General features: G+C 36.6%; 49 protein-coding genes and 2 tRNA genes (1 of these 51 running past the window's edge). 19 read left to right on the top strand and 32 right to left on the bottom strand.

Annotated features, from left to right (window positions below; genetic code table 11):
* Positions 1–248, bottom strand: a 248-nt coding sequence (locus QWY88_RS10650; RefSeq protein WP_304546373.1) for a sugar nucleotide-binding protein, incomplete at its 3' end; no start/stop codon positions are given.
* An 81-nt stretch (positions 249–329) separates the two neighbouring features.
* Positions 330–1,358, bottom strand: a complete 1,029-nt coding sequence (locus QWY88_RS10645) for a bifunctional 3,4-dihydroxy-2-butanone 4-phosphate synthase/GTP cyclohydrolase II (protein WP_304546372.1) — start codon at positions 1,356–1,358, stop codon at positions 330–332.
* Between the two features lie 155 nt (positions 1,359–1,513).
* Between QWY88_RS10645 and QWY88_RS10640 the strand changes: the two genes are divergently transcribed.
* Positions 1,514–1,590 (top strand) — tRNA-Met (locus tag QWY88_RS10640).
* A 30-nt stretch (positions 1,591–1,620) separates the two neighbouring features.
* A tRNA-Gln gene (locus QWY88_RS10635) sits at positions 1,621–1,695 on the top strand.
* 34 nt (positions 1,696–1,729) lie between these two features.
* Here QWY88_RS10635 and QWY88_RS10630 read toward each other — a convergent pair.
* The 12 genes from QWY88_RS10630 to QWY88_RS10575 all read right to left on the bottom strand — a co-directional run bounded on the left by QWY88_RS10630 (position 1,730) and on the right by QWY88_RS10575 (position 13,627).
* Positions 1,730–3,400, bottom strand: a complete 1,671-nt coding sequence (locus tag QWY88_RS10630; RefSeq protein ID WP_304546371.1) for a GGDEF domain-containing protein — start codon at positions 3,398–3,400, stop codon at positions 1,730–1,732.
* Between the two features lie 101 nt (positions 3,401–3,501).
* The gene (locus QWY88_RS10625) at positions 3,502–3,708 is read right to left on the bottom strand and encodes a hypothetical protein (protein WP_304546370.1); all 207 of its coding nucleotides are present in this window, start codon (positions 3,706–3,708) and stop codon (positions 3,502–3,504) included.
* 287 nt (positions 3,709–3,995) lie between these two features.
* The gene (locus tag QWY88_RS10620; protein WP_304546369.1) at positions 3,996–4,304 is read right to left on the bottom strand and encodes a sulfite:cytochrome C oxidoreductase subunit B; all 309 of its coding nucleotides are present in this window, start codon (positions 4,302–4,304) and stop codon (positions 3,996–3,998) included.
* Positions 4,305–4,313: 9 nt separating this feature from the next.
* Positions 4,314–5,513, bottom strand: coding sequence for a molybdopterin-dependent oxidoreductase (locus tag QWY88_RS10615; protein WP_304546368.1), 1,200 nt, complete (start codon positions 5,511–5,513; stop codon positions 4,314–4,316).
* Positions 5,514–5,592: 79 nt separating this feature from the next.
* Complete coding sequence (locus QWY88_RS10610) at positions 5,593–6,084, bottom strand: HIT family protein (protein ID WP_304546367.1); 492 nt, start codon at positions 6,082–6,084, stop codon at positions 5,593–5,595.
* A 38-nt stretch (positions 6,085–6,122) separates the two neighbouring features.
* Complete coding sequence (locus QWY88_RS10605; RefSeq protein WP_304546366.1) at positions 6,123–7,406, bottom strand: TRAP transporter large permease; 1,284 nt, start codon at positions 7,404–7,406, stop codon at positions 6,123–6,125.
* On the bottom strand, positions 7,403–7,888 hold the full coding sequence (locus QWY88_RS10600) for a TRAP transporter small permease subunit (RefSeq protein ID WP_304546365.1): 486 nt from the start codon (positions 7,886–7,888) through the stop codon (positions 7,403–7,405). The genes QWY88_RS10605 and QWY88_RS10600 overlap by 4 nt, the downstream gene beginning before the upstream one ends.
* Entirely contained in the window at positions 7,888–9,333 is a 1,446-nt protein-coding gene (locus QWY88_RS10595) for a Mur ligase family protein (protein WP_304546364.1), read from the bottom strand. The genes QWY88_RS10600 and QWY88_RS10595 overlap by 1 nt, the downstream gene beginning before the upstream one ends.
* On the bottom strand, positions 9,334–10,068 hold the full coding sequence (locus tag QWY88_RS10590; RefSeq protein WP_304546363.1) for an alpha/beta fold hydrolase: 735 nt from the start codon (positions 10,066–10,068) through the stop codon (positions 9,334–9,336).
* On the bottom strand, positions 10,069–11,106 hold the full coding sequence (locus QWY88_RS10585) for a D-alanine--D-alanine ligase (RefSeq protein WP_304546362.1): 1,038 nt from the start codon (positions 11,104–11,106) through the stop codon (positions 10,069–10,071).
* 16 nt (positions 11,107–11,122) lie between these two features.
* Positions 11,123–11,701 (bottom strand): Holliday junction branch migration protein RuvA, encoded by a 579-nt coding sequence (ruvA, locus tag QWY88_RS10580; RefSeq protein ID WP_304546361.1) that lies wholly within the window; start codon positions 11,699–11,701, stop codon positions 11,123–11,125.
* A gap of 18 nt (positions 11,702–11,719) precedes the next feature.
* Positions 11,720–13,627 (bottom strand): flagellar assembly protein A, encoded by a 1,908-nt coding sequence (locus QWY88_RS10575; protein WP_304546360.1) that lies wholly within the window; start codon positions 13,625–13,627, stop codon positions 11,720–11,722.
* 92 nt (positions 13,628–13,719) lie between these two features.
* On the opposite strand from QWY88_RS10575, the gene murJ reads away from it, so the two are divergent.
* Genes murJ through QWY88_RS10560 form a run of 3 tightly spaced genes read left to right on the top strand, consistent with a single transcriptional unit; the run spans position 13,720 to position 17,444 of the window.
* Positions 13,720–15,126 carry a murein biosynthesis integral membrane protein MurJ gene (gene murJ / locus QWY88_RS10570; RefSeq protein ID WP_304546359.1) on the top strand — a complete coding sequence of 469 codons (1,407 nt, stop codon included), beginning with the start codon at positions 13,720–13,722 and terminating at the stop codon, positions 15,124–15,126.
* Between the two features lie 9 nt (positions 15,127–15,135).
* The gene (gene cysS / locus QWY88_RS10565; RefSeq protein ID WP_304546358.1) at positions 15,136–16,536 is read left to right on the top strand and encodes a cysteine--tRNA ligase; all 1,401 of its coding nucleotides are present in this window, start codon (positions 15,136–15,138) and stop codon (positions 16,534–16,536) included.
* 2 nt (positions 16,537–16,538) lie between these two features.
* Positions 16,539–17,444, top strand: coding sequence for a class I SAM-dependent methyltransferase (locus QWY88_RS10560; protein WP_304546357.1), 906 nt, complete (start codon positions 16,539–16,541; stop codon positions 17,442–17,444).
* A 40-nt stretch (positions 17,445–17,484) separates the two neighbouring features.
* On the opposite strand, the gene QWY88_RS10555 is transcribed toward QWY88_RS10560, so the two are convergent.
* On the bottom strand, positions 17,485–18,045 hold the full coding sequence (locus QWY88_RS10555) for a DJ-1 family glyoxalase III (protein WP_304546356.1): 561 nt from the start codon (positions 18,043–18,045) through the stop codon (positions 17,485–17,487).
* 101 nt (positions 18,046–18,146) lie between these two features.
* Between QWY88_RS10555 and QWY88_RS10550 the strand changes: the two genes are divergently transcribed.
* From QWY88_RS10550 to QWY88_RS10525, 6 genes are all read left to right on the top strand, one after another.
* Positions 18,147–19,025, top strand: coding sequence for an ABC transporter substrate-binding protein (locus QWY88_RS10550; RefSeq protein ID WP_304546355.1), 879 nt, complete (start codon positions 18,147–18,149; stop codon positions 19,023–19,025).
* Positions 19,022–21,019 carry a putative bifunctional diguanylate cyclase/phosphodiesterase gene (locus QWY88_RS10545; RefSeq protein ID WP_304546354.1) on the top strand — a complete coding sequence of 666 codons (1,998 nt, stop codon included), beginning with the start codon at positions 19,022–19,024 and terminating at the stop codon, positions 21,017–21,019. The genes QWY88_RS10550 and QWY88_RS10545 overlap by 4 nt, the downstream gene beginning before the upstream one ends.
* A 53-nt stretch (positions 21,020–21,072) precedes the next feature.
* On the top strand, positions 21,073–22,131 hold the full coding sequence (locus tag QWY88_RS10540; RefSeq protein ID WP_304546379.1) for a quinone-dependent dihydroorotate dehydrogenase: 1,059 nt from the start codon (positions 21,073–21,075) through the stop codon (positions 22,129–22,131).
* 104 nt (positions 22,132–22,235) lie between these two features.
* Positions 22,236–23,486, top strand: coding sequence for a M16 family metallopeptidase (locus QWY88_RS10535; RefSeq protein ID WP_304546378.1), 1,251 nt, complete (start codon positions 22,236–22,238; stop codon positions 23,484–23,486).
* 47 nt (positions 23,487–23,533) lie between these two features.
* Positions 23,534–24,427 (top strand): 4-hydroxy-tetrahydrodipicolinate synthase, encoded by an 894-nt coding sequence (gene dapA, locus QWY88_RS10530; protein WP_304546353.1) that lies wholly within the window; start codon positions 23,534–23,536, stop codon positions 24,425–24,427.
* Positions 24,428–24,429: 2 nt separating this feature from the next.
* Positions 24,430–25,206, top strand: a complete 777-nt coding sequence (locus QWY88_RS10525) for an enoyl-ACP reductase (RefSeq protein WP_304546352.1) — start codon at positions 24,430–24,432, stop codon at positions 25,204–25,206.
* 25 nt (positions 25,207–25,231) lie between these two features.
* Here the strand turns inward: QWY88_RS10525 and QWY88_RS10520 are convergent, their stop codons facing one another.
* From QWY88_RS10520 to QWY88_RS10500, 5 genes are read right to left on the bottom strand one after another with little or no spacing between them, the layout of a single operon-like run.
* On the bottom strand, positions 25,232–25,990 hold the full coding sequence (locus QWY88_RS10520; RefSeq protein ID WP_304546351.1) for a metal ABC transporter permease: 759 nt from the start codon (positions 25,988–25,990) through the stop codon (positions 25,232–25,234).
* On the bottom strand, positions 25,981–26,862 hold the full coding sequence (locus QWY88_RS10515) for a metal ABC transporter substrate-binding protein (RefSeq protein ID WP_304546350.1): 882 nt from the start codon (positions 26,860–26,862) through the stop codon (positions 25,981–25,983). The genes QWY88_RS10520 and QWY88_RS10515 overlap by 10 nt, the downstream gene beginning before the upstream one ends.
* A gap of 9 nt (positions 26,863–26,871) precedes the next feature.
* On the bottom strand, positions 26,872–28,245 hold the full coding sequence (locus QWY88_RS10510; protein WP_304546349.1) for a TonB-dependent receptor: 1,374 nt from the start codon (positions 28,243–28,245) through the stop codon (positions 26,872–26,874).
* A gap of 52 nt (positions 28,246–28,297) precedes the next feature.
* Positions 28,298–28,570, bottom strand: a complete 273-nt coding sequence (locus QWY88_RS10505; protein WP_304546348.1) for a hypothetical protein — start codon at positions 28,568–28,570, stop codon at positions 28,298–28,300.
* A 30-nt stretch (positions 28,571–28,600) separates the two neighbouring features.
* The gene (locus QWY88_RS10500) at positions 28,601–29,227 is read right to left on the bottom strand and encodes a class I SAM-dependent methyltransferase (RefSeq protein ID WP_304546347.1); all 627 of its coding nucleotides are present in this window, start codon (positions 29,225–29,227) and stop codon (positions 28,601–28,603) included.
* A gap of 78 nt (positions 29,228–29,305) precedes the next feature.
* Here QWY88_RS10500 and pgsA point away from each other — a divergent pair, with 78 nt between their 5' ends.
* The 3 genes from pgsA to QWY88_RS10485 are packed head-to-tail and all read left to right on the top strand — an operon-like array spanning position 29,306 to position 31,594.
* On the top strand, positions 29,306–29,857 hold the full coding sequence (pgsA, locus tag QWY88_RS10495) for a CDP-diacylglycerol--glycerol-3-phosphate 3-phosphatidyltransferase (protein ID WP_304546346.1): 552 nt from the start codon (positions 29,306–29,308) through the stop codon (positions 29,855–29,857).
* A complete protein-coding gene (gene rseP, locus QWY88_RS10490) occupies positions 29,857–30,909 on the top strand; it encodes an RIP metalloprotease RseP (protein WP_304546345.1) in 1,053 nt (350 codons plus the stop codon). Before pgsA ends, rseP begins: the two co-directional genes overlap by 1 nt.
* 10 nt (positions 30,910–30,919) lie before the next feature.
* Positions 30,920–31,594: a YggS family pyridoxal phosphate-dependent enzyme gene (locus tag QWY88_RS10485; protein ID WP_304546344.1), complete on the top strand. Its 675-nt coding sequence runs from the start codon at positions 30,920–30,922 to the stop codon at positions 31,592–31,594.
* Positions 31,595–31,605: 11 nt separating this feature from the next.
* Here the strand turns inward: QWY88_RS10485 and QWY88_RS10480 are convergent, their stop codons facing one another.
* The 8 genes from QWY88_RS10480 to QWY88_RS10445 all read right to left on the bottom strand — a co-directional run bounded on the left by QWY88_RS10480 (position 31,606) and on the right by QWY88_RS10445 (position 41,515).
* Positions 31,606–32,337, bottom strand: a complete 732-nt coding sequence (locus QWY88_RS10480; RefSeq protein WP_304546343.1) for an energy transducer TonB — start codon at positions 32,335–32,337, stop codon at positions 31,606–31,608.
* Positions 32,330–35,413 carry an efflux RND transporter permease subunit gene (locus QWY88_RS10475; protein WP_304546342.1) on the bottom strand — a complete coding sequence of 1,028 codons (3,084 nt, stop codon included), beginning with the start codon at positions 35,411–35,413 and terminating at the stop codon, positions 32,330–32,332. The genes QWY88_RS10480 and QWY88_RS10475 overlap by 8 nt, the downstream gene beginning before the upstream one ends.
* A 13-nt stretch (positions 35,414–35,426) precedes the next feature.
* Entirely contained in the window at positions 35,427–36,854 is a 1,428-nt protein-coding gene (locus QWY88_RS10470) for a 4Fe-4S binding protein (RefSeq protein WP_304546341.1), read from the bottom strand.
* A 12-nt stretch (positions 36,855–36,866) separates the two neighbouring features.
* A complete protein-coding gene (locus QWY88_RS10465) occupies positions 36,867–37,250 on the bottom strand; it encodes an ExbD/TolR family protein (protein ID WP_304546340.1) in 384 nt (127 codons plus the stop codon).
* A complete protein-coding gene (gene exbB, locus QWY88_RS10460; RefSeq protein ID WP_304546339.1) occupies positions 37,240–37,683 on the bottom strand; it encodes a TonB-system energizer ExbB in 444 nt (147 codons plus the stop codon). The genes QWY88_RS10465 and exbB overlap by 11 nt, the downstream gene beginning before the upstream one ends.
* A 10-nt stretch (positions 37,684–37,693) precedes the next feature.
* Entirely contained in the window at positions 37,694–39,889 is a 2,196-nt protein-coding gene (locus QWY88_RS10455) for a TonB-dependent receptor (protein ID WP_304546338.1), read from the bottom strand.
* 149 nt (positions 39,890–40,038) lie between these two features.
* Complete coding sequence (locus tag QWY88_RS10450; protein WP_304546337.1) at positions 40,039–40,785, bottom strand: carbonic anhydrase; 747 nt, start codon at positions 40,783–40,785, stop codon at positions 40,039–40,041.
* A gap of 70 nt (positions 40,786–40,855) precedes the next feature.
* Positions 40,856–41,515, bottom strand: coding sequence for a tRNA-uridine aminocarboxypropyltransferase (locus QWY88_RS10445; RefSeq protein WP_304546336.1), 660 nt, complete (start codon positions 41,513–41,515; stop codon positions 40,856–40,858).
* A 26-nt stretch (positions 41,516–41,541) separates the two neighbouring features.
* Between QWY88_RS10445 and QWY88_RS10440 the strand changes: the two genes are divergently transcribed.
* Positions 41,542–42,783, top strand: a complete 1,242-nt coding sequence (locus tag QWY88_RS10440) for a BaiN/RdsA family NAD(P)/FAD-dependent oxidoreductase (RefSeq protein WP_304546335.1) — start codon at positions 41,542–41,544, stop codon at positions 42,781–42,783.
* Here the strand turns inward: QWY88_RS10440 and QWY88_RS10435 are convergent.
* Positions 42,780–44,111 carry a cation:proton antiporter gene (locus tag QWY88_RS10435; RefSeq protein WP_304546334.1) on the bottom strand — a complete coding sequence of 444 codons (1,332 nt, stop codon included), beginning with the start codon at positions 44,109–44,111 and terminating at the stop codon, positions 42,780–42,782. The genes QWY88_RS10440 and QWY88_RS10435 overlap by 4 nt on opposite strands.
* Positions 44,112–44,229: 118 nt before the next feature.
* On the opposite strand from QWY88_RS10435, the gene QWY88_RS10430 reads away from it, so the two are divergent.
* Entirely contained in the window at positions 44,230–44,679 is a 450-nt protein-coding gene (locus tag QWY88_RS10430) for a rhodanese-like domain-containing protein (protein WP_304546333.1), read from the top strand.
* Here the strand turns inward: QWY88_RS10430 and QWY88_RS10425 are convergent, their stop codons facing one another.
* The gene (locus tag QWY88_RS10425) at positions 44,680–45,231 is read right to left on the bottom strand and encodes a thiamine phosphate synthase (RefSeq protein WP_304546332.1); all 552 of its coding nucleotides are present in this window, start codon (positions 45,229–45,231) and stop codon (positions 44,680–44,682) included.
* Positions 45,232–45,660, bottom strand: a complete 429-nt coding sequence (locus QWY88_RS10420) for a hypothetical protein (protein ID WP_304546331.1) — start codon at positions 45,658–45,660, stop codon at positions 45,232–45,234.
* A 70-nt stretch (positions 45,661–45,730) separates the two neighbouring features.
* Here QWY88_RS10420 and fliK point away from each other — a divergent pair, with 70 nt between their 5' ends.
* The 3 genes from fliK to QWY88_RS10405 all read left to right on the top strand — a co-directional run bounded on the left by fliK (position 45,731) and on the right by QWY88_RS10405 (position 49,193).
* Positions 45,731–46,663 (top strand): flagellar hook-length control protein FliK, encoded by a 933-nt coding sequence (fliK, locus tag QWY88_RS10415; protein WP_304546330.1) that lies wholly within the window; start codon positions 45,731–45,733, stop codon positions 46,661–46,663.
* Positions 46,660–46,908: an EscU/YscU/HrcU family type III secretion system export apparatus switch protein gene (locus tag QWY88_RS10410; protein ID WP_304546329.1), complete on the top strand. Its 249-nt coding sequence runs from the start codon at positions 46,660–46,662 to the stop codon at positions 46,906–46,908. Before fliK ends, QWY88_RS10410 begins: the two co-directional genes overlap by 4 nt.
* 116 nt (positions 46,909–47,024) lie before the next feature.
* The gene (locus tag QWY88_RS10405) at positions 47,025–49,193 is read left to right on the top strand and encodes an EAL domain-containing protein (RefSeq protein WP_304546328.1); all 2,169 of its coding nucleotides are present in this window, start codon (positions 47,025–47,027) and stop codon (positions 49,191–49,193) included.
* Positions 49,194–49,218: 25 nt separating this feature from the next.
* Here the strand turns inward: QWY88_RS10405 and polA are convergent, their stop codons facing one another.
* Positions 49,219–50,061, bottom strand: partial view of a DNA polymerase I gene (polA, locus tag QWY88_RS10400; RefSeq protein WP_304546327.1) — the end only. Its footprint extends 1,875 nt past the window's final position; 843 of the gene's 2,718 nt are visible here — the last part of the coding sequence; its start codon lies off the right edge, out of view; it ends in the stop codon at positions 49,219–49,221.

Genomic DNA, 50,061 nt, shown 5'->3' with positions numbered 1-50,061 from the left:
TCATCTAGTGAATCTTTCCAGTATGGTATCTCTATATTGAATGTTTGTTTGATTTTTGATTTATTTAGTAAACTATAGTGTGGGCGCATTGCCGGTGTTGGATACTCTTTTGTTTCAATTGGGTTTATTTTACAATCAAGCTTTGCCATACGCATAATCTCTTTTGCAAAGTCGTACCAAGAAAGTACACTTCTTGTAATTGGATAAAGTCTCGTCCCACTTCCTCCTGCTAAAATTATTCCTTTCAAATACAAGCACCTTTTTCAGTTAAAAAATATTTTTATCTATATAGATAGTTTATCTTATTAGAGCTTTACACCCTCTTATACTTAAACATTCACAAGCTCGTTCACTTCGAGTCCAAAACCACTTAGCCCCACAAAATCTGTTTTTTTCATCGATGAGATCAAGTTCATTTTAGAGATTCCGAAGTGTTTGATGATCTGTGCACCGATTCCGAACTCTTTTGGAGCTGAATTATCTTGATGGTGTGTTTTATTTATAAATACTAAAAGTCCGCTGTTTTTCTTAAGATACTCTATAGAGTGAATCAAGTGATTATATTTATCCTGATTTAAAAGAAGTTCACAGTCCGGAACTACATTATGTACCCTTACATTTGCGATCTGTTTTGGATTGTAAAATGAGATTGCCGTATGGTTAATGCCGTCATGGTCCTCAAAGGTATGGCGATTTACTTTTACTCCAAAAAACTCTACTTCTTCAACTTGTAACTCTTTTACAAGTGATTCATTTGCCAAACGGTACTCAACTAAATCGGAGATAAATACAGTATGAAGATTGTGCTCTTTTGCAAAAATATCCAGGTCATCACGTCTTGCCATTGTTCCATCTTCTTTAATGATCTCACAAATAACACCTGCTTCACTTAATCCTGCTAAACGACACAAATCAACAGAACCTTCAGTATGTCCTGTTCTTACTAATGTACCACCCTCTTTTGCAATTAGCGGAAATATATGCCCGGGACGTACAAGCTCTTCACTTTTTGAAATTGGATTTGCAAGTATTTTGATCGTATCATCTCTCTCTTTGGCAGATATACCTGTTGTTGCGGTAGTAGCATCTACTGAAACCGTAAATGCCGTTTCATACGATGAAGTATTTGAACTCACCATAGGATTCAGTTCAAGTCTATTGGCAATTTGTCTTGAAAGTGCTACACATATAAGGCCACGTGCGTGTGTTGCCATAAAATTCACATGTTCCGGAGTAGAAAATGCTGCTGCATAAACTAGATCACCTTCATTCTCTCTATCTTCGTCATCACACATGATGACCATATTTCCTTTTTTTATCTCTTCTATAGCTTTTAAAACTCTATCAATTGGTGTCATTATATCTCTTTTTATTTTGTTACATATATTATATAAAATTATTGATTAATTGTAGTTCAAAAAGAAATTTGAAATTTTTTCAAAAAACTCTTGACATAGAAAAAAAAATCGTCTATAATTCCGCCTACAAAGACAAACAGAAGTCTTTGAAACACCGCGGAATAGAGCAGTTCGGTAGCTCGTCGGGCTCATAACCCGAAGGTCGCTGGTTCAAATCCAGCTTCCGCAACCAAACTAAACTTTCGCATACATATTAATATATTGGGGTATCGCCAAGCGGTAAGGCCTCGGTTTTTGGTACCGATATTCGGGGGTTCGAATCCCTCTACCCCATCCACACATCAAAAAATCATTTTTACTTATCACATTTTTTATTCTGAAGAAACTTTATTTCTACCGCTTTTTTTCGCTTTATACAGTAGTTTATCAGCTTCTGCATAAATTTTTTCAGGTTGAGAAATATCCTTTGCGTATCTAGATACTACCCCTAGAGATATGGTGATATATTGACTTGCACTATTATGTTCATGTTCAATTTTCAAATTTTCAATATTTTCTCTAATTTCATCTGAAAATAAAGCTGCTTTCTCTTTTGTTTCAACACTAAATAATATTCCAAACTCTTCACCGCCCAATCTAAAACAAAAGTCATCAGCTCTTTTCAGAGATTTTTTAAGTGTTTGTGCAACCGTTATAAGTACTTCATCACCCTTTTGATGTCCATACGTATCATTGTACTCTTTAAAATGATCTATATCTAAAATTAGAAATGAGATAAGTTCATTTTTACGTTTTGCCATATTTATATATTTTGGAAATAGTTCATTAAAATATCTTCTATTAAATATATTTGTCAAACCATCTCTAATAGATATCTCTTCAATTCTTTTTTTATTTGTTATATCCTGTCTAACTGCTGTATATCCAACTTTTTTTCCATGTTCGTCATATACAGGTGTAATATTAGTGTCTACCCAATAGGCTGAGCCGTCTTTTTTTCTGTTTTTAATTTCACCCCGCCATGTTTTACCTTGATGTAATGTATTCCATACCTCTTTATATATACTTGACGGCATGTCTGGATGTCTTACAATATTATGTGAATGACCTATTAATTCTTGTTTTGTATAGCCGCTAATTTTACAAAAAGCTTCCGATACATCAATAATATCTCCCTTAAGATCTGTAGTCGATGTTATTACATTTTTGTCTAGTATGCTAAGATATTGGCCTATTTTTTTATCAGCTAGTTCCAGTTCCCTATTTTTATTTTCAATGAGCTGTATATCTTTATTAAACTCTAAATACAAAAAATAAAGGGCAATAATGTAAGCAGAGAATCTTAATATATGCCATAACCACCACTGCATATCCCATAGAAGCGAAGATGTAAATAAGACACCTGCAATACCGAATAACATACAGTGTCCGGCAAATAGTATCTCATCGAATTTTTGTGTATAAAGATACTCTTTAAGAAACTTAATTGATGCAACAAAGAAGCCCAATCCACCTGCTATGTTCAAGAAGTTTGAAACGCTACTAAAAGATTTATCCGGATCAATCATATCAGGAACATATTCCGAATAAATAATCGAAAATAGAGAAAATAGTATAGCAAATACGATTACGGAAACGGGCACTAGCTTATATGTTTGTTTTGATGTTTTCTTCTGCTTCATCCAAACAAGCATAAAAAACATCCCTCCGAAGAATACAGCAGATGAATGCAGCCATACAAATAACTTTCCAGGCATCATAATTCCATGAAAAATATCGATAATACCCATACTTAACAGTGCTATGGTTGTATAATTGTAATGATTAAAAACATGTTTGCTTTCATATTTTAAAAAGATAATTAAAGAGATAATAATAGCGATAGTTCCGCCTGCTACTTCTAAAGCAGAATGAAGGGGAATATTTACAAAGTTTATAGGAAAATATCTATTTAAGAGATAGCCGACTACGATAGGTAAAGCTATCGTTGTTACTACGGTTATAAAGATATTTCTTTTTAAATTACTAACTATTTGTTTCATTTTAGACATCCACAATTTCATATACATAAAATGTATATATTTTGAAGATATGTCAAATATGGTTTTATTAATGCAGGAAACTTTCCCTGCATTAGGTTTTACTATTTTACCGTATCATCAGCCATAGTTTTAGAGTTGCCGTTTTGACCACACTGACAACCTGCACCACATTGACAAGGCTTTACACATTTACAAGCAGGATTATTACATACACCGCCGTTAACAGGACGAAGTTCGTTAGAACTGTTTGAACATCCAATCATTAGCATTAAGCCTAATATAGAAGTTACTTTTACAAATAATTTCATTTTATTCTCCAAAATTAATTTGTAACATTATACAATAAAAACTTCTTGAAAAATGTGCTTTATAGCTTAAATATTAAGCTACTAAAATACAAGTATCTCTTTTACTTTTTTATATACTAAAAATTTATATAATACGTCTAAGATTATAATAGGATATAAAATGAACGATACGACAGACTTTACAACATTAACAATTAGAGTGGGAATTTTTTTAGTAATTGCGGGGATTTTTTTCTTTGTTTTAAGATCTAAAAAGGGAGGAGATAAAGAGAGCTAAAAGCTTCTCTTTATTTTAACTTACCATTACCGTAATGCTCAAATAGGTACTCAGTACAAATTTCTACATCTTCATCTGTAATTGGTGCTTTAAAGTGTGTAATCATTTTATCCACTTTTTTATGCCAAAACTCTTTTGACTGTGGCCCTTGGTTAATGATATAACCAAAAGAGTGACACATAAGACAATTTGCCTGAATAGCATCAAAACCTTTACCCATTTTGATCTCATATGCTATGTAAGGAACTTCAACATCACCTTTTACCTGTGCAAAAAGTGAACCAACCGATAAAACTGCTAATAATAATATTTTTTTCATAACCTACCCTTACACTACTTCAACTGTAACTACATCGATACCGTTATATTTGTATCCACCGTGGTTCCATTTGATATCTTTTGCAAATGGTTGCTCTTCACCTAAACGGTTGATAGCTTTTGCCATAAATGATAATTTACCGTATTTATTTGGTTTAAATGCATATCTGAATTCAGTATATGAGTAACGACCGTTTCCTTGTTTAAGCAGTGCTTTTTCCCAAGTTTTACCTTCGTCAGTTGAGATCATAACGTCTCTGATACCCGTACCGTCATCAAATGCAACACCACGAACAACTAAATGAGAATTGTGATATACCTTCATTCCGTTTTCAGGGTAACCGATTACAGATTTTACATTCATATGTGTAATAGGTTTTGTAGGCTTGAACTTGTTATCAGGCTCTTCACACTCACATTCATTGTCAGGAATACGATAAGCAACATCCATAAAGAAAAGAGATTTATATTTATCTGTCACTGTAATATCACTTAACATCTTAACCCAGCTATCTGAATAGTATCCAGGCATTACAAGACGTAGTGGATAACCATTTAAGTAAGGAAGATCTTCACCGTTCATCTCATAAGCAAGGATAACATGATCATCAAGTTCATGTGTCTCAATCTCACGAACAAAGTTTGGTGTTTCATAGTAAGCTGCATTGTCTTTTCCGTTAAAGCCAATAAAGTGTGCTTCTTTTTTCATACCGGCACGGTTAAGAACGTCACGAAGTCTTACACCTTTCCATTTAGCACATCCCATAGCACCGCTACCCCATTGGATACCACCTGCAATTGGATGGAATGCTGAACGTGAGTTACCACCACACTGAAGAACTGCTGTTACTTCAACTTGTTCAAATTCAGTTTTTAGCTCTTTTAATGAGATCTCTAACTCTTTGTCAACTAAACCGTTAACTTTAATAGTATAGTTATCTGGATCGTTATGAAGTGGAATCTCCGGTAAGTGCCATCTTACAAAGAACTCATCATTTGGTGTTAATCCTTGAGTAAATACACCTCTTGGTGATTCTAAAAGTGGTGGTCTATCAGAGTATGTAATAAGTGGTTTTTTTTCAGGAAAAGCCATTTTTGAGACTTTTCTACCATCAATTGGTTGTGTCGTTTCGCCCGCAGATAAAGCAGTACTGCCAAGAACAGCTGCTGAAGCTACAAGAGAACTTTTTAGGAACTCTCTTCTTTGCATAAATTTTCCTTAATTTTATTATAAAATTGTCCGGCAAAATTATAGCACTTTTGTATTAAATGGTTTTGAATTTTTGCGCTTAAATATACTCTTGTGATAGTTTTTTGATTTTCTTATAAATCTTTTCAAAATCTGTAGAGTATACACGGTTGTTTGCGATCGAAGTTATAAAGTTAGTATCTCGCTCCCAGCGCGGCACTAAATGGAGGTGTATATGTTCTGCTATCCCTGCTCCACCTGCCTTTCCCAAGTTCATTCCAATGTTGACACCATGAGCACCAAACCCCTCTTTTAAAAGTTTTACACCTTTTTGTGCCAAAGCTGTCATATGAAGCCAAACATCACTTTCTAAATCTTCTAGCTTGTCTGTATGTTTGTGGGGGATTATCATAAAGTGCCCTGGAGTGTAAGGATATCTATTCATAACGATAAAACAGTGTTCATCCCTGTAAACAACATGTAGTTTTTCATCATCTTGGGAATGTGAACTTATATGACAAAATACACACCCTTCGATCTTCTCATTTGTTACATATTCATCACGCCAAGGTGCATATAAAATATCTTCCACATTTTCCCTTTTTTACAAAGATTATATCGTGTTCTTTTTTAAATAAAAGCAAATACCAAATCAGGGAAAAGAATTACAAGTGACAGTGCGACTAACTGCAATAAAATAAAAGGAATCACCCCTTTGTATATCTGCATAGTTGTTACACTATCTTTTGCAGCACCTTTTAAGAAGAAAAGACTCAGTCCAAACGGAGGTGTTAAAAATGAGGCTTGCAGGTTGAGTGCTATTAAAATTGCAAACCAGATAGGGTCTATTCCAAAAGCATGCATTACAGGGACAAGTATAGGCACTATTATAAAACTGATCTCTATAAAGTCTATGAAAAAACCGAGTATAAAAATACTCAGCATTGCAATAACTATAAACACCCAAACATCACCTATATCTTCTGAGAAAAATTCTAGAATAAGATCAGTTCCTCCAAGTTCGTTAAAAACAAGTGAAAAAGCAGTTGCACCGATTAAGATCATAAAGATCATTCCGCTTAGCTTCATCGTTTCATAGAGTGCGTACTTGATCATCTTAACACTTAAAGTACGGTTGAAACTTGCTAAGATAAATCCGCCAATAACTCCAAAAGCAGCTGATTCAGTCGGTGATGCTATCCCGGCAAATATACTCCCAAGAACCGCTACCATTAAAAGAAGCGGTGGAATAATCGCTTGCAGTAGTTCAAAAACAGAAGTTTTCTCTTCACTCACCAATGCCGGTGCATCTTCTTTATTTATAAATGCGCGAATTAAAATATAAGCGATATACAATCCGACAAGTACAAGTCCCGGTAACACGGCACCCATAAACAACTCACCGACACTCACACTCATCACATCACCAAGAACGATTAATATTATAGACGGAGGGATAATCTGTCCAAGTGTTCCGCTTGAAGCAATCGTACCGCTCGCCAGGGATTTATCGTATCCGGCTTTAAGCATTAACGGTAGTGCGATTACACTCATCATCACAACGCTGGCAGAGACGATTCCCGTTGAAGCAGCAAGAATAGCACCTACAAGCACTACACTCACACCTAGTCCGCCGCGTACACCTTTAAAAAGTGAAGACATTGAGAGTAAAAGCTTTTCAGCCATCCCCGACTTTTCTAAAATAAGTCCCATCATTATAAACAGCGGTACAGCCATTAACGTGGAGTTGCTCATAATCCCGTAGATTCTAAACGGTAAGATATTAAACACTTCAAAACCGATATCAGGCGTAAAAAAAGCAAACATTATTGCAACTGCACCAAATGCAAAAGCAACCGGAATCCCAAAGAGCAAAAGAGCTAGCGCGACTAAGAACATTATCAGTGCTATCATAAACTTCTCCACTCTTGAAAGTCAGTCACAATCTCTTTTATTGTTTGTAATACCACCAATCCAAACGATAAAGGTATTAACGATTTTACGATCCATCTGTAAGGAAGACCTCCGGGATCACTTGAAGCTTCATTTTGTGCAAAACTCATCTCTACAAAACTAAGAGAGATATAGATGATTAAAAAAGCAAAAGGGAGGATGAAAAATATATATGCCAAAAGATTAACTGTCAACTGTTTTTTACGAGAAAATTTATCGTAAAAAATATCTACCCGCACATGTGCATTATGTTTGAGGGTATAGGCGATACTCAGTAGAATTACGACATCAAAAAAATGCCATTGCAACTCTTGTAATGCAGTTGAACCTTCCGAGAAAAGGTATCTCAGGGTTGCATCATACACTACAAGTACTACAAGTGCAGCCATAATAAAAGCGGTAAAAAATGAGATATATCTTGTTAAACTATCGATCAATTTCATTATATAAAGTTTGGTGCATCATTCGCAAAAAGAATGATATCCCCTGCCTTTGTCTGTTTTGCCAAAAGGTCTGTAAGTTTTGACTTGTCCGCTAAAAGAAACTTGTGTTTAACATTCAGGTTCTTATCGAAAAGATCAGCATTTAGTGCACCTGTTACAATTACCGTATCAAACACCTTATTGATCGCTTCAATAAGTTTGAGGTTAAGCTCATCACTACTCTCAACTAAGCCCGGTGTTACGATAACTTTATCTCCTGAGTGAAGGGAACAAAGTCTTACCCCCTCAAGCATACCATCAATATTTCCGTTGTAACCGTCATCTATAATTATTTTTCCACCCGCCTCGATCTTTTGAAGACGGTGTTCTACCGGTTTCAAGTTTGCAACCGCTTTTTTAATCTCTTCGTTACTCATGCCAAACTGTTTTGCGATGCGGATAGCAACAGCGATATTCATTGTTTGAAAACCACCTAATATATCCGTATGTAAAGTAAGCTTTTCACCGTCGAGTTCGATCGTGAAATCTATCCCGTTTACATCTGCGACAACATCACTGATCTCATCTCCGAAAAAAGTCACTTTTTCATGTGGTTCATTCGTTACCGATGTATGAATATAAGCATTTTTAAGTCTAGGTGATTGCATAATCTCTAGTTTCGTTGCGATAATATTTTTGAGTGATTTAAAGTACTCTATATGTGCTTCACCAACACGCCCAACAACTACGGTTTGAGGCTCTAAAAAGTTTGTGATCGTATAGATATCACCACTCTCACGTGCACCTGCTTCTGATACATACACCTCTGTACCCTGCGGCAGACTATTATTAACATCAGCTACAAGTCCGCCGATAGTGTTAACACTTCTTGGAGTTGCATAAACATTGAACTTGTGTGCCAAGATCTGTGCTACAAAATTTTTAATACTTGTTTTACCGTAACTACCGGTAATACACACAATTTCCAGATCTTTCATAGATGAGAGTTTATCTTTAGCCTGTTTCGTATAAACGGCAAAAAGATACTTCTCGATTAATGTACTCCCTATATAAGCTACCGCTAAAGGCATAATAACACCATAGGTAGCACAACCCTCTTTTAACGTACATAAGATGTCTTGAAAAAATACAAGACCGATTAGAAGGATCAAAAATCTTTTCACCCTCCATGTAAGTACCAACTTTTTATCAAGCTTTTTATGCCATAAAAATATAGCAGGCAGTACCGCAAAAACAAAGAAAATCGTAAAAAAATTACCCGTTGTATAGTACGCTATAAAAGGGATGATAAAATAGATAAGATGCCAATGGCTTTTATGGTGTTTTAAAACTACACGAGAGAGTTTATAATCGTACCATTGCAAGTTTGTGATCAGATACCAACCAAGTACTAATACAAAAAGAATATTGACTACAAAAGCGACTAAAGTTTCATAGTTTTCCATCTAGTGTCCTAATGTTTCTAAAAAAGTTTTTTCAATTTTTTGAGCTATGTCGTCACTTTGCTGCATAAAAAAGTAATGATCCCCGTCATACACTTCAAAGCTGGAGTTTTTAATAAGTGATGCTATCTTCTGACCTGAACTAAGCGGAGTAGCAGTATCTGCTTTCCCCCAACATACAAGTGCTTTGCCCTCATATTTTGAAAATTCATCACTGTAATCTTCATCAACTACGTTTTTAAATGTCTGATACATATGTTCTGAGAGTTTTTTCGCATCATCGGCAACAAACAACTCTCTTAGTTTTGTAAAGCCTAAATTTTTAAGTGCTTTAAAAAGTAATATTTTCGCTCTTATTTTTAACGGTTTTGGTATATATATACCGGCACTAGATAATAGTACCAACACTTTCGGCTCTAGTAATAAAGCTACTTTACCTCCGAAAGAATGTCCCATAATGATATCTTTTGAGGCATTCATATGGATCATTAACAGCTCTACTATTCTTGCAACATCGGCAGTTGTAAGTGCCATAGGACAAGTTGATTTTCCAAATCCCGGCAGATCGATATAGATATGTCTAAAACTGTCCATCTCTTTTGCAAAAGTTTTTTTCATAAGTTCTTTGTTACTGCCCCAACCGTGTAAAACGATAAGATCAACTTTACCGTTTGGATTAACAATCTCGTAACTTATATCAAATGTATGTTGCTTATGCTGAATAGACTTTACCGCCATCTATTTCCCTTTTGCTTTTGAAATTGAGTGAATATATTCGTAACTTGCACTAATTGTTTTTTTCTCAGGAAGTGATCCGCTTAGTTCCTCTATTGCAGTTGCAAAATCTTCAAAAAGATAGTTTGCCATACTTCCAGGGATAGGATTGATTTCATTTAGCAGTACCTCATCATTGTGAACAAAGAAGTCACAACGGATCAGTGCTCCCTCAAACAAGCCGTCATATACTTTTTTAAAGTTCGTTTGCAGTCTTAAAACAAGATCTTCTGGGATCTCCGCTTTTAGAACCTGCTCACTTCTTGAGAAATCCATATATTTTTTTTCAAAGTCTAAAAACTCCTCTTTGTGAGGCTCTTCAACAATTGAAAACTTTATCTCTTTAGCAGATTTGTAACCTGCTAAATTGTACTCTTTTACACCCTCTAAAAACGGTTCAACTAAAACCGTATCGTCAAATTCAAAAGCAGTATCGAGTGCATAATCCATCTCAGATTCATCTTTTACTATACTCACACCGATCGAACTTCCAAGACGAGCCGGTTTTACAATTACCGGATACCCTAAAGTGATATCTTTTTGTTCTGATTTTTTAAGTACTTCATACGGTACACTTTTTACACCGATCGCATCACACAAGTATTTTGTATACACTTTATCGAAAGAAAACACAGAAGCATCAGTACGAGGCCCGATATATTTGATCGCATAAAAATCGAGTAAAGATGAGATAGTACCGTCTTCACCGTCGCCACCGTGAATAAGATTTAAAACAACGTTAGTATGCTCAGTTTTTCCAAAGAGGGACTTTTGCACAAAAGAACCTTGAGTCAGTGAAAGCTTAGCCATTTTTTTATGCTCGCCTCTTGAGAAAGTGATCGCTTTCATTTTTGAAGGTTCTACAAGATAAAAAGTATGATCGCTGTCGCAAAAAATAAATGTCAGATCAAAATTTGATAATTTCTCTTTTAATGTGATCGCACTTACAATGCTAATTTCATGTTCAAAACTAGCTCCACCAAATAATATAGTTAATTTCAATATATCTATCCTTTTATCAAATTGTTTGTAATAATTTTAAAGCACCTTTTACAAGGCTGGCAGTATCATCGCCGTCTAATGAAGAGAGAGCTTTAGAGATTTTGTCTTTCTTAAATCCTAAAGCTTCTAACGCTTCACTTGCCTGTGCATATGCTTGTGTATTAGAGCCTTCTGCGTGAGTCTCTGTTTGTTGTAAAAGTTCAGTATCAAAACCGTTAAGTTCTACTAAGATACGCCCTGCACTTTTTGGTCCGATTCCCGGTACTTTTTTCACACCGTTAATGTCACTGTTGTTAATCACAACTGCAAACTGAGAAGGTGTATAAGTTGAGCAGATTGCCATAGCCACTTTCGGCCCTACACCGTTAATTTTTATAAGTCTTTCAAACATCTTCTTTTCAGCCATATCTAAAAAGCCAAATAGCAGCTGTGCATCTTCACGAAATATCTGCATCGTGTAAATCGATACTTTTTCCTTTGGAAGTGCAGAAAATGTTTGAAGCGATATAAACACCTCATATACTACACCGTTTACATCTATATGTACAAAACTCGGTTCTTTATAAACGACATTCCCTTGTAATCCAACTATCATTAAAAAATATTTTCCTTTTTAGTCTATAAGTGCACGAATAACATATTCGCCGCTTTCTAACTCTTTGAGTCCAAAAATCTTCTCTTCTGAACCTTCGGTAGGTTTATAAACAAGTTCTATAGGGGGTTCAACAAGTTTAAACTTGATCTCGTTGTAGCCTATCCACTCACCTCTGTTAATAATTCTGGCATCGAAGATATTATCTTGAAAACTGGAAACTTTTGAGCCGAGCAGATTTAAGTGGTCCTGCTGTTTCACTAGCTTCTCTTCTAAACTTTTGAGTTGTTCCTGCATCGCTTGAAACTGTTTATATTTCTTCACAAACGCTTCAGGCATCTTCACCCCGTTTTTCTTATAATGAACAAGTCTTTTTTTAATATCTAAAAATGCAGGTGTTCCGTCTTTAACAAGCTTTGTATATTTTTCAACCTCTTTTTTTAGCTCACGTATCTCAACTTCAAGTTCTTTGATTGTATCTTCATTGTTTTTAAGATCTTTTTGCACATCCTCACTAAGTTTTGGATCGATTGTAAAAGTGTTCTCACTTCCGTGAAGTTTTTTTATCTCGATAAGTTTCGTAGCTGTTGCTTTTACGTGTGATGTACACACATCCAATACAATGTTTTTACCGAATATATTACCGCCTAATGCTTGTGCAATCTCTACATCTTCACCTTTGACATATCCATGTTCCAAGCGTGTGATATGGATATTTTTCCCTTCGGCACGCCCTTTATGAACATTGATATCCAACTCATCAGCCCGAACCAGTGCCGATTGGTGAGTTTGTCCACCGACTGTCGCACGCTTGGCTATAACCTTTGCATTTGAGCCGACGTTTCCGTCAATATCTATCTCACTCACTTCAACCGTCATACCTGTACCTATGGCATCTTTAATAGCATCACTCTCTTTTACAGAAATATTAACATCAGAGTCAACACCGCTTGAAATCGAGCCTGTTGTTTTGAAACTGATCTCTGAAACATCTACATCTTGCTTGATAATATACTTATTATCTTCAAATGCTATGTATCCGTTCTCTTTGGCTATATACTTGATAGAATCCGGAGTCTCAACAACCTTTATAGTATCTTCAACATTAAAAGTGGGTTCATTTGAAACTATAGGATCAGCGGGTTGCATAAATTCACCGCGGCAGTTTCTCCCGTATTTTCCGTTTTTCGGTTTTTGGTATTCTATAAGAAGTTCACCCTCTTTGACACTTTGAATAAATCCACGAGAGGCATAATCTACTTTTGAATTGTCATCTACTTCGTTATGAGTTTCATAGTGAAGTATGAGGGCATCATTGATTGTTGCTGTAGGTTCAAACCCTTCTGCAATCAGATGTGTTTCTCTCTTGGAAAACTCCAATACACCGTTAATTCTTGATGAAGCCGACAGTTTAGAAACCAGGTCATCTACCATCTCATCAAATATACCGATTAAGATACCCGCACGAATCTTTTTTTTATCAATCAAAGTCTTTAAAATATGCTCAAGATTCTCAACATAAGTTAGTTTTGAACCCTCAGAAATACTCAAATATACTTTACACTTTGTAGCGTTTGCCCCTACTGCAGTTTTAAATTCGTCACATATATGTTCACTACTTTTATCTTTTGAAAATACTTCGATCTCATATGTTTGCCTGATTTGAAATTCAGGGTTAAGGAGTGCCTCACCATCATCCAGCTCGTGAAGTGAACCGGGAGAAACTTCTTCCCATTCCAGGTCTTGGCCTTCAGCAGCAACTCTCGTATAGGTTTGTACACCAAGAAGGTTAAAATCTAATTGTTCTGGGTCAATTTCGTAAGATTTTGCCAGGCTGAAGATCTCTTTAGCAACATTTTGAGTTCTTATTACAGTCGGACGAACTTTCTTTACAGATTGCTGTTTTTTCTTAGACCCAAAAAATGCCATTACTCAACCATCCCAATATAGATTTTAAATTTTAAAGGGGTTCATTTTAACCAAAAATTTGTTAAAATTATGTAAAAATACAAAGAAGTACCTTGTTTAAAGCAATTTTCACCAATAGTTTTGGAATATTATTCTCAAGAATTTTAGGATTTATCAGAGATCTTTTAACTGCTTCAACATTGGGAGCGAGTGTCTACAGTGATATCTTTTTTATAGCCTTTAAACTCCCCAATCTCTTTCGTCGCATCTTTGCAGAAGGTGCTTTTACACAGGTGTTTATACCTGCCTTTGCAAGAACCACAAAAAAAGCGATATTTTCTGCAAACATTTTTCTTCTGTTCATATCAATAATTCTAATACTTACATTATTAGTTAACTTATTGCCAGGGCTCTTTACAAAAGCGATTGCAGTCGGCTTTTCGAGTGAAACCATTGCAATTGCATCCCCTTATGTTGCGATTAATTTTTGGTATCTGCCCCTTATATTTTCGATGACTTTTTTAAGTGGAATGCTCCAGTATAAAAATCACTTTGCCACTACTGCATTTGCAACCTCATTATTAAACCTTTCACTCATTGGAGCCCTTCTGTTAGCACAGGAAAAAACTGATTCTGAAATCGTTTACTACCTTAGCTATGGAGTTGTAATAGGCGGTATATTACAGTTAGCAGTCCATATTGTTGCAATCAAACAACTCGGTCTTTTAAAGATCGTTTTAGGCGGCTTTAAATATCTCAGAGTAAAAAGCAAAAAGATTAAAAAAGATACTTCAAAATTCAAACGTGAATTTTTTCCTGCTATGTGGGGAAATTCAACGGCTCAGGTTTCTGCCTTTTTAGATACTTTTTTAGCCTCTTTTTTAATAAGCGGAAGCATCTCTTACCTCTACTATGCAAACCGTATCTTTCAACTTCCGTTAGCACTATTTGCCATTGCCACTTCGATCGCACTTTTTCCCCGTGTTGCACGCTATTTGAAAAACAATGACGAAATAAAAGCACTTGCAAATCTAAAAAAAGCGTTTTGGTTTTTAGCCTACCTTTTAACTTTCAGTACCCTTGGAGGGGTGATACTCTCACATGAGATTGTATGGCTGTTGTTTGAACACGGTGCCTTTGATGCAAACGATACACAAAACACTTCACTGGTACTTACGATGTACCTGCTAGGGCTTCTCCCTTTTGGTTTGCAAAAACTGCTTGTGCTTTGGCTCTATGCAAAACAGATGCAGCTTAGTGCCGCTAAAATTGCAACGGCTTCACTTATCACTTACGTTATTTTTGCCCTCTCGCTTATACAACCTTTAGGTGTAGGCGGTTTAGCACTTGCAAGTACTATGGGAGGTTTTGTAAGCTTTACGCTAACCATCAGAGTTTTTGGGCTTAAAAACTTTTTAGCTATAATTCGATCAAAAAACCTGATATATCTGCTAATAAGTTCTACTATTTTTGTATTTTTATTATTAGTTTTTAAAAATTTTATCCAAGCTTTTATTTAAAGGAAACACTTGCATCTATTTGATTCAGTCAAAAAAACAAAACTTCCGTTTGAACCTTTAGTCCCTGGTAAAGTTACACTTTATGTATGTGGTCCCACAGTGTATGATGATGCCCACTTGGGTCATGCAAAATCAGCCCTTGTTTTTGATTTGCTCACACGTGTACTTCGTGCGAATGGTCTTGATGTAACGTATGCAAGAAACATCACAGACATAGATGACAAGATCATAAAAAAAGCAATCGAACAAAAAAAAGATATCAAAACAATTACAGATTTTTACACTGAAGCGTTTCATAAAGAGATGGACTTACTCGGTGTTTCACGTCCCGATCTAGAGCCAAAAGCAACTGAAAACCTTGAAGCTATGTTTGCAATGATACAAAAGCTAATAGATTCTGGACATGCTTATAAAACCCAAGAGGGTGATGTATATTTTGACACTTCAAGTGACAACGAGTACCTTTCACTCTCTCACCGCGTGCAGGATGAAGAGGATAAACAAAACCGTGTAGAGTCTTCAAGTTTTAAGAAAAATCCGGCCGATTTTGCCCTATGGAAATCGGTAAAAGACGGTTCTGTAACATTTGAAAGCCCTTTTGGAGCCGGGCGTCCGGGATGGCACCTGGAGTGTTCTGCAATGATCGAAGAGCATTTAGCGTACAAAGATACACCATATGCTATCGACATTCACGGCGGCGGGGCTGACCTGCTCTTTCCACACCACGAAAATGAAGCGGCGCAAACACGTTGTTCAAGTGATCATAACTTGGCAAAATACTGGATTCACAACGGTTTTGTAAACATTGACGGCGAGAAGATGTCTAAATCTTTAGGGAACAGCTTCTTCTTAAAAGATGCCCTTAAAGAGTACGACGGAGAGGTTCTTCGTTTTTACCTTTTAAGTACACACTACCGCTCAAATTTCAACTTTAACACTGAAGATCTCGAAGCAAGTAAAAAAAGACTCGACAAGATCTATCGTCTGAAAAAACGTCTTTTCGGACTAGCAAACTCAGAGGAGCAAACTCAGTTTCAAAAAGATCTCTTAGAAGCTTTAAGTGACGATCTCAATATTTCTAAAGCACTTTCACTTATCGATGAGATGATAACAACTGCAAATGAAACACTAGACACTGCCGGAAAACATAAAGTACTTAAGCGTGAGACAATGGCAAATCTTGCTTACATAGAAAAAGTGCTTGGCTTTGGCATAAAAAATCCGTTTGAGTATTTCCAATTCGGAATAGATACAGACACAAAAGAGAAAATAGACAGCTTGATCGAGCAAAGAGATGCAGCGAAAAAAGAGAAAAACTTTGAACTCTCAGACTCACTACGTGATGAGATCTTAGCATTCGGCGTACAACTTATGGATACACCTGCGGGAACATTTTGGGAAAAAGTGTAACTATGACTATTTCTGAATTACAACAACATTTACAAGCCCAAAATGCTACAGATGAGTTTAAAAGGCTGTTTCACGGCCGTGGTGGACTTTACGAGGGTTTAAAGCATCTGACAATCGATAATATCAATAAAGATATTTTAAGTGTCGCTCTTTATTTTGAAGAGGAGAATGAAGCGGAACTGATCGAGATGATTAAGAGCTTCGTAGAGGCAACTGACTATAATACCCTTGTTGTTCAACGCCGCTACTTGCAAGGTGCTCCAAGTGAAGTACTGCTGGGTGAAGTACCTGAAGATCTAACAATCTTAGAAAACGGCATGAAACTTAAGCTCAACCTCCTTTCAAACAAAAACAACTACTATTTTCCCGATATGAAAATGGGGCGAGAGTTTGTAAGAGAGAATGCAAAAGATAAACGCGTTCTAAACCTTTTTTCGTACACATGCGCCTTTTCGGTTGCAGCAAAATTCGGCGGGGCAAAAAGCGTAGTCAACGTAGATATGAGTAAAGGTGCTTTAAAAGTGGGAATGGCAAATCACTCGATCAACAACCTCGATCCAAAAGGGGTGAGTTTTCTGCCATATAACATTCTAAAGTCATTTGCATCACTCAAACGCAAAGGGCCTTATGATCTCATCATTATCGATCCGCCTAGCTTTCAGCGTGGAAGTTTTGAAGCAACAAAAGATTATGAAAAGCTGATCATAAAACTACCTCAATTAGCTTCTGAGAACTGTATCTTATTATCTTGTTTAAATTCACCCGATCTTGAAAGTGAATTTATTCTCAATATGATCAAAAGACATGCACCGAGTTTCAAATTTGTAAAACGTTTAGATAATCTTGAAGAGTTTAAAAGTGCAGATGAAGCAAGAAGTTTAAAAAATCTTGTTTTTATCAGAGAGTAGGAAAAAAACTCCTTACTCTACTTTTGTATTTAAACCATTGTTATTTGCAGTATGTCGCTAAAAGTCCGCCTTTAAGCATCTCATACTTCTCTTGCCCTTTGAGTTTTTTCACAATTTCCAAAGCAAAACAGATAGCTGTTGCAGGTCCGCGAGATGTAAGTACGTTACCGTCTTCTACTACCATTGCACTATCACCCTGATACCCCTCAGTTCTAATCTGCTCCTCAACTGAGGGATAACATGTATAGTTTTGCTTTAATACACCCGCTTTGTTCAGTGCAAACGGAGCAGCACAAATTGCAGCTATGTTTTTCCCTTTTGCATCCATCTCTTTGAGCAGTCTTTGCACATTTTCATCATCAGCCAATGCATGAGTACCGTCCCATCCGCCCGGAAGTACGATCATATCTATTTCATCTGAAGTGATCTTTTTGATCTCTACATCTGTTTGAACCGTGATGCCGTTTGCCCCTTTAATTAAATTATTTGTATCTAAAGAAGCTACTAAAACCTCTATTGCGGCACGTCTTAATACATCTATAATTGTTACAGCTTCAATCTCTTCAAAACCTTTTGCTAATGGAACCAATACTTTATTCATAAAAAATCCTTTTTTATTTATACTACAAAACAATATTTTAAAGCATTCTTAAACTCTTTATCGTTATTATTTCCCTACGAAAAATAACAAGGCTTCATATTATGTTAAAGCAGTTTATATTTATATTATTATCATTATTCTTTTTTACTGCTTGTTCCTCTGAACATAAGCGTGAGATACGGATAGCTACAAATTCATGGGTGGGATACTCCCCTCTTTTTTATGCAAAAGAGACAGGAGAACTTGATAAGCTTGGTATCAAACTTATCACAAATGTTTCGTTGGCTGAAGCTTCCGAAATTTTTGAAGTGGGAAAAGCTGATCTCGTTACTACGACACAGTATGAATATCTTTCACTAAAACAAGCGACACAGGATGTTGTACCGGTTATTTTGATCGATAGGTCCAACGGTGGAGATATGATCCTCTCAAATAAAACACTCGATGAGATAAACAATTCTGCAACAATTTATGCTTATTTAGAAGTTGATTCTATAAACATTGAACTTTTAAAATCTTTTCTCCAAACACATCATCTAGAAAATAAAAATATTATCTATAAAAATAAAGATCAACTGCAAATATCGGCTTTAGAAAACAATAAAGAAAATACAATGGTTATTGTTACATATACCCCTTATAACGCAGAACTTGAAAAAAGAGGGTTTCAGGAAGTTGCATCTACCAAAGATATAAACTCTCTTGTTGTAATTGATGCTTTATGTACAAAAGCATCAATATACAACGCAAACAAAGAACGCCTCAAACAACTAAAATCTCAGATCGATCGTGCTGTCCAAGAGATAGAACAAGACCCTGAAAAAGCTCATAAGCTCATAAGAAAATATCTCGGAAACATCAGTTATAACGAATATGTAAATGCTTTAAAATCTATCAAATGGATTAACAAAAATCCTTCTCAAGAACTCCTAAAAAAGATCAATAAACTAGGATATGAGGAAACTATTTTAATTCAATGAAAACTATCTCTATAAAACTATTTTTTGGCATTGTTATTGTCACAGCCATCGTATATCAGTCAGTTGCATTTTATGCATATTATCAAAAATCAAAAGCGGGTATTGCTACTTTACTCAAAGAGAACATTCAAACAAACATGATTAATCTCAAACACATCATTGAGAAAAATATCAAAGTTGACAATGTAAACAATATCGTTGCCAATCTGGATAACTATGTAGCATCAAGTGAAATTATGCAAGATGTACACATTGTTAACAATCACAAAAAACTACTTTACTCTTCAGATCGTGAAAATTCTATTGCCCATAAAAATACAAGATGTGTACAAATATCCAAAACACTTGAATCTGATATTTTTTCAGAAGAGTGCTACTATTTTCCTATTAAACTTCATGAAAAACTGCGTCCTTACTACTACTATACCTACGTATATACAAATAAAGACTATATTGACTCCCTTTTAAAAAGGCAGGTGGAAAAATATACGATCTTATTTACACTTTTAACATTTGTGTTTTTACTCCTTTTATGGTTTACTCTTAAAAATTTCATTATCACTCCACTTAAAGAGCTCAAACATTATGCTTACTACAGTGAAAATCCTCCGACAAATTTTTTCATTCAGGAGATAGAAAGTATCCGCTACTCTTTGTCAATGACATTTAGAAGGATGAAACAAGAGCAGGAGAAACTTTACAACCTCTCCACAAAAGACCCGCTCAGCGGACTTTACAACCGTTTAAGCCTGATCGAGAAAATCAACTGGCTGATCGCCCAGTCAAAAAGGACAAAAGAGGGATTTACTCTTATTTTTCTTGACTTAGATGACTTTAAAAACATCAATGACACCTATGGCCACGAATTTGGAGATATGGTTTTAAAAGAGATCTCTGAAGTGATCCAGTCTTCGTTAAGAAGTAACGATATTATCTCGAGATTCGGTGGAGATGAATTTGTCATTATCTTGCCTAATGTTACGGATATAACCAATACTGTAGAAGTTCTTACAAAACTGCAGCAAAAACTTTTTATGCCTATTTGTCATCAAGAGTTTACCTACAACACAACTTCAAGCATGGGGGTTGTTATCTATCCTAAAGACGGAGACAATGCTACATCTTTACTTAAAAATGCAGATATCGCTATGTATAAGTCAAAAGCGCTTGGGAAAAACAACTTTAGCTTTTTTACAAATGAACTCAATAAAGAGCTCAAAGAGAAACTCCATATAAAAAGTATGATTGAACTTGCCCTCAAAAATAACGGTTTTGAGCTTCACTACCAACCTCAGGTTGATGTTGCTACAGGAAAGATCACAGGGTGTGAAGCGCTTATAAGGATGATTGACCCTATTGAGGGTGTGGTTCCGCCATATAAATTTATCCCTATTGCCGAAAAGAATAACTTAATCGTTCCTCTTGGACAATGGATCTTAAAAGAGGCTACATCGCAACTCAAAAAATGGGAAAACACCCCTTTTTCAGATCTAAAACTTTCAATAAATGTTTCTGCACTGGAACTTAATCATGAAGATTTCATTAAAAGTGTAAAAGAGAGTATTAAAGATATCGATCACAGTAAGCTTTGTATCGAACTTACAGAGTCTGTACTTATGAACAACTTTAAAAAAGATCTTCCTAAAATTCATCAGCTTAAAGAGATGGGACTTACCCTCTCTCTTGACGACTTCGGTACGGGATACTCCTCTTTGTCGTATCTGAAAAACATCCCTTTTGATTTTCTCAAAATCGATAAAAGCTTCATCGATGATATTTTAGAAGATCCAAAAGACAAGATGTTCGTTCAGATCATTATAGATATTGCACAAACAATGAACTTAACAGTCGTAGCAGAGGGTGTTGAGCTCAAAGGTCAACTTACTATGCTTGAGCAACTCGGCTGTGATATATACCAAGGGTACTACTGTTCAAAACCTCTAAAATGTGAAGAATTTGAAAAACTTTTCTTTTCTCACAAATGCTATAATTAAACTATTACCTTTAATTTAGTATAATCTCTCTTATTTTCAATAAGTGGATGACTATGCTAAATTACAACTCAATCAAACCATATCTTTTTAAATTTCAACCTGAAAGTGCACACCATATAGCTGAGTTTGTACTCAAACTTCCAAATATTTCTCAACTCCCGTTTAACTCATTTTTAGAGTCTCATTTTATCAATGACGAGATCTTAAACCAAGAGCTTTTTGGAAGAACATTTTTAAACCCTGTAGGACTTGGTGCCGGCTTTGATAAAAATGCTACGATGATCAGAGGTATTCAAATACTTGGATTTGGTTTTACCGAGATAGGGACAGTTACACCTAAACCACAACCGGGTAATCCAAAGCCAAGAATGTTTCGTCACGTTGAAGAGGAAACTATTCAAAACGCAATGGGATTTAATAACGACGGTGCTTATAAAGTTGTTCAAAGATTAAAAGAGCGTTATCCATTCTCTACACCTATCGGGATCAACATCGGAAAAAATAAAGTAACTCCGGAAAATGAAGCTATTAGCGACTATACGCACCTTATAAAAGCGTTTAACGGTTTAGGGGATTATTTTGTAATCAACATCTCTTCACCAAATACTCCAGGACTTCGCGATCTGCAAAACGAAGAGTTTATCACAGAGCTTTTTAAAGAGGCTAAAGCACTTACGGATATGCCGATTTTGTTAAAAATTGCACCTGATATGACAAAAGAAGACGCAGTGGCTCTTACAAAACTTGCAGTTGAAAAAGGTGCTGACGGTATCATTGCTACAAATACTACAATCGATTATTCACTGGTAAAAAACCCTAAAGATATCGGTGGACTCAGCGGTGCAGTCTTAAAAGAAAAAAGTTTCGAAATTTTTGAAGCAATAGCAAAAGAGTTATATGGTAAAACTACACTTATTTCTGTAGGCGGGATAGATTCAGCCGAAGAAGCATACAGAAGAATCAAAGCTGGTGCATCATTGGTACAAGTTTACAGTGCAATGATTTTCCACGGTCCGGATCTTATTATGAATATAAACAAAGGACTTATTGAACTGCTAAAAGCTGACGGATACACAAACATTACAGAAGCTATCGGAGCAGATAGAAAATGATCAAAAGCTTAGCTGTTTTAGCACTATCAGCAACAATGATTTTTTCTTCAGACAAAGTAGTAAACGATAAAGAGAGCGATATGAGTAGAATGAAAACGGTAAAAATGGGAGATACACTTCCTGCATACAAAACAAAAACACTTGAGAACGGACTGCAGATCGTAGTTGTTCCTATGGAAAATGACACAAATGTAGTAAGTACTGATATCTTTTATAAAGTTGGTAGCCGTAACGAGATTATGGGTAAAACAGGGATCGCTCATATGCTAGAGCATATGAACTTCAAATCAAGCAAAAATCTCCAGGCGGGAGAGTTTGACAAAGAGGTAAAAAGCATCGGTGGTGTAAACAACGCTTCAACAAGCTTTGACTACACACACTACTACATAAAATCAAGTACAGACAATATGCAAAAGTCGATCGAGCTGTACGCTGAGCTTATGCAGAACCTTACTTTAAAAGATGAAGAGTTTCAGCCTGAGCGTGATGTTGTAACTGAAGAGCGTCGTTGGAGAACAGACAACAATCCTCTTGGATACCTTTACTTCAAACTGTTTAACAACGCTTACGTATACCACCCGTACCACTGGACACCTATCGGTTTTATGAACGATATTCGTACATGGACGATCGAAGATATTAGAGATTTTCACACTACATATTACCAACCACAAAATGCTATTCTTGTCGTAACGGGTGATGTTGAGCCTAAAAAAGTGTTTGAACAAGCACAAAAAGCTTTCGGAGAGATCAAAAACAGTGCAGATATCCCTGAGGTAAAATTTGTAGAACCGGAACAAGACGGTGCTAAAAAAGTTACTATCCATAAAGAGAGTGAAGTTGAAATGATCGCTATCACTTTCCATATTCCTGACTTTAAAAGTGAGGATCAGGTAACGCTAAGTGTGATCTCGGAGATCCTATACTCTGGGAAAAGTTCACGTCTTTATAAAGAGCTTGTAAACAAACAACGCCTTGTAAACTCTGTGTATGCTTACAATATGGAAAATACCGATCCGGGGCTGTTTATCTTTATGGCTACATGTAACCCTGGTGTAAAAGCAAAAACAGTAGAAAAAGAGCTGATCAAACAGATCAATCTTCTTAAAGAGGAAAAAGTATCAAAAAAAGAGCTTGAAAAAGTGAAGATCAATACAAAATCAGACTTTATCTATTCACTTGAAAGCGCAACAAGCGTTGCAAACCTTTATGGAAGTTATCTTGTTCGCGGAGATACTACACCGCTTATGAACTATGAAGAAGCTGTTAATAAAATAACACCGAAACAAGTGCAAAACATTGCAAATAAATACTTTAATTTCAACAAATCAACAACGGTTATTCTAAAAAAATAAAACTTTTTTAGCTATAATTGCACATAATTTTAAAGAGGGTAAATTATATGGACATAGTTACTGGTTCTTCAACCGCACTAATTACACCATTTAAAAATGGTAAACTAGATGAGCAAAAATATGCTGATCTTATAAGAAGACAAATCAAAAACGGGATGGATGCAGTATGTCCGGTGGGTACTACTGGAGAGAGTGCTACACTGACACACGATGAACACAAACGCTGTATAGAGATAGCTGTAGAAGTTTGTAAAGGTACATCTACAAAGGTTCTTGCAGGTGCAGGAAGTAATGCAACTCACGAAGCTATAGAGATCGCAAAACATGCACAAAGCTGTGGTGTTGATGCTATTTTTTCAGTAAGTCCATACTATAACAAACCTTCTCAAGAGGGGCTTTACCAACACTATAAAGCGATAGCTGAGGCTGTTCCTGAGCTTCCTTTTATGCTTTACAATGTTCCTGGCCGTACAGGTGTTGATATCTTAGCGGATACTGCAATCAGATTATTTGATGATGTAAAGAACATCTACGGTATCAAAGAAGCTACAGGTTCACTAGAACGTACAGTTGAACTTTTATCTCAAAGACCTGACTTTAAAGTATTCTCAGGTGATGATGCGATCGATTATCCGATCCTTGCAAACGGCGGAGCAGGAATTACATCCGTGACATCTAACTTGATGCCGGATCTTAAATCTGAACTTGTAAACAAAGCACTTAGCGGTGACTTTGCAGGTGCTCGTGCTATAAATGACAAACTTTACCCACTTAACAGCGTAATGTTTTGTGAAGCGAACCCTATCCCTGTAAAAGCAGCAATGTATATAGCGGGTCTTTTAGATACTTTAGAGTATAGACTTCCTCTTGTTGCTCCTAGTGCGGAGAATATGAAAAAAATCGAAGAAGTAATGAAAAATTACGATATTAAAGGAATGTAAGAATGGCAGATTTTAAAGGAAAAACTCTTTTTATTAGTGGTGGTACTCGCGGTATCGGTAAAGCTATAGTTTACGCTTTTGCTGAAGCTGGTGCAAATGTTGCATTTACATATGCATCTAGTGCAGATACTGCAAATGAGATGGTAGCTGATCTTGAGTCAAGATTCGGTATAAAATCTCGTGCTTACAAGCTAAACATCTTAGAGCCTGAAACATACAAAGATGTTTTTAAAGAGTTTGATGAGGATTTTGATTCTTTAAACTTTTTTATCTCTAATGCTATCATTTCCGGTCGTGCAGTTGTTGGCGGTTTCGGACCGTTTATGAGACTAAAACCTAAAGGACTTAACAATATCTGGACAGCTACGGTTGATGCATTTGTTGTAGGTACTCAAGAAGCAGCAAAAAGAATCGAGCAAGCTGGTGGCGGAAGCATCATCTCTATGAGCTCAACTGGTAACCTTATCTATACACCGAACTATGCAGGTCACGGTGCAAACAAAGCTGCTGTTGAAGCGATGGTTAGATATGCCGCTGCTGAGCTTGGTGAGAAAAACATTCGTGTAAATGCAGTAAGCGGTGGACCAATCGATACTGACGCACTAAGAGCTTTCCCTAACTACGATGAAGTTCGTGCTGAGACTGAAAGAAGAAGTCCGTTAAACAGAATGGGATTCCCGGAAGATTTAAGCGGTGCTTGTAAATTTTTATGTAGCGATGAAGCTGGATGGATCACAGGCCATACACTTATCATCGACGGTGGAACTACATTCCAATAAAAAAGTAGTAAGGTTTTCTAACCTTCTACTCCTCTACTCTCTCTTTTTTATCATTTAACATTACAAATCCCAAAGAAACAATTACCATAACAAATATGATGCTGTAACCTGTAGGAAGATCAAAACTGTATGAACCTATCATAGCGCCTATTATTGCAACTGTTCCTACAAACCAAGCGAGATATAAAGGGGAAAATCTTTTTTGTACCAGGCCAATATACGCCGGAGCGATTAAAAGAGCAAAGACAACTAACACTCCTGCAACTTGTACCGATGATGTCACGGTAAGAGCGAGCATTACAAAAAATGTCACCTCTTTAAAAAACCCTTTCATCTTAGGGTAAAGTGCAAACATCACTAAAGAGATAGGGATATATACCGCTAAACTCTTATAGAAATCCTCTTGCGATGTAAAAAGAATGTCTGCAGCACTGAGTTTGGAAAATATCTCCATCCCCTCGGCACTTTTAGAGAGTATGATCATGATTGAAGAGATACCAAGAGCGTATAAAAGCCCGATAAAGGCTTCAACGTTCTTGATGTTTTTACTTGCCCATGCGATGATAAGTGCGGCGAAGATTGCAAAGCTCAAAACTAAAAGCGTTTGATATGCTCCATCAAAAAAGGCAACACTTAACGCCATTCCTACGGCTGCAATTTGTCCGATCGCAAGGTCTGTAAAGATCACACCTCTGCGGATGATCTCTACACCAAATATGGCATGGATGTAAACAAGTAAAAAAGCCAGCATAAATGCCGGCCAAAAAATCTCTATTATCTGCATAATCTCATTTCAATCGTATTATAAAAACTTTTCAGTGTGTCGGTACCTTCAACACTTCCAACGTCGTGTGGCACAATTATAACATCTGCACCGCTCTTCTGTGCTATGAACTGAGCAGTTTTCTTCTCATGATATACATCTTGAAGAATTGTTTTTACATTTTTTTCTTTCATCAAATTAACCGTTTTCAATATACTTTTTGAACTAGGTGTAATTCCAGGTAACGGTTCAATATTTCCATAAAGTTCAAACTCATATCTTTTTAGAAAGTATGTAAAAAGTTCATGATACTGAACAACCTTTTTCCCTTTACACGCTCCCATTTTTGTATCATACTGTTTTAAGTACTGATTCCACTCTTCTAAGAACAGTGCAAGATTTTTTTCATAAGCAGCACTGTTTTCACCATCAAGTAATGAAAGTTTTTTAGTAATAAGTTTTGCAATAACTCCTACATTATGCGGATCTAGTGCGAAGTGAGGATTACCGTCTGGATGAACATCCCCTAAAGCGCGAGATACAACAGCAGGTTTATTAAGCATTGTAATCACACCGCTTACATCTAAAAACCCTTTTGCACCGGCATTAAGCTCACCGTTTTGTGCACCGCGAAGAAGTGGCGGCAACCAACCGATCTCTAACTGTCCGCCGTTTACAACGAGTAGATCGGCACGACGAAGTTTTGTAATAAGAGAAGGTTTTGGTACTACAAAATGTGGATCAAATGTAGGATCGGCTAAAACATCTACTTTAACATTCTCTCCCCCTACCTCTTTTACAATCTCACCTAAATAAGCGTATGTCGTTACAACATTTACTTTTGCAAAAAGTGATACAGTTGCTAATAAAGTTATAAATAATATTTTTTTCATCATCTACTCCTAGAAATTATGTGCGCCGTGTGCGCCGATCGCTAAATTCAATTGAAGAATCACAGTATCGATATGTTGTCTTTCACCATCTTCATTAAACATTGCATTATTACGGTTATATTGCAGTCTTATTCTTGCAAATTCACTTGTAGAGTAATCTACCATTGCAGAGTATCTGTTAAAATTTTTCTCTGTCTGGTCTACAATACTATTTTTAATAATTTCATTTTTATCGATATTTTCATATCTTCCACCTATACGCCAGTTTTGATTGTATGCATATACAAGTTGCGCATAGTAACCGCCCTGTTTTTTTGTAGTCGGTGTTACGTTAAACGTAGTCTGATTTACATCTGCGTATGTATAAAGGTCTCCATCCATATCACGGTAAAGATATTCTCCTTGAAATGCAAGGTAAGAATATGAATCAAAATAGTGTTTTACAGTAAGGTCGACACCATACAGATAACTGTCAGCTACAAATGCATGAGGGCCTTCTTCATCATCTAAATGGTTTATATGGCTGTCTCCATACGCTATTGAACCGCCGTAAAGAACCGTCGTATTGCCAAGGTCAAATGAACTTTTAACGTACCCTACTAACAGATTTGGCTGGGAAGGAGATGCTACGGCAATGCTCTCTGCATCCCCTGCAGGTGCAATAGCATCTGTACCGTACATTGAAGGGTTCTTCCCTTGAAGTGCTTCAAATCCAACCATTACATAAGTATCTGTAGGGAGTGTCCAGTGTACTTGCGCACCTATATCATTGATCCCGTGTTCCCCAAGAAAAGCCATATATACCAAAGGCATATCTGAAAAATCCTGCACATGCTGGTGCTGTTCATTGATACGCCCAAAGCTTGAACGGAATTTACCTATTTTTGCTTTTAGCCCGTATCCTAAAGATGTAGTCTCTCCATAAGCCTCTTCGATCTCAAAGCCGTCTTCAGTTAAATGAAAAACAGCCATTGTTCTAAAGTACGGGTCAACTACACTCTCCATTGCAACTTCTGCATAGTTCAGGTTAAAACCGTTAGATGCATTGTAAGGGGCATGTGAGTGTTCACCGTGTGAATGACTTCCCATAATACCGTGTGCAACTCCCGGAATCTCCAGGTGTGTCAACTCTTCATCTTTCACTGAGCGGCTTACATAACTCGTATCTACGATCAAAGAGAGATCGGGCATGTAACTACTTTGGGAAAAACTATTTAAACTCCCCATAAGAGAGTTTCTCATCTTTGTATCTTCTTGTTGTTGCTGTTGTTGTTGAATTATTGCTTCTAAAGAATCTATTCTAAGTTTAAGATCCTCGATTTCGCTATTTGCAAATAATGACAATGATGCAAATAGCGATAAATATGCTATTTTTTTGTACATAAATATCCTCTTAATATTTTTTTTTGATAATGGTTTGTTTATATGTTTGATATTAAGAGATTTTTGGAGGTGCGCGAGAGTTTACGTTTGAGATAAACTGATTTATATGCACAGAAGCCATTGGAGTAACAATAGCTTCAGAGATGTTATCTAAATAGGAAAGATAAACACTCTCTTGCGGAGTATCGGCATCTAAAATTGTAGATTGTACTATACAGATCTGACAGTCGTTATGTTGTTTACCGTCATTATGATGGTGAAACGAACCCATCATTGTTGCTAAGAAAAGTATAATACCTACATATTTAGATAAAAAGTTTTGCATGTGGAATTATAGTGCAATCTTATTAAAGATTTAATTAGAGAAGACAACTAATCTCTTGTGTATAGTGCAGTTTTGAAAACTGAACCTCTTTTGTATCCATTCAAAACTCTCTTTTGTATAGAAAAAAACATGGGTTGGGTCATTTTTGTAGTACCAAGAAGCAAAGTCTATGGAGTCATTATATATTTCAGTCATTAGGTAAAGTTTCCCACCCTCTTTTAACATCTCTTTGATATGTGTAAACTCTTTATTTGGCTCGTAAAAATGTTCTATCACCTCGCATGAAGTGATATAGTCGTATTTTTGCTCTAAAAGTTCAGGATTGTTTTCAAAAAAAGGATCATAGCTGTTGATCGTGACACCATGTTCTTCAAGCACTTTGGAGATAACTTTTGAGCGTCCAGAGCCAAAATCAAGCCCTTTGGCCTCTGTTGAAAACTCATCGACTACATGAGAGATGATCGGAGAGACAAAGTTTTTATACCCTTTATCTATCTCGGTATCGTGAAGCTCGTAGCGCTCTTTTTCGCTGCTTTCATTGGGCAAATCTTCTTGTGCCGTAAAAATAGCTCTACACGTTGGACATCTAAAGTATTTTTGTTTATCTTGATGAAAAAATTGTGCTTGTGTTCCACAAAGTCTGCAAGTTTGATTCATAAGTGTAATTGTATCATATCAACCATAGATAAGCATACATAAGATAAAATCCCTTTGAAAAACACATAAGGAATCTTTTTGCTCAATCTACCAAATATTTTAGCCTCTCTTAGAATACTGCTTGCACCGTTAATGTTTTGGGTTATTTTAAACCCGCAAATATTTACAGATAACGGTTACGATATCACTTGGAACTACTATTTCGCTTCACTGCTGTTTGTTCTCGCAAGTGTTACAGACTTTTTTGACGGCTATATCGCCAGAGAGTGGAACCAGATGACTATGCTTGGTGCGATTTTAGATCCCTTAGCAGACAAGATGCTTACACTTGCGGCCTTCTTAGGTCTTATGATGATCGGGGAAGCTTCAGCGTGGGCTATCTACATCATCATCGTAAGAGAGCTGTTTATCACGGGGATCAGAACTGTTGCGGTAAGTGAAGGTTTAAGTGTAAAAGCGAGCTTGGCAGGAAAAGTAAAAACGGTTGCACAGATGATAGCGATCGGTTTCTTACTTATGCACTGGCCTTACGGTAACTTGCTTTTATGGGTTGCGGTATTTTTAACAGTATATTCTGGTCTTGAATATCTTTGGGGCTTTAGAAAAGCACTTTTAGGAGATGAAATATAATGGGTATCTTTTTATCACTACTCGTACTCTCGGCTTTAATCTTCTTCCATGAACTCGGACACTATGCGGCTGCTCGTTTAATGGGTGTTTATGTAGAAGTATTTAGCATCGGTTTTGGTAAACGTGTAGCTACCATTAAAAAATGGGGGACTGAGTGGAGTATTGCTCTTATTCCTCTTGGGGGTTACGTTCGTATGAAAGGTCAAGATGATATGGACCCTTCTAAAAAATCGTACGATCCAGACAGCTACAACTCAAAAACACCTCTGCAAAAGATCTTTATCCTTGTAGCCGGACCTTTGGCAAACTTTTTACTTGCATTTGTACTTTACTTTGCAATCGGACTCAGCGGACCAAAAGAGCTTTCACCCGTAATCGGTACAGTTGTAAAAGACTCACCGGCAAGCAAAGCAGGTCTCCAAGAAAAAGATGAGATCATCTCAATTAACGGTGAACAGGTTAAAAGCTGGAATAAAATGGCTGAACTTATTGCCGGTTCAAATGGAAGTTTACAATTAGAGATAAAACGTGAAAATTACCTTCAGCAGATCCTTTTAACACCTGAACTTAACGAGACACAAAATATGTACGGTGAAAACGTAAAAAGAAAGATGATCGGTATCTCGGCTGCAGGTGTTACTCACCCTAAAGAGTTAAGCTTTTTTGGAACATTTGGATACGCTTATGATCAAACTGTTTTTGCAAGTACGGTTATTTTTACAGGTGTAAAAAAGCTAATCTTCGGAGAGGTTCCTGCTGATCAATTAGGTGGTGTGATAAGCATTGTAAAACTCACTTCAGATGCTAGTGAAGTGGGCTGGATCAGTCTCTTTTTCTTTACGGCACTTATTTCGGTAAACTTAGGGGTATTAAACCTACTTCCAATCCCTGCACTTGACGGGGGACACATAATGTTTAACATCTATGAGATGATCTTCCGCCGCGAAGTGAGTGAACGTGTAATGGTCAACCTTACTATTGCCGGATGGGTGATACTTTTTGGACTTATGGGTCTTGGTCTTTACAACGATATAAACAGATTAGCACAATAGGAGGATAGATATGAATCAAACTGAATACAAAATTTATATAGATGACGTGATCAGACGTGTTGAAACAGCTCGTCTTAAAGTGGACGATCACCACATTGTAAAAATCGTTGCAGTAAGTAAGTACTCTACAAGTGATGAGATTGAAAAACTTTATGAGATTGGTCAACGTGCGTTTGGAGAAAACAAGGTACAGGACTTAAAGGTAAAATCTGCCGAGCTTGAAGAACTTCCGTTAGAGTGGCACTTTATCGGTAATCTGCAAAAAAACAAGATCAATAACCTAATTGATCTTAACCCTTCACTTTTCCAGGGACTAGATTCACTAGAGCTTGCACAAGAACTACAAAAAAAACTTGTTGCAAAAGATACGACAATGGATTGTCTGCTGCAGATCAACTCTGCAAAAGAGGAGTCTAAACACGGTGTAATGCCTGAGGAGGCTCTAGCTGTCTATAAACAGATCGAAACAGAGTGTCCAAATATCCACTTAAAAGGTGTAATGAGCATCGGCGCGCATACTGATGACAAAGCAGTGATCAAACAAAGTTTTGAGACAACTCACGAGATTTTTAAACAACTGCCGAATGCAAAAATCTGTTCAATGGGGATGAGCGGTGATTTTGAACTCGCAATTGAATGCGGTTCAAACATGGTACGCCTCGGCTCTATAATGTTCGATAAGTAGAGACTATTTCTTTACTTGAGCGTATATGCAAGTTTAATTTGAAACTCTTGAGGAAAGTCTATTAAAGACTTTTCTACATTCACGGGAAAACTACTTTCAATCGCTTGAATCGTAGCATTTTTAAAGATGCTTTTTCCCGCGATAACCTTAATTGCAGAAACTCCGCCATCTGCCAAAACGATAAACTTCACATCTACATCACCCTCAACACCACGTCTTCGTGCTGAAAGAGGATAACGTTTATTTTCATTGATTTTTTTCACCAGCTGCAATGTAAACTGATCCAGTTCTTGCTGCCTTGCTATTATCATCTCTTGAAGTTGTTGATCGTGAAGAAGCTCTTCCTCAAGCGTCTCTTCTTGTTCATTCTCCTCTTGTATCATCTCCTCTTCAACTTGGGCAACTACTTCCTCTTCTATAGGCTCTTGTTTTACAATTTCTTCGACACTCTCTTTTGATTGCTTTACTTGCTCTACTTTAGGTTGCAGTTTCTCTTTTTTTTCAACCTTTTTTACAACTTTCTTTGGAGCTTTATTTTTCGGCTGTGTTTCAAGCTTTTGTGTATGTTTTTTCTTAGATGTACATTGCTTTTGTTGTATAACAGAGATGGCAACTGTTTGTGTATCTGCTAAATCCTGTGATTGAGAAACTTCCTCTTCATTACCTACAATGTATATGATTGAGGCAATTAAAGAAGTATATAAAACCAGAGATGCTACAAATGCAAAGATATATCTATTCATATTTTCCACCGCTTACATAGTTAAATAAAACAGGTAGATAAAAAAGATTTAAAATCGTTCCCCATAACAAGCCAAATCCCAAACTCACCGCTAAAGGCTGGAAAGCCACCGCTTGTGCAGTTGCAAAAAACATTAAAGATGACAACCCTACCAGTGTTGTCAACGATGTCAGTATAATAGGACGAAACCTTGTTGCTGCAAGTGTAAATATATCCTCTTTTTTATGTGCCTTGATCAATGTAGACATCATAATGATCCCGTCATTTACGATAACACCTGAGAGTCCCAAAGCTCCGATCAATGACGGCAGTGATATATTGAGTCCCATAATATAATGCCCCGCATATACCCCTAAAAATGAAAACGGTATAACGGAGAGGACTATCAACGTGTCTCTAAAGGAGTTAAAGAGATATAGGATCGAGATAAATATCAATACAACAGCAAACAGTGACGCAACTACAAGTTCCGTTTTAAGAGTTGCCTGTTGCTCCTGCTCCCCTTTAAAGCGTAATGAAACACCATCCGTATTTTGAAGTTTCTGCAGTGTCGGTGCAATTTTTTCCAAAACTTCTGAAGATGTTACTATAGAAGGATTTACATTGGCAAATACATAAAAGTTAGTCTCCCCGTCCTCTTTGACAAGTTGCTCCAGAGACTCCACTTTTTCAAAACTACAAAGGTCACTCAGCTTGATATATCTCTCGTTAACATATATTTCAAGGTCTTTAAACTTTTGCAGATCGTTTTTATAATTGACAGACTTGATCTTCAAATCCAGAAGCTCTTTTCCGTCAAAAATTGTCCCTATTTTTTTCGAAAGATAAAGATTTGCTATATAGTTTCCAAGATATTTTTTCGTAATCCCAAGTTCGCGTGCATAGCTGTTAAGATGCAGTTTAATCTCATCTATCCCCACTTTCACATTGTCACCGTAGTATTTGATCCCCTCTATTTTTGAGAGGGCATTTTCAAGCTCTCTTACCGATGCAAGTGCTTTTTGGTGTTCATCACTCACTACACCTATGCGGATATCTGCTTTTACATGATCCATCTGTTTTTCAACAACACTCAAACTGCTTAAACTGTACTTCTCTTTTAAACCTTCTTGGGCAAGCCATTTTCGAAGTTCACTCGATATCTCTTGTGATGACTTGTCTCTGATTCTGTCCGTAGTATCGTAATAAAAACTCAAATAGGGTGTAATGTACTTATCCATAAAGTTTAACGGCTTGAGTTTGTAAAGCTCCAAAGTCAGATAGCCTACATATGGGTACATCTCCCGATCACCCGTTGCACTTCTTCTATACCCTGCCGTTGAGCTAACATGCTTTACAAAAAATCTCTCTTTTTGCGTTAGTATCTCTCTTTCAAGTTCCTGAACTATTTGTAGAGACTCTTCAAGTGTTGTTGTAGGTTGCGCCTTAAACGTAATGTTGATCAAAGAGGTATCAAAAGGTTGAAACATCTGAAATCTTGAGTTTTTAACCCCTGCAAATATTAGTAACGGTACTACAATAAGAAACACGGTAATAAAAGTTTTTTGGTAGGAGAGGAGGAACTCCAAACTTTTTTCATAGAGATGTTGCACTTTCTTCCACGATAAAGTTTTTACATCTTTTGAAAGTGTGTGTGAAGCGTGGATCGGAAGAAAAACAAAAGATTCAATCAAAGATGCGATCACAAGTGCTGAAAATGCGATCGGGATCAGCTGAATAATCTCCCCTATTCTCCCACTGAGCATCAGCAAAGGGATAAACGAGAACAATGTAGTAAGCGATGCGATTGTAACAGGCTTGGCCATCTCTTTTGTTCCAAGGAGTGCCGCTTCTTTTACGCCGTAACCTTTTTCTATATACTGCTGAATGTTTTCACTTACCACGATCGCATCATCAACAATAATACCGATAGCTATCAAAACCCCGATAAGCGAGTTGACGTTAATGCTGTAAGGGGTAAAGTAAAAATATATTGCCCCGATTACAAACGAAGTCGGAATACCAAGAGCAATAATAAACGCTATACGGATGTTAATAAGCACAGAGATCATCATCATAATCAACAAAATTCCAAAAAGGATGTTTGATATGACGATATTCAGTCTGTCTTTAATCACCGTTGAGCGATCCATTCTAATCTCTATCTCGGCACCTTTTAAACTGGTAGTGGCGATCAGCTTTTTGATCTCGTCAGATATTGTCAGTGCATCGCCGATAGGATTTTGTGAAATAGCTAATGATATGGAATTTTGAGCATCCATACTCGCAAGTGTCGAGGCATCTTCATATTTTTTTGAGATGGTAGCGATATCGCTGATATTTACCTGCTTGTCGCCGATGCTTATGATCGTTTTTTCAAGATCGAATGCAACTTGTTCCTGATTTTTTATCGAGAGGTAGAACTGCTCCTTTGCATTATCTATTTTTCCCAGTGGAAATATGTATGAAAGTTCCGAAAAAGCCTTTACCACATCCTCTAGTCCAAGACCGTATGCACCGAGTTTGTTCTCATCTATAAGTATCTCATAATAAAGATCTGAGTCTCCAAAGATTCTTACCTCAGAGATATTCTTTATGTTTAAGAGCTTTATTTTAAGATTTTTTGCAAGTGATTTGAGCTCATCACGGGAGAGCTTGGAGGATAAAATAGCGATATGCATCAAACTCTTAGAATGGATCATACTGCGCACGGTTGGCAGTTCCATATCGCTTGGCAGTGTGCTTTCAATCGTTGCAAGTGTATCTTCTACATCTTTTTGCACATCTTGTTTGTCAATGCCCTCTTCAAGCTCTAAAGTAATAACAAACTGTCCCGGAGAGATGATAGAGGTGATGTTACTCACACCTACGACATTATTTATCTCCGCTTCAATTTCCGAAACTGCCATATTGTTAAGTGCATCAACCGAAGCCCCTTGATAAACTCCATGGATCGTCAATGTTTCAGGTTCAATAGTGGGTGCTATCTCTTTAGGAATTTTTGTATATGCAAAGATTCCTAAAGCAAATATGAGAAAAAATAAAGTGTAATTCATTTTATAGTTATCTAGAAAAAACTTTAAAAATCTTTCAAACATTTGCTATATGGCCCTACCCTTTATTGTTTACTGTTTTATGCTGCATTGCATGATGAGAGTGTTTAGCAACTCCGTAAGTTTTGAACACGTAGCCTCTGTAGATATTTACAGAAAGAAAAAATATGATCAATGACGCTGCAAAAGGGAATGCTACCATCTTTTTCATTTTAGTTGCATCAATTTTTGCCAATCTTTTATATAAAATGACAAATGCCCATACAACCGCAATCCACTTAAGTGCTCCAAAAATATGTAGCCAACTGTCACCTCGGCTTGCTAATGGTGCAACATCTAAAGTTATCCCTATCCCCTGAGCAAATCCTTCTGCAATTTTAGCCGAACCGCGAGTAAAAAAACTCTCGAGTGTATGTGCAATAGAACCGAGTATAAAAAGTGGTGCAAATGCATATCCCAGGTCATAAAACGTTGATTTAAAATCTTTTTGTAATATTTTTGAAGCTATAAACATCCCAATGAGTGCTGCTGCTACTGAAAATATAACTGCATAGATAAAAGAGAACAAACCTACAGCATCCATAGAACCAAAATTGATATATTGTTCAAAATAGTGTGCCGTTTTACTCCAGATCATATCATCTGCTGCATTTGTTCTGTTGATCCCGTGATGAAAAGACATCGTTATAGGGATAGCTGCAAGAATTAAAATATATGCCCAGATCTCAGCCGGCATACTCTGAAACTTTTTAAAAAGTGAAAATGAAGGCTTTTGAACTTTAAAAGCCACTGCTTCACATGCACTTGTACAATCCATACAAAGTGTACAATCAGTCATAGAATTGCGTTTGTCAAAAGTAAAAGGTTTTAGGTTCTGGTCACATGCACTTGCACAATCAAAAGTCTTACAAGAACTACACTCATCTTTATACGTTCCTATCCAAGTAAACGACATCTTCGCATATGCACGGCTGAGTACTCCGATAGGACAAACAGATTTACAATAGCTCATATCTTTATAAACAAAATAGAGTCCAAAAGCTAACAAAGTCATTATAGTAAACATTACAGCTGTACCAAGCGGACTGCGGAATAATCCCGGGTATGCATAGTATATGCCCCACCAGCCGATCATTAAAATAGCAATTCCTATATATCTGTTTTGCATCCATTTAGGCATCTTCTTCTGTAAACCATACTTCGTTATGTATTTTCCTATAAAACCATGCGGACACACACCACAAAACACACGCCCTAAAGTAGGCAGTGTTACAACCATAAACAAAGCCCAGAACACTCCCCAAAATACTGCTGATGTAAAAATATTTTCTTTTCCAGGATGAGCATATCCGTAGTAGATTGCATAAAAAAACACCACTGCGATCAACACTCTTAAAGCCATTAAAAAGCTTTGGTTTTTAAAAAGAAATCTTGTGATCCCGTACTTTAGCAAGTCATTCTTGTCTCTTTGAACCTCTTCTACCATCTTTTCTTCCCCTTACTGAATTTTTTTCGTGATAATTCCTAAGTTTTTAAACTGATTTGTTTCCAAAATATCTAAGAGATACACAAAAGTTTCAAACTCAGCTTTTTTATCACAATTGATCGCTATAGTCGTATCTTTTTTATACGCCAGCAACGCTTTTTCTACATCCTCTTTATTGACATTTTTTTTATCAAAAAGGATATCCCCGTTTTTATGAATAGTAATGGTGAGATTTTTAGTCTCATTTTGTTTGACTGCAGAGCTTGCATCCGGTAGGTCTACAGGGATGATCCCTTTAGCTACAAATGACGCAGTTGTAAGCACTATTACCAATAGTACAAGCATAATATCTATAAATGGAACTACATTTATAGAATCAAACTTTTTAAGCTGCATGCTTTCTCTTTTGTTCAATATCCCATTTAGCTAAAAGTACTTCTATCTTTCTAGTTAAATGGTTATAAAACACAATAGCAGGGATAGCAACTACAAGCCCCATAGCCGTTGCTTTAAGTGCTAATGCCAGAGATGTCATGATCATCTTAGCATCTAAATCTCCGCTTTGCCCCATAGAATAAAACGTGATAATAATTCCAAAAACCGTTCCAAGCAGTCCAATATAGGGTGCATTTGAACCAAATGTGGAGATGATGTTTATGTTGTTTGTTACGGCAATTTCAAGCTCCTCTTTTGTCTCGTAAGCCCCAACCTCAACACCTCTGTAAAAAAGAAGTCTCTCGATCCAAAACAAGAGTGCAAAAAAACTCATAAGACCTAAAAGGCCTATGATTCCGTAATCAACTATATTTTTAATCAGTTCTATATTCATAACTTATCCGTTAGAACTTAGCAGATAAACCTGCAGTTAAAGTTCTTCCCTGATTTACGGTAATTGAAAGATCCTCTTTGTCAAAAACACCATCTTCATTACGGTCACTGCTTGATCTTGCAGCATTGTAATACTGTTTATCAAAAAAGTTATCTACTCTGAAGAAAAAACTTGTATCAAACATTGCAATTTTTCTATTGTATGTCGCCATTAAATTAAGTGTTTGGTATCCATCTATTTTCAGCTGGTTTAGATCATCTGCATAGTAACTAGACTTTCCATTTACTTCAGCCATATACGACAACCTGCTTGTTGCTTGATAGTCTACTCTAAGGTTAAAGTTGTGCTTTGAAGTTCTTGGAATAGTATTACCTGTAACGTCATAAGTATAAACTGGAGCCGGAGCAATCCATGTACCTGCACCCATCGTAATACCAAAATTTTTATAATCCGTATATTTAGCATCTAAATATGTATATGCAAGATTAAACTTTAGTGATTTTGCAATATTTCCAATTGCAGAAAGCTCTAAACCTCTGTGTCTTGCTCCACCGATATTGTCCCACATATCAGTTGTATCTGTATCACCGTAATTCCCTGAAGTTTTCATGATAAAATCTTTTCGATCTAACTGAAAAACAGACGCTTCATACTTCACATCATTCACAAGTAGTCTTGTACCGATTTCATAGTTAAAAGATTCTTCAGGTTTTAAATCCGGATTATTTTGTGTCGATCCCCATGTACTTACATCACCTGCAAAGAGTTGAGATATTGTCGGTGCACGGAAACCTGTCGAATAGTTCACAAAAAGTGTCGTTTTAGGATCTACTTGATAGTTCATTCCTAGTCTATAAGAGTATACATTGAAACTTTTAGCAAGATTGTTAGACATTGAATCGGTATAATCAAGTTTAATATGATCGTAACGAAGATTAGCAGTAGCGCTTAAATCTTTCGTTAAAGCATACTTGTACTCACCATAAAGTGCATATACATTTTCATCAGTTGTGTTGTCACTTTTAAAATCACCTGGTTGAAAATAGTCGGCAATTGTAATTTTTGTACCATTTTCATCTCTTGTATCAAAAGCTTGTGCAGCCCTGTAAGTCACTCTGTTTTTGTATTCATTAGCACGCAGGTCTAAACCTATTAATGCAGCTGAGTCTTTAAAAGAATCCCTGTACTCACTCTTGATCCCTTTTTGAGTCTGCTCATAATGGTTATCATAAACATAGTCTTCATCATCCAAAGTGGCATCATAAGCACCTGTAGAGTCCTTTGTTTGCGGTGATGAAATAAAGTTTGTTGTATCTGTATAAACGTAACCGTTTACTAAAAGATTTGCTCCACCATCAAAATCTTTTGAATATGTTAAGAATGTTTTTAAAAGTTCAACATCATATTTACGTGTATAATCTCTACTGTCTTGATCACCAGTATAGATAGATTCGGGATTTGTCTGAGCTTCAGTTTCACCCCCAACAGTACCGTGTGAATCTTTTTTTCTTTGTGAATACTCTACACCTAAAGTTATATCTGATGAATCATCAATGTAGTATTGTAATTTACCGTTTACATAGTCTGCTTCATAATCTGAATCTTCATGGTAACCATCAGCCTTTCTTTGACTTGCTTGAATATGGAAACTCATTGCATCATTTGCATATCCTGTTCGTGCCACCATTTTTTGATAACCATAACTTCCAACTTCAAAAGCACCGTAATTATGGTTATATTTTGCCCCTTTTTTCGTAGTAATGATTACCGCACCTGAAAGTGCATCATCACCGAATAAATAAGAAGCACCACCCTTGATCACCTTAATACTTTCGATGTTATCAAGGTCAATGTTCACTTTTCCGGTTCTTTCAAATACGGGTACACCGTCAATAACTACTGCAACACCCGGCTTTTCCCCCATATACATCTGGTTTTCTAAACCTCTGATATGTATTTTTATCGAATCCCCTGTAGATACTTCTGTAGTGATACCAGGTATTGTCTGTAATAACTGTTGTAGGTTTTCTGTATGAGACGTATCTACCACTTCACCATTTATTGTAGCAGTTGAAGAGACCTCTGTTTTTTTTGTATCGAACTTATCATCAATTGTTGAAGACTCAACTTTAATAACTCCCAAATCAGTTGCTGATAAATTGATAGCTAAGGCACATAATAAAGATAGATGTACAGACTTTTTCATATATAAACTTCCCTTTTTTTCCAGATATTTCAGAAATTTAACTAAAAAGTGTTACATTAGTGTTAATTTTATTAATTAAGATTATTTTTATAATAAGAAGAGGAAAGATTGTTACTATAAGCAAGATTTTTCTTACTTATAGTAATTTTTTATTGAAGAACTTTTCTAGCGTTTGTAGGCTGGATTGGTCTGTTGTTTGGATGGTGCATAGTGTGAGAAAACTCTTGTACCTCTTCGGCAGAAACTTCAGAGTAGTGCTTCATAACAAACCATCTTACACCTTCACTACACGGAGGTGTTGTAAGCGAACCGTCAAATCTATAGTACGTTTTATCTGAAGGCAACATATCATTAATCATCTTAGCCGGAAGCTTACAAGTAGTTTTTTCACCAGCTTTGTGTGGCATTTTTTTCCACACTCTATTGATAATAGGGTTATCTGTACCGTCTTTAAACATCACGGCAACAACAGCTAACGAACCGTCCTCTGCTGAATGAACAAAGTGTGCTTCCATTGGAAAAGCTTTTCCGTCTATATGGTTTTCACTCGGTGCATGAAAGTGAAACTGTTTGAGTTCAAACACTTTGTCATCAATCGTGATCGTACTTCCTTCTGCTATGTTTACCTGAACAGTATGACCGTTGTTAATAACTGAAACCGCAGACGTTTTATAGTCAAATTTAATAGGCTCTAAACCGACAGTTTTGATCGTATTTTTCGCAGTAATATCGATCGGTGACTGTGAACCTCCTAGTTTACACTCTGCATATTTCGGATCTAAATCACCCCAATGAGAAGGGTCCTCTGCCCCTGTATATCCCCAATGAGCTGAATGAACTCCAGCAAATAATGATGAAGCAACACATATACTCCCTATTAATGAAGCTACTTTCATATATCCCCTTTTTTTCTTATGTTATTTTGTATTTATATTATAATGTGATATAAATATGATAAAGTTTAAATTAGTTAGCCGTATATCTTTTAAATCTCACGGCGTGACTTTTTGGATTAGCAATCAGTTCTTTTTGATACTCGATCATCTTTAAAAACGGAGTTGTAAACTTCTCCAGATTCTCTTTAGATATATCTTCAATCTTCCATTCATTGAGTTCCTCAAGTACTACTTGTGTTGATTCTATGGTTGAAAGGTACGCTTCATCAGGTTGTATCTTAATCTCATACTGCGAAGTTTTTGTCGTTGTAAAACTCATATGCTGCAAGTTTTTCAGATTTTCACTTAAGGTAAAGATCTTTTTAGTACAGGCCCATGTAGAGTCGATTATAAATATCGCAAGCGGTTTTTCTGAATGTTTTGGATTTGTTTCACTCAAGTTTACCGCATCCTCTGAAGGGAATAAAATATAACTCTCATGAGTAGCGATAATCTCGTTTATACGGTTGTTAAGAGAGAAATCTATCCCTATAAAGAGCTCTGAATTTGTCAAACTCTGATGGGTAAAATGTCCGGTGTTATTTTTTACTTTTTTGAACTCTTTTGGATGCATGAGTATTACAAACTTTGTATCTGTATCTAACTTTACGCAGTACTCACACATACAAGAACTCTTTGGTCTGTAACACTTGTAACATTTTTCTCTATCGCCGTAATATGTACATTTCATAAGTGGAATTATAGTAAAATAAACTTATGAATGATGATATGTATGATTTGATAGTAGTCGGTAGCGGTGCAGCGGGACTTATAGGGGCTGTAGTGGCTGCTCGGGATGGAAAAAAAGTCTTAGTACTTGAAAAACTCTCTAAAATTGCCTCAAAACTCAAAGCAACGGGCGGGGGTCGCTGTAATCTGACAAACACACTCTCAAACGAAGATTTTATGTCCCGTTTCGGTCGAGACGGACGTTTTATGCAAGATGCTTTAAACGGTTTTGATCATAAAAATCTGGTAGAGTTTTTAGAGGAGATAGGAGTTGAAACGCATGCTCCTGACGGTTTTAGAATATTCCCAACCTCACACTCATCACAAACAATCATCGATGCTTTTGAAAATGAACTCACACGTTTAGGTGTTGCAATCAAATGTGAACAGAAAGTTGAGAGACTTTTACTCGAATCTGAGCATATCTCGGGTGTTAAGACACAAGACAGCATTTATAGAACTGCCAATGTGATTTTAGCAACCGGAGGACTAGGATATCCGACTCTAGGTGCTGAGGGAGACGGTTATATATTAGTTGAAGAGTTAGGGCACAAAGTCACAGACCTCTCCCCGGCTATGATGCCCCTTAAAACCAAAGAGAAATGGCAGGCAAATTGCCGAGCCGACACCATCCCTAAAGTAGAACTGCGCGTTGATCTCAAAAAACATGCAAAGCTACGTGCAAAAGGTGATCTCATCTTTACAAAAGAGGGGATCCGCGGTCCCGTCGTGCTTGATTTTGCCAGAGAGGTAACACCCCTGCTTAAAAAGTACAATGAAGTTCCTATTCTGCTCAATCTGACAAAAGGGAAAAATGAGGAGCAGATCCGAGAACATCTCAAAAAAATCTCCCAAGAGGATCCCGATAAAACTATTGTAGAGATTGTACATACCCTGCTTCCTCTACCGCTCTCCCAAGAGCTGTGTAAACTCGCAGAGATCGATGAAGATCTCAAATACAATAAAATCGAGGGACAAAAACGGGATCAGCTTATAAAACTCCTTACATGGACACCTATGACGGTTACGGGTCATGACGGATTTAAAATGGCGATGATCACAAGAGGCGGTATAAGCCTCAAACAGATAGACCCAAAAACAATGCAAAGCAAGCTTATTCAAGGTCTGTATTTTTGCGGTGAGATTATGAATCTTGACGGACCGTGCGGCGGCTATAATCTCCAGTGGAGTTTTGCTAGCGGCTATCTTGCAGGGCAACTCAAAAACTAACACTCTTTAGAAAGTGTAATTCCAAATAATTCGAGTCTCTTTTTCCCCATATAGTAAGGTTCCCATCGCTTAATCGCAAGCGGAACCGCAATATTTAACAAAAAGATTGTAAAGATTAAAGTATCGAACTGCTCAATGTCGATAATTTTCTCATCCACATAGGCGATATCTATTACAATAAAGGCAAGTTCAGCCCGTCCGAGCATCCCAAGACCAATCATAACACTTTGATACCATTCATATTTTCCGGTAAACCTTGCGGCAAGAGCAGCCGAGAGTATCTGAAGTGTAAATACTGCTAAAAACAGGACAAAAACTACAGGAAAAACCTCTGTTACCAGCTCCATATCAAGGATTAGTTTAGTTCCGAGTTCTACAAAAAAGATAGGTCCAAAGATGGTATAAGCAAGATGATTGATCACAAACTCACTGTCTTTTCTATGGGAGCGCAGTTGATTATCCACTTTGATCATAAAATATTCTTCACGTAAAAATAGTCCTGCAAAATACGCCCCAATCGCAGGATGAAAACCGAATCTGTCTGCCAAGGCACCAAAGACAAAGGCGGTAAAGATCATCACTAAAGGGGTAAACTTTCCGCTATATGCCATAAGCAGTTTTCTAATCCCTAAAAACTTTCTTACCTTTACGATAAGATGAAACAGTGCAGTATATTTTTTATCTTTCTCTTTGGTTATGGAATCGGGAAAAAGTACCATCCCTATAAAGCTGATGATGGCAAAAAAGGCGATCACTTTTGCTATGATGATGGAAAGTTCATTAAACTCTATCATCGAACCGTTATCACCCGTAGTACTTACAGCAATCGGTATCATAATAGAAAGCCCGATAAGGGAGAGTATGTCATCAACAACGGCGGCACTCATAATAGCAGTTGACGCGGTAGTTTTATGTAACCCCTGCTCTCTGAGTGAGACCATAGTTAAACTCACCGCTGTGGCAGTCATGGTAAGTCCCCAGATCATCTGTGTATTAAACCCGTAACCAAATAATCCGGCTGTATAATACCCCGCTAGAAACGGAAAAATAGCACCGATCACCGCAATCCCGAAACTTCTTTTAAGTCCCTGGATAAAATGGTTAAGATCTTCATCAAAACCAAGGGCGAACATAATAAAGACAATCCCCCAGTCCCCTATCGCTTCAAGGATCTCGTTATGTGCAGGGAGTATTCCGAAATTAACTCCGAGCGAACCGAAGATAATAAGCCAGATTACATCTATCGTTGAAGTTTTTTGAGACACTATTTTTGCGATAACAACAAAAAAAAGTATGATAGCCGAATAGCTCCACAATTCGTGTCCCATATCTCACTCCGCTTTCTATAATTTTATCTCTTATTATATCTGAGGAAGTTTTTGAAGTCAAAAAGAGTTTTAGAGATAATATGCTATTCTATTTGCATATTATTTCAAAGGAGCCCTTATGAGAAATCTGAATACTAAACTTGAAGAGTACGCCAAAAGGTTTGATGAGATATTTCTATCTGAACACTTAAAAGCGGTGATCGAAGAAGCAAATAGACATGTTGTCAATATTGATGTAGAGGAGCTATACGACATCTCTAAAGATATTATTCTTATCGATGTAAGAGAACCTGAAGAGTTTAGTTCAGGTTACATTAACGCTCATACCGTACTTACGATTCCAAGAGGAAAACTAGAGTTTATGGCAATTGAAAAAGTTGCCAAACAGTTTGGCCAAGATGCCCAGATCGTCACATACTGTCTTAAAGGGCCCCGTGGAGCACTCGCTGCATATCAGCTGCAAAAACTCGGCTTTACAAATGTGAAAAATTTAAGCGGAGGGATCTTACACTGGCTGGCAAAAGGAAATACGATCCACAACTATCTGGGCGAACTCTCTTTAGCCTAATTAGAAAAAATAGCGTATAGATGCAAAGCCAAAAGCTTTTGCATCTTCTACCGCTTTTATCTGCGCCTTATCTACAATGCCGCCCAGTGCAAAGATCTTAATATTTGCACTCTTTACAATCAACTTCAGGTCTTCAATCCCTTTTGGTATCCCTTTGTTTGGAGAGGGAAAAATCGGGCTGTAAGTAACATAGTCAGCCCCTAATCCTTGAACCTCTTTCACCTCATCGTGTGTATGTGTACTTACAATCACTTCAAGCCCCAATTCTTTCGCTTCTGCTATTTTTTCAAACTGTGTGGAGTTAAGATGTACACCCGTGGCACCCAACTCTTTTGCTAAAAGGAAGTCTTGATGTATAAAAGCTTTTAGCCCCTCGTACTTATGACACACATCTAGAAACGTTTTTGCCAACGCAGCATAGTTTTCATTCTCTTTATCTCTGTAAAGTATAAAATCTGGCTGATGTTTTTGTATCTGCAAAGATAATTTTTCGGCAAAAGTTTCAGACTCTTGTGTATAAAACTCCGGTGAAGTGATCAGGTACTTTTTCATCTATTTAAATTTTAAGGTCTGAAAATTAACTTGACCCGGTTCTTGATCGTTTTCATATCTCTCTGAAAGCAAAGTTATATGATTAAGCAGTCGGTTGAGTAGATACAATTCAGACGGTGTATATTTTGCACGCGAGTCCTGAATAAACTTGAGTAAAAAATCTACCGCTTCTTTTTCATCTTCAAACGTTATAGACTCGATCATCTTTTTTACCTCTTCATACTCTTCATCGCCACATGTTGAGAGAAAATCGTAACTCAGATCGATTGTTTTCATTGTAGGTACAGCTTTTGAAAAAGCAAAATGGTTATACAACATACACCCAATAAAATACTCTATATCTGATGGTTCAAATTCGCTATATTGATGCTCATCATCCTCATAGCGCTTGTGCCAGATCTCTAAAGCTTTTTCTATATTGTTATTCATTAGCAACCCTTACGTTTTATTTTTGTAATTATAAGGGAATTTTTTGTAAATTTAGAATAAACTTTAAACAATGATCAAATTAGACTCAAATAAACTGCAAAACATTGTACTGCCATCAACTAATAAAGCTTTAGCGCAAGTTTTAAAAGATATCTCACCAAACGAGAGTGCACTGCTAAGTAAAGCCAAAGATCTCGCCTCTGTTTTAAATACTATTTTTAAAGAGTCTGCAACCAATGAGCTTCAAAACCAAAAACTCTTAGAACTGCTTAAAAACAACCCTACCCTCAAAGAGCTTGGGAATATAAAAACCACAATTAAAGAGTTCTTACTCTCTTTAGAAAGTGAGAAGCAAAACCTTCCGATCGAAAAGCATCTAAAAAATATGCTGAGTGATATTAAAAATATCGATGACAAACTGCTCAAATCAAAACTGGAAAACTCGGGAATATTTTTAGAATCGAAACTAAAAAATCTTGATCCAAAAGATGCCAAGATCCAAGAGCTCCTCTCAAACGATTTTAAAGCAGCCCTTTTAAAGACAAAACAGGAGTTGGAGGGCTCCCTTTTAGCGAATAAAACTCAACTGCTAAACATTGTGGATAAACTCTCTTTGCAAATAGACTACTACCAACTGGTATCTCACCTTTCAAATGCATCTGCAATCTATCTTCCCTATGAGTTTGATGCCTTGGAAGATGGAAACCTAACCATAAAAAAAGATAAAAACAACGCTTTTTTTTGCGATATAGAACTTAACTTGAAAAAGTATGGAGAGTTACGCGTTCGACTGGGGCTTTTTGAAGAGAAGTACCTCAATGTCAATATCTCCACACAAAATAAAGAGTTAAAACAACTTCTGCAATCCGGGGTAAAAGAGTTAAAAGAGCGGCTTGACACGACGGGACTACTAATCAAAGATATCCGTTTTCTCGATCCAAACGAAACACAATATGTTTCAGATACAAATGAAGTAAATCTCGGTTTTGAGGCAAAAGCATGAAACCAAAAGCAGCAGCACTCAAATACGATGCATCTAAAGATTCCGCACCTAGAGTAACGGCAAAAGGTGAAGGGAAAACTGCGCAAAAGATCATTGAGATCGCAAAAGAGAACGATATCCCCATCAAACAGGATGAGAATCTGATCGAACTGCTCTCAAACGTAGAGCTTGATCACGAAGTACCACCCCAGATGTATAAAGCTATTGCAGAAGTTTTCAGTTTTATATATAAACAGACTAAATAGTTTTCTTTTATACCGGAAGTAGCATATTTTCCCTTGATGAAAAAAAAACAACTTCAGAGTACCGATTTCTACAATTATATGTTACAATTAACACAAATCAGTGATAGGTAAACCTTATGTCAAGTGAACAAAACTCATGCAAAAATTTAGAACTTCTACAACTTGATGAAGTACCTATTACACAAGAAGAGTATGACAACATCATCAGTATCCAAGGAAGTATCCTCGGGATGATTGCCGATGGAGAAGAGAGTGATGTTGTGTTAAGCACTTTATGTAGCATGGCTGAAAAGCTTCTTCCTAATTCTGTTGCTTCTATTATGCTGTTGGACTCCAAGAACAATTCGCTTAGTGTTTTATCGGCTCCATCAGTACCAAAAGCCGGTCATAAAGCATTGGAAAACCTAAAACCGGGAGAAGGTGCCGGTTCTTGTGGAAATGCCATATTTAAAAATGAAGCACAATATGTCGTAAATACTTTTGAAGATGAGAGATGGAGTGATCTTAGAGAATTGGCACAAGAGTTTAACTTATGCTCTTGTTGGTCAATGCCCGTAAAAGATGAAAACTCTCAAGCAATTGCCACTTTTGCTCTTTCATCTTTTGAACATCGTTCCCCCTCAAATTTTCATAAAAAGTTATTGGAAACTGGTGCTAAAATTGTCAGCATTGTCCTAAAAAACATCAAAAAAGATCAAAAACTAAAACTCTTTTCATTAGCTACACAAAGCGCTTCTGAGGGGATTGTTATTACCGATGAAAAAAATACTATTATCGAAGTAAATCAAGCGTTTAAAGATATTTATAAATACGAAGAGAAAGATATTATAGGGAAAAATCCAAACTTCCTGACTTCACATAAGCAACCTAAAGAGTTTTATAATGAGATGTGGAAAAGTTTGAATGAGACTTCGAAATGGGCAGGTGAAATTGTCAATGTTAATGCCGATGGTGAAGAGATCACTCAATGGCTGAGCATTAGTGTTTTAGAGTTACCTCATCATAAGAAAAACTATCTTGGAATCTTTACAAATTTAACAGAACTAAAACAGGCAAAGATGCAGATCGAAGAGATGGCATTTATTGACTCTTTAACAGGCTTAAAGAACAAATCAAAACTTGAAAACATGTTGCGTTCTTATCAAAAGCCCATAACATTGATTCTGCTAAACATCAACAACTTTTCTTACATAAATACGGCCTACGGTTATGAGATAGGCGATGAGATCTTACAAGATGTAGCAGAAGTTTTAAAAAACAATTTCGGCGACCAACATACATTTAGAATCAATTCCGATGAGTTTGCCTTATTGTATGAAACAGAGGTTAATATAAAAGAAATAGTAGAGGAGATCAAAAAATATTTTTACGGCTCTACACTGATGGTTAATACACTGACATTTAACATCTCTTTTACCTACGGCGGTGTGTATGTAGCTGAAAATGTTTTACGTGATGCTGCAATTGCCCTCAAAAAAGCGAAGCAAAACGGAAGAAACAACCTTTATATCTACAATCACAAAGATGATATTGCTATAAACCATCAAAATAAAGAGAGCTTTTTTGAGTCTAACAGACTTTTACATGCCGCACTTCTTGAAGAGCGGGTAGTCCCTTATTATCAAGGAATCAGAAACAATAAAACCGGGAAGATCATTAAGTTTGAAGTGCTCGCTCGCATAGAAGATTTTGATAAAATCATTCCGCCAATAGCCTTTTTAGAAGCTGCAAAGCTCTCTGGGTTACTACTTGAGATTACAAAAACTATTATAGATAAAAGTTTTCAAAAGATGGCACAAAACAACTACACCTTCTCTATAAATATCACGGAAGAGGATTTAAACCAACACTATTTAAAAGCTTTTCTTTTAGAGAAGTCAAAACACTACAATATAGATCCAAATAGAATTGTTCTAGAGGTTTTAGAGGGGATTAGTGCTACAGGTAAAGTAAACCATATAGATCAGTTAAAAAGTTTAAAAGAGTGTGGATTTAAAATCGCCATAGATGATTTCGGTTCGGAATATTCTAACTTTGAAAGAATTTTAGATATGGATATAGACTTTTTAAAAATAGATGCACGATATATTAAAAACATCGATACTGATCAAAAAAGTTACGAGATAACAAGAGCTATCAGCTTTTTTGCAAAAAATGCGGGTATCCCTATTATAGCCGAGTTTGTACATGCTCCATCTATTCAAGAGAAACTTGAGGAGCTCGGTATAGAGTTCTCTCAAGGATACCTCTTTAGTGAGCCTTCACCTCAGCCGATTGAGAAATAAACTTCTCAATCTCCCTTGCCTCTTATTATTTTAGTTGGCTCCAATTATCACCGATGTTAAGAGATGCTCTTAACGGGATATTTAACTTATATATATCTTCCATAATAGACTGAAACTTTTTCCCCAGTTCATCTGCAACTGCTTCATCCACTTCAAAGATAAGCTCATCGTGAATCTGTAGTAACATCTTCGCAGGTAAATTCTCTTTTTCTATCGTCTTTATAATTTTATTCATAGAGAGCTTGATAAGATCACTCGCACTCCCTTGAAATACACTGTTTACACTCTCGCGCTCATATGCAGCTTTAAACATAGGTGTTGCATTTTCATAATCAAAGTATCTTCTTCTTCGAAGCAGTGTTTCAATATAGCCTTTTTGTTTTGAACCGTCTACAATTGATCTGAAATAAGTTTTTACCGTTGGGAAAGACTCAAAATACTTCTCGATGATCGCTTTTGCCTCTTTTGTCGTAATACCTAACGTATCTGAGAGTTTTTTCTGCCCCATTCCGTAAAGTAGTCCAAAGTTTACAGTTTTAGCAATACCTCTTTTTTGAGCAGCTTCCTCCTCGCCAAATAAAACGATGGCAGTTTGCAGGTGGATATCTTTATCGTTATTAAATGCATCCACAAGTACTTTATCTTGTGAGAAGTGAGCCAAAAGACGCAACTCGATTTGTGAGTAGTCAATCCCGATGAGCTTTTTCCCTCTCGGTGCTACAAAAGCTTCACGTATCTTAGCTCCAAGCGGTGTACGAGTAGGTATATTTTGCAAGTTAGGATTTTTAGAACTCAGACGCCCCGTTGCCGTTCCAGTCTGTACAAACGAAGTATGGATACGGCTATCCTCACTCTCACGTGCAAGTTT

The organism is Sulfurimonas sp. hsl 1-7, assembly GCF_030577135.1.
GTDB classification, from domain to species: Bacteria; Campylobacterota; Campylobacteria; order Campylobacterales; family Sulfurimonadaceae; genus Sulfurimonas; species Sulfurimonas microaerophilus.
This window is presented reverse-complemented; position numbering and strand designations above follow the sequence as displayed.

Excerpts from the sequence above, each read along its gene's own strand:
- QWY88_RS10645 (WP_304546372.1), bottom strand. The coding sequence starts at position 1,358 with ATGACACCAATTGATAGAGTTTTAAAAGCTATAGAAGAGATAAAAAAA.
- QWY88_RS10630 (WP_304546371.1), bottom strand. The coding sequence starts at position 3,400 with ATGAAACAAATAGTTAGTAATTTAAAAAGAAATATCTTTATAACCGTA.
- QWY88_RS10625 (WP_304546370.1), bottom strand. The coding sequence starts at position 3,708 with ATGAAATTATTTGTAAAAGTAACTTCTATATTAGGCTTAATGCTAATG.
- QWY88_RS10620 (WP_304546369.1), bottom strand. The coding sequence starts at position 4,304 with ATGAAAAAAATATTATTATTAGCAGTTTTATCGGTTGGTTCACTTTTT.
- QWY88_RS10615 (WP_304546368.1), bottom strand. The coding sequence starts at position 5,513 with ATGCAAAGAAGAGAGTTCCTAAAAAGTTCTCTTGTAGCTTCAGCAGCT.
- QWY88_RS10605 (WP_304546366.1), bottom strand. The coding sequence starts at position 7,406 with ATGATAGCACTGATAATGTTCTTAGTCGCGCTAGCTCTTTTGCTCTTT.
- QWY88_RS10600 (WP_304546365.1), bottom strand. The coding sequence starts at position 7,888 with ATGAAATTGATCGATAGTTTAACAAGATATATCTCATTTTTTACCGCT.
- QWY88_RS10595 (WP_304546364.1), bottom strand. The coding sequence starts at position 9,333 with ATGGAAAACTATGAAACTTTAGTCGCTTTTGTAGTCAATATTCTTTTT.
- QWY88_RS10590 (WP_304546363.1), bottom strand. The coding sequence starts at position 10,068 with ATGGCGGTAAAGTCTATTCAGCATAAGCAACATACATTTGATATAAGT.
- ruvA (WP_304546361.1), bottom strand. The coding sequence starts at position 11,701 with ATGATAGTTGGATTACAAGGGAATGTCGTTTATAAAGAACCGAGTTTT.
- QWY88_RS10575 (WP_304546360.1), bottom strand. The coding sequence starts at position 13,627 with ATGGCATTTTTTGGGTCTAAGAAAAAACAGCAATCTGTAAAGAAAGTT.
- QWY88_RS10560 (WP_304546357.1), top strand. The coding sequence starts at position 16,539 with ATGACTATTTCTGAATTACAACAACATTTACAAGCCCAAAATGCTACA.
- QWY88_RS10555 (WP_304546356.1), bottom strand. The coding sequence starts at position 18,045 with ATGAATAAAGTATTGGTTCCATTAGCAAAAGGTTTTGAAGAGATTGAA.
- QWY88_RS10550 (WP_304546355.1), top strand. The coding sequence starts at position 18,147 with ATGTTAAAGCAGTTTATATTTATATTATTATCATTATTCTTTTTTACT.
- QWY88_RS10545 (WP_304546354.1), top strand. The coding sequence starts at position 19,022 with ATGAAAACTATCTCTATAAAACTATTTTTTGGCATTGTTATTGTCACA.
- QWY88_RS10540 (WP_304546379.1), top strand. The coding sequence starts at position 21,073 with ATGCTAAATTACAACTCAATCAAACCATATCTTTTTAAATTTCAACCT.
- QWY88_RS10535 (WP_304546378.1), top strand. The coding sequence starts at position 22,236 with ATGGGAGATACACTTCCTGCATACAAAACAAAAACACTTGAGAACGGA.
- dapA (WP_304546353.1), top strand. The coding sequence starts at position 23,534 with ATGGACATAGTTACTGGTTCTTCAACCGCACTAATTACACCATTTAAA.
- QWY88_RS10525 (WP_304546352.1), top strand. The coding sequence starts at position 24,430 with ATGGCAGATTTTAAAGGAAAAACTCTTTTTATTAGTGGTGGTACTCGC.
- QWY88_RS10520 (WP_304546351.1), bottom strand. The coding sequence starts at position 25,990 with ATGCAGATAATAGAGATTTTTTGGCCGGCATTTATGCTGGCTTTTTTA.
- QWY88_RS10515 (WP_304546350.1), bottom strand. The coding sequence starts at position 26,862 with ATGAAAAAAATATTATTTATAACTTTATTAGCAACTGTATCACTTTTT.
- QWY88_RS10510 (WP_304546349.1), bottom strand. The coding sequence starts at position 28,245 with ATGTACAAAAAAATAGCATATTTATCGCTATTTGCATCATTGTCATTA.
- QWY88_RS10505 (WP_304546348.1), bottom strand. The coding sequence starts at position 28,570 with ATGCAAAACTTTTTATCTAAATATGTAGGTATTATACTTTTCTTAGCA.
- QWY88_RS10500 (WP_304546347.1), bottom strand. The coding sequence starts at position 29,227 with ATGAATCAAACTTGCAGACTTTGTGGAACACAAGCACAATTTTTTCAT.
- rseP (WP_304546345.1), top strand. The coding sequence starts at position 29,857 with ATGGGTATCTTTTTATCACTACTCGTACTCTCGGCTTTAATCTTCTTC.
- QWY88_RS10485 (WP_304546344.1), top strand. The coding sequence starts at position 30,920 with ATGAATCAAACTGAATACAAAATTTATATAGATGACGTGATCAGACGT.
- QWY88_RS10480 (WP_304546343.1), bottom strand. The coding sequence starts at position 32,337 with ATGAATAGATATATCTTTGCATTTGTAGCATCTCTGGTTTTATATACT.
- QWY88_RS10475 (WP_304546342.1), bottom strand. The coding sequence starts at position 35,413 with ATGTTTGAAAGATTTTTAAAGTTTTTTCTAGATAACTATAAAATGAAT.
- QWY88_RS10470 (WP_304546341.1), bottom strand. The coding sequence starts at position 36,854 with ATGGTAGAAGAGGTTCAAAGAGACAAGAATGACTTGCTAAAGTACGGG.
- QWY88_RS10465 (WP_304546340.1), bottom strand. The coding sequence starts at position 37,250 with ATGCAGCTTAAAAAGTTTGATTCTATAAATGTAGTTCCATTTATAGAT.
- exbB (WP_304546339.1), bottom strand. The coding sequence starts at position 37,683 with ATGAATATAGAACTGATTAAAAATATAGTTGATTACGGAATCATAGGC.
- QWY88_RS10455 (WP_304546338.1), bottom strand. The coding sequence starts at position 39,889 with ATGAAAAAGTCTGTACATCTATCTTTATTATGTGCCTTAGCTATCAAT.
- QWY88_RS10450 (WP_304546337.1), bottom strand. The coding sequence starts at position 40,785 with ATGAAAGTAGCTTCATTAATAGGGAGTATATGTGTTGCTTCATCATTA.
- QWY88_RS10445 (WP_304546336.1), bottom strand. The coding sequence starts at position 41,515 with ATGAAATGTACATATTACGGCGATAGAGAAAAATGTTACAAGTGTTAC.
- QWY88_RS10440 (WP_304546335.1), top strand. The coding sequence starts at position 41,542 with ATGAATGATGATATGTATGATTTGATAGTAGTCGGTAGCGGTGCAGCG.
- QWY88_RS10435 (WP_304546334.1), bottom strand. The coding sequence starts at position 44,111 with ATGGGACACGAATTGTGGAGCTATTCGGCTATCATACTTTTTTTTGTT.
- QWY88_RS10430 (WP_304546333.1), top strand. The coding sequence starts at position 44,230 with ATGAGAAATCTGAATACTAAACTTGAAGAGTACGCCAAAAGGTTTGAT.
- QWY88_RS10425 (WP_304546332.1), bottom strand. The coding sequence starts at position 45,231 with ATGAAAAAGTACCTGATCACTTCACCGGAGTTTTATACACAAGAGTCT.
- QWY88_RS10420 (WP_304546331.1), bottom strand. The coding sequence starts at position 45,660 with ATGAATAACAATATAGAAAAAGCTTTAGAGATCTGGCACAAGCGCTAT.
- fliK (WP_304546330.1), top strand. The coding sequence starts at position 45,731 with ATGATCAAATTAGACTCAAATAAACTGCAAAACATTGTACTGCCATCA.
- QWY88_RS10410 (WP_304546329.1), top strand. The coding sequence starts at position 46,660 with ATGAAACCAAAAGCAGCAGCACTCAAATACGATGCATCTAAAGATTCC.
- QWY88_RS10405 (WP_304546328.1), top strand. The coding sequence starts at position 47,025 with ATGTCAAGTGAACAAAACTCATGCAAAAATTTAGAACTTCTACAACTT.